The organism is Rhizobium sp. LjRoot98 (assembly GCF_964252935.1).
Lineage (GTDB): Bacteria > Pseudomonadota > Alphaproteobacteria > Rhizobiales > Rhizobiaceae > Pararhizobium.
In genome coordinates, this window is the sequence record NZ_CAXUPW020000002.1 from 114,329 (window position 1) to 171,999 (window position 57,671).

At 59.9% G+C, this 57,671-nt stretch carries 49 protein-coding genes and 1 riboswitch (2 of these 50 running past the window's edge); of the genes, 22 read left to right on the forward strand and 27 right to left on the reverse strand.

Going from position 1 to position 57,671, the window contains the following annotated elements; translation table 11 throughout:
* From ACSQ3J_RS09185 to ACSQ3J_RS09195, 3 genes are all read right to left on the reverse strand, one after another.
* Positions 1-96 carry the 5' portion of an acyl-CoA dehydrogenase family protein gene (locus ACSQ3J_RS09185; RefSeq protein ID WP_436039015.1) on the reverse strand. Its footprint begins 1,065 nt before the window's first position, so the window shows 96 of its 1,161 coding nt (coding positions 1-96); its start codon is at positions 94-96; the stop codon falls past the left edge of the window.
* Positions 97-252: 156 nt separating this feature from the next.
* Complete coding sequence (locus ACSQ3J_RS09190) at positions 253-1,743, reverse strand: carnitine 3-dehydrogenase (protein WP_436039016.1); 1,491 nt, start codon at positions 1,741-1,743, stop codon at positions 253-255.
* Between the two features lie 211 nt (positions 1,744-1,954).
* On the reverse strand, positions 1,955-2,857 hold the full coding sequence (locus ACSQ3J_RS09195; protein ID WP_436039017.1) for a 3-keto-5-aminohexanoate cleavage protein: 903 nt from the start codon (positions 2,855-2,857) through the stop codon (positions 1,955-1,957).
* Positions 2,858-2,969: 112 nt separating this feature from the next.
* Here ACSQ3J_RS09195 and ACSQ3J_RS09200 point away from each other — a divergent pair, with 112 nt between their 5' ends.
* Positions 2,970-3,941, forward strand: coding sequence for a GlxA family transcriptional regulator (locus ACSQ3J_RS09200; RefSeq protein WP_436039018.1), 972 nt, complete (start codon positions 2,970-2,972; stop codon positions 3,939-3,941).
* Positions 3,942-4,025: 84 nt separating this feature from the next.
* Here ACSQ3J_RS09200 and ACSQ3J_RS09205 read toward each other — a convergent pair whose 3' ends face one another.
* Positions 4,026-5,441, reverse strand: coding sequence for a LysR family transcriptional regulator (locus ACSQ3J_RS09205; RefSeq protein ID WP_436039019.1), 1,416 nt, complete (start codon positions 5,439-5,441; stop codon positions 4,026-4,028).
* A 139-nt stretch (positions 5,442-5,580) separates the two neighbouring features.
* On the opposite strand from ACSQ3J_RS09205, the gene ACSQ3J_RS09210 reads away from it, so the two are divergent.
* The 6 genes from ACSQ3J_RS09210 to ACSQ3J_RS09235 all read left to right on the forward strand — a co-directional run bounded on the left by ACSQ3J_RS09210 (position 5,581) and on the right by ACSQ3J_RS09235 (position 13,249).
* Positions 5,581-7,119: an aromatic amino acid lyase gene (locus tag ACSQ3J_RS09210; protein ID WP_436039020.1), complete on the forward strand. Its 1,539-nt coding sequence runs from the start codon at positions 5,581-5,583 to the stop codon at positions 7,117-7,119.
* 11 nt (positions 7,120-7,130) lie between these two features.
* Positions 7,131-8,510, forward strand: coding sequence for a dihydroorotase (locus ACSQ3J_RS09215; protein WP_436039022.1), 1,380 nt, complete (start codon positions 7,131-7,133; stop codon positions 8,508-8,510).
* Entirely contained in the window at positions 8,510-9,778 is a 1,269-nt protein-coding gene (locus ACSQ3J_RS09220; protein ID WP_436039023.1) for a Zn-dependent hydrolase, read from the forward strand. Before ACSQ3J_RS09215 ends, ACSQ3J_RS09220 begins: the two co-directional genes overlap by 1 nt.
* Complete coding sequence (locus ACSQ3J_RS09225) at positions 9,778-10,875, forward strand: DUF917 domain-containing protein (RefSeq protein ID WP_436039024.1); 1,098 nt, start codon at positions 9,778-9,780, stop codon at positions 10,873-10,875. Before ACSQ3J_RS09220 ends, ACSQ3J_RS09225 begins: the two co-directional genes overlap by 1 nt.
* Before the next feature lie 197 nt (positions 10,876-11,072).
* Positions 11,073-12,734 carry a urocanate hydratase gene (locus ACSQ3J_RS09230; RefSeq protein WP_436039025.1) on the forward strand — a complete coding sequence of 554 codons (1,662 nt, stop codon included), beginning with the start codon at positions 11,073-11,075 and terminating at the stop codon, positions 12,732-12,734.
* A gap of 131 nt (positions 12,735-12,865) precedes the next feature.
* Positions 12,866-13,249, forward strand: coding sequence for a hypothetical protein (locus ACSQ3J_RS09235; protein WP_436039026.1), 384 nt, complete (start codon positions 12,866-12,868; stop codon positions 13,247-13,249).
* A gap of 40 nt (positions 13,250-13,289) precedes the next feature.
* Here the strand turns inward: ACSQ3J_RS09235 and ACSQ3J_RS09240 are convergent, their stop codons facing one another.
* The 6 genes from ACSQ3J_RS09240 to ACSQ3J_RS09265 form a co-directional block, all read right to left on the reverse strand.
* Complete coding sequence (locus tag ACSQ3J_RS09240) at positions 13,290-13,763, reverse strand: 6,7-dimethyl-8-ribityllumazine synthase (RefSeq protein WP_436039226.1); 474 nt, start codon at positions 13,761-13,763, stop codon at positions 13,290-13,292.
* Positions 13,764-13,859: 96 nt separating this feature from the next.
* Positions 13,860-14,024, reverse strand: a riboswitch (FMN riboswitch).
* A 121-nt stretch (positions 14,025-14,145) separates the two neighbouring features.
* Entirely contained in the window at positions 14,146-15,210 is a 1,065-nt protein-coding gene (locus tag ACSQ3J_RS09245) for an ABC transporter ATP-binding protein (RefSeq protein ID WP_436039027.1), read from the reverse strand.
* Between the two features lie 14 nt (positions 15,211-15,224).
* The gene (locus ACSQ3J_RS09250; protein ID WP_113549720.1) at positions 15,225-16,013 is read right to left on the reverse strand and encodes an ABC transporter permease; all 789 of its coding nucleotides are present in this window, start codon (positions 16,011-16,013) and stop codon (positions 15,225-15,227) included.
* A complete protein-coding gene (locus tag ACSQ3J_RS09255) occupies positions 16,010-16,882 on the reverse strand; it encodes an ABC transporter permease (RefSeq protein ID WP_060506701.1) in 873 nt (290 codons plus the stop codon). Before ACSQ3J_RS09255 ends, ACSQ3J_RS09250 begins: the two co-directional genes overlap by 4 nt.
* Before the next feature lie 72 nt (positions 16,883-16,954).
* A complete protein-coding gene (locus ACSQ3J_RS09260) occupies positions 16,955-18,058 on the reverse strand; it encodes an ABC transporter substrate-binding protein (RefSeq protein ID WP_060506702.1) in 1,104 nt (367 codons plus the stop codon).
* Positions 18,059-18,298: 240 nt separating this feature from the next.
* Complete coding sequence (locus tag ACSQ3J_RS09265) at positions 18,299-19,156, reverse strand: MurR/RpiR family transcriptional regulator (protein ID WP_060506703.1); 858 nt, start codon at positions 19,154-19,156, stop codon at positions 18,299-18,301.
* A gap of 290 nt (positions 19,157-19,446) precedes the next feature.
* Here ACSQ3J_RS09265 and ACSQ3J_RS09270 point away from each other — a divergent pair, with 290 nt between their 5' ends.
* From ACSQ3J_RS09270 to ACSQ3J_RS09295, 6 genes are all read left to right on the forward strand, one after another.
* On the forward strand, positions 19,447-20,214 hold the full coding sequence (locus tag ACSQ3J_RS09270; protein ID WP_156397736.1) for an N-formylglutamate amidohydrolase: 768 nt from the start codon (positions 19,447-19,449) through the stop codon (positions 20,212-20,214).
* 113 nt (positions 20,215-20,327) lie between these two features.
* The gene (locus ACSQ3J_RS09275) at positions 20,328-21,875 is read left to right on the forward strand and encodes an amino acid permease (protein WP_060506797.1); all 1,548 of its coding nucleotides are present in this window, start codon (positions 20,328-20,330) and stop codon (positions 21,873-21,875) included.
* 104 nt (positions 21,876-21,979) lie between these two features.
* Positions 21,980-23,350: a glutamine synthetase family protein gene (locus tag ACSQ3J_RS09280; protein WP_060506705.1), complete on the forward strand. Its 1,371-nt coding sequence runs from the start codon at positions 21,980-21,982 to the stop codon at positions 23,348-23,350.
* Positions 23,351-23,450: 100 nt separating this feature from the next.
* Positions 23,451-24,830 (forward strand): aldehyde dehydrogenase family protein, encoded by a 1,380-nt coding sequence (locus ACSQ3J_RS09285; protein ID WP_060506706.1) that lies wholly within the window; start codon positions 23,451-23,453, stop codon positions 24,828-24,830.
* A gap of 3 nt (positions 24,831-24,833) precedes the next feature.
* Positions 24,834-25,979 carry an iron-containing alcohol dehydrogenase gene (locus tag ACSQ3J_RS09290; protein WP_060506707.1) on the forward strand — a complete coding sequence of 382 codons (1,146 nt, stop codon included), beginning with the start codon at positions 24,834-24,836 and terminating at the stop codon, positions 25,977-25,979.
* Positions 25,980-26,196: 217 nt separating this feature from the next.
* On the forward strand, positions 26,197-26,889 hold the full coding sequence (locus tag ACSQ3J_RS09295) for a ParA family protein (protein WP_060506798.1): 693 nt from the start codon (positions 26,197-26,199) through the stop codon (positions 26,887-26,889).
* Positions 26,890-26,956: 67 nt separating this feature from the next.
* On the opposite strand, the gene ACSQ3J_RS09300 is transcribed toward ACSQ3J_RS09295, so the two are convergent.
* Positions 26,957-28,246, reverse strand: coding sequence for an NAD(P)/FAD-dependent oxidoreductase (locus ACSQ3J_RS09300; protein ID WP_060506708.1), 1,290 nt, complete (start codon positions 28,244-28,246; stop codon positions 26,957-26,959).
* A 359-nt stretch (positions 28,247-28,605) separates the two neighbouring features.
* Positions 28,606-29,982 (reverse strand): L,D-transpeptidase family protein, encoded by a 1,377-nt coding sequence (locus tag ACSQ3J_RS09305; protein WP_082512320.1) that lies wholly within the window; start codon positions 29,980-29,982, stop codon positions 28,606-28,608.
* A 208-nt stretch (positions 29,983-30,190) separates the two neighbouring features.
* On the opposite strand from ACSQ3J_RS09305, the gene ACSQ3J_RS09310 reads away from it, so the two are divergent.
* Positions 30,191-31,045 carry a DUF4432 family protein gene (locus ACSQ3J_RS09310; RefSeq protein WP_060506710.1) on the forward strand — a complete coding sequence of 285 codons (855 nt, stop codon included), beginning with the start codon at positions 30,191-30,193 and terminating at the stop codon, positions 31,043-31,045.
* Positions 31,046-31,119: 74 nt separating this feature from the next.
* Positions 31,120-31,458: a TIGR01244 family sulfur transferase gene (locus ACSQ3J_RS09315; protein WP_060506711.1), complete on the forward strand. Its 339-nt coding sequence runs from the start codon at positions 31,120-31,122 to the stop codon at positions 31,456-31,458.
* A gap of 54 nt (positions 31,459-31,512) precedes the next feature.
* Here ACSQ3J_RS09315 and ACSQ3J_RS09320 read toward each other — a convergent pair whose 3' ends face one another.
* The 7 genes from ACSQ3J_RS09320 to ACSQ3J_RS09350 form a co-directional block, all read right to left on the reverse strand.
* A complete protein-coding gene (locus tag ACSQ3J_RS09320) occupies positions 31,513-32,559 on the reverse strand; it encodes a sn-glycerol-3-phosphate import ATP-binding protein UgpC (protein ID WP_060511776.1) in 1,047 nt (348 codons plus the stop codon).
* Positions 32,559-33,407: a sn-glycerol-3-phosphate ABC transporter permease UgpE gene (gene ugpE, locus ACSQ3J_RS09325; protein ID WP_060506713.1), complete on the reverse strand. Its 849-nt coding sequence runs from the start codon at positions 33,405-33,407 to the stop codon at positions 32,559-32,561. Before ugpE ends, ACSQ3J_RS09320 begins: the two co-directional genes overlap by 1 nt.
* A 9-nt stretch (positions 33,408-33,416) precedes the next feature.
* Positions 33,417-34,298 (reverse strand): sn-glycerol-3-phosphate ABC transporter permease UgpA, encoded by an 882-nt coding sequence (ugpA, locus tag ACSQ3J_RS09330; protein ID WP_060506714.1) that lies wholly within the window; start codon positions 34,296-34,298, stop codon positions 33,417-33,419.
* 83 nt (positions 34,299-34,381) lie between these two features.
* The gene (ugpB, locus tag ACSQ3J_RS09335) at positions 34,382-35,686 is read right to left on the reverse strand and encodes a sn-glycerol-3-phosphate ABC transporter substrate-binding protein UgpB (protein WP_060506715.1); all 1,305 of its coding nucleotides are present in this window, start codon (positions 35,684-35,686) and stop codon (positions 34,382-34,384) included.
* A 229-nt stretch (positions 35,687-35,915) separates the two neighbouring features.
* A complete protein-coding gene (locus tag ACSQ3J_RS09340; protein WP_060506716.1) occupies positions 35,916-37,562 on the reverse strand; it encodes a thiamine pyrophosphate-binding protein in 1,647 nt (548 codons plus the stop codon).
* A gap of 36 nt (positions 37,563-37,598) precedes the next feature.
* On the reverse strand, positions 37,599-38,549 hold the full coding sequence (locus ACSQ3J_RS09345; RefSeq protein ID WP_060506717.1) for a DMT family transporter: 951 nt from the start codon (positions 38,547-38,549) through the stop codon (positions 37,599-37,601).
* A 13-nt stretch (positions 38,550-38,562) separates the two neighbouring features.
* Positions 38,563-39,498, reverse strand: coding sequence for an alpha/beta hydrolase (locus ACSQ3J_RS09350; protein ID WP_060506718.1), 936 nt, complete (start codon positions 39,496-39,498; stop codon positions 38,563-38,565).
* Between the two features lie 191 nt (positions 39,499-39,689).
* Here ACSQ3J_RS09350 and ACSQ3J_RS09355 point away from each other — a divergent pair, with 191 nt between their 5' ends.
* The 4 genes from ACSQ3J_RS09355 to metF all read left to right on the forward strand — a co-directional run bounded on the left by ACSQ3J_RS09355 (position 39,690) and on the right by metF (position 44,345).
* Complete coding sequence (locus tag ACSQ3J_RS09355; RefSeq protein ID WP_244482377.1) at positions 39,690-40,457, forward strand: ribonuclease T2; 768 nt, start codon at positions 39,690-39,692, stop codon at positions 40,455-40,457.
* Between the two features lie 92 nt (positions 40,458-40,549).
* Positions 40,550-42,199: an energy-dependent translational throttle protein EttA gene (gene ettA / locus ACSQ3J_RS09360; RefSeq protein WP_060506719.1), complete on the forward strand. Its 1,650-nt coding sequence runs from the start codon at positions 40,550-40,552 to the stop codon at positions 42,197-42,199.
* Between the two features lie 189 nt (positions 42,200-42,388).
* Positions 42,389-43,417, forward strand: coding sequence for an ArsR/SmtB family transcription factor (locus tag ACSQ3J_RS09365; RefSeq protein WP_060506800.1), 1,029 nt, complete (start codon positions 42,389-42,391; stop codon positions 43,415-43,417).
* A gap of 1 nt (position 43,418) precedes the next feature.
* Positions 43,419-44,345 (forward strand): methylenetetrahydrofolate reductase [NAD(P)H], encoded by a 927-nt coding sequence (gene metF / locus ACSQ3J_RS09370; RefSeq protein ID WP_436039029.1) that lies wholly within the window; start codon positions 43,419-43,421, stop codon positions 44,343-44,345.
* 527 nt (positions 44,346-44,872) lie between these two features.
* Here metF and ACSQ3J_RS09375 read toward each other — a convergent pair.
* On the reverse strand, positions 44,873-45,808 hold the full coding sequence (locus tag ACSQ3J_RS09375; protein ID WP_060506721.1) for a DMT family transporter: 936 nt from the start codon (positions 45,806-45,808) through the stop codon (positions 44,873-44,875).
* Between the two features lie 93 nt (positions 45,809-45,901).
* Here ACSQ3J_RS09375 and ACSQ3J_RS09380 point away from each other — a divergent pair, with 93 nt between their 5' ends.
* Positions 45,902-47,305: a cation:proton antiporter gene (locus ACSQ3J_RS09380; RefSeq protein ID WP_244482379.1), complete on the forward strand. Its 1,404-nt coding sequence runs from the start codon at positions 45,902-45,904 to the stop codon at positions 47,303-47,305.
* Here the strand turns inward: ACSQ3J_RS09380 and ACSQ3J_RS09385 are convergent.
* The 4 genes from ACSQ3J_RS09385 to ACSQ3J_RS09400 form a co-directional block, all read right to left on the reverse strand.
* Entirely contained in the window at positions 47,292-48,500 is a 1,209-nt protein-coding gene (locus ACSQ3J_RS09385) for a lytic murein transglycosylase (RefSeq protein ID WP_060506722.1), read from the reverse strand. The genes ACSQ3J_RS09380 and ACSQ3J_RS09385 overlap by 14 nt on opposite strands.
* A gap of 132 nt (positions 48,501-48,632) precedes the next feature.
* Complete coding sequence (locus tag ACSQ3J_RS09390; RefSeq protein ID WP_060506723.1) at positions 48,633-49,448, reverse strand: glycoside hydrolase family 25 protein; 816 nt, start codon at positions 49,446-49,448, stop codon at positions 48,633-48,635.
* A 208-nt stretch (positions 49,449-49,656) separates the two neighbouring features.
* Positions 49,657-50,334: a class I SAM-dependent methyltransferase gene (locus ACSQ3J_RS09395; RefSeq protein WP_060506724.1), complete on the reverse strand. Its 678-nt coding sequence runs from the start codon at positions 50,332-50,334 to the stop codon at positions 49,657-49,659.
* Entirely contained in the window at positions 50,331-51,581 is a 1,251-nt protein-coding gene (locus tag ACSQ3J_RS09400) for a DUF3419 family protein (RefSeq protein WP_060506725.1), read from the reverse strand. The genes ACSQ3J_RS09395 and ACSQ3J_RS09400 overlap by 4 nt, the downstream gene beginning before the upstream one ends.
* A 295-nt stretch (positions 51,582-51,876) precedes the next feature.
* On the opposite strand from ACSQ3J_RS09400, the gene ACSQ3J_RS09405 reads away from it, so the two are divergent.
* Positions 51,877-53,316 (forward strand): putative bifunctional diguanylate cyclase/phosphodiesterase, encoded by a 1,440-nt coding sequence (locus ACSQ3J_RS09405; protein WP_060511778.1) that lies wholly within the window; start codon positions 51,877-51,879, stop codon positions 53,314-53,316.
* 119 nt (positions 53,317-53,435) lie between these two features.
* Positions 53,436-54,788, forward strand: a complete 1,353-nt coding sequence (locus tag ACSQ3J_RS09410; RefSeq protein WP_060506727.1) for a serine hydrolase domain-containing protein — start codon at positions 53,436-53,438, stop codon at positions 54,786-54,788.
* A gap of 59 nt (positions 54,789-54,847) precedes the next feature.
* Here ACSQ3J_RS09410 and ACSQ3J_RS09415 read toward each other — a convergent pair whose 3' ends face one another.
* The 3 genes from ACSQ3J_RS09415 to ACSQ3J_RS09425 form a co-directional block, all read right to left on the reverse strand.
* Complete coding sequence (locus ACSQ3J_RS09415; protein ID WP_060506728.1) at positions 54,848-55,804, reverse strand: lytic transglycosylase domain-containing protein; 957 nt, start codon at positions 55,802-55,804, stop codon at positions 54,848-54,850.
* 117 nt (positions 55,805-55,921) lie between these two features.
* Positions 55,922-56,557, reverse strand: a complete 636-nt coding sequence (locus ACSQ3J_RS09420; RefSeq protein ID WP_060506729.1) for a LysE family translocator — start codon at positions 56,555-56,557, stop codon at positions 55,922-55,924.
* A gap of 84 nt (positions 56,558-56,641) precedes the next feature.
* Positions 56,642-57,671: the 3' portion of a pyrophosphate--fructose-6-phosphate 1-phosphotransferase gene (locus ACSQ3J_RS09425; RefSeq protein WP_436039030.1), read on the reverse strand. 185 nt of this gene lie beyond the right edge of the window; 1,030 of the gene's 1,215 nt are visible here — the last part of the coding sequence; its start codon lies off the right edge, out of view; its stop codon occupies positions 56,642-56,644.

Sequence of the window (57,671 nt, forward strand, 5' to 3'; positions counted from 1 at the left end):
CTCCACCTCGTTTTCGTGCGGATAGATTTCCGTCTCGACGAAACCGCGCACGGTATCGACGATCATCTGCTGTTCTTCGGTCAGTGCGAAATTCATGTTGTGTTCCCTCGTATTTTTATTCTGGGGTATCCTCCTCTTCTCCCCAACGGGGAGAAGTTGGCCCGGAGGGCCGGATGAGGGGGCCTTGCGGCCCACCCCCTCATCGCCTCGCTTTGCTCGGCACTTCTCCCCGCTGGGGGAGAAGAGGGAGCACTATCGCTTCTGCCCAACGGCACGCCCGACACCGTCCGGCTTCGGCAGCGAGGCATGCGCCTCGGCAATCGCCTTGACCTTGCCCAGCACGGAGGCTGGGGCGGGCACGGCCTTGCTCTCCTTGGAGGAGACATGCAGCATCATCTGCTCGGCGGTGGCGACGGCCTCGTTGGTCTCGGCATTGTAGATGGTCGAGAAGATGTGCAGGCGCTTCTCGTCGTACGACAGGATCTGGCAGGTCGAATACAGCGCATCGCCGAGCTTGGCTTCGCCGAGGTTGCGGATATGGGTCTCGACGGTGTAGTAGCTGTGGCCGTTCTTCACATACTCCAGATCGACGCCGATCAGGCGCAGCACGCCATCGGAGGTGTCGCCGAAGACCTGCAGGTAGCGGTGCTCGGTCATGTGGCCGTTATAATCGACCCAGGCGGCATTGACCTTGGTGTCGAGGATGCGGATCGGCTGGGCCTGACCGAGGTCGGGCGACGGCTTTTCGGCGTTTGCCCAGAGGCTGTCCTCGAAATCGGCGAGCAGCTTGCCCGCACCCCAACCCTTGCCGCCATCGCCACTCTTCAAGGCGTGCATGATACCGACGAGGTTTTCGTCGCGGATGCGTTCCAGGTCGCGAATGCCGCGGGCGCCGGACTGCGCATCGGACTGGCCGGCGATCTTGTTCACCAGCTCGTCATCGAGATCGACCACGTCCATCAGTTTGGTCCAGGGCCAGGAGAGGCAGGGGCCAAACTGGGCGAGGAAGTGGCGCATGCCGGCTTCGCCGCCGGCGATACGGTAAGTCTCGAACATGCCCATCTGCGCCCAGCGCATGCCGAAGGAGTAGCGGATCACGTCGTCGAGCGTTTCGGTGTCGCAGATATCGTCCTTGATCAGCCACAGACCTTCGCGCCAGACGGCTTCGAGCAGGCGGTCGCCGACGAAAGCCTCGATCTCCTTGTTGATGATGACGCCCTTCATGCCGATCGGCGCGAGCTTCGCCTTGGCGTCCTGCAGCGTGGCCTTGGCGGTCTTCTCGCCACCGACGAGTTCGGCGAGCGGCAGAAGGTAGACCGGATTATAGGGATGGGCGACGAACATGCGTTCGGGATGCTTCATGTCGCGCTGCAGGTCCGTCGGCATGATGCCCGATGTGGACGAACCGATCAGCGCCTTGGGGTCGGCAGCCGCATCGATCTGGGTAATGACATTGCGCTTCAGGTCGACACGCTCCGGCACGCTTTCCTGAATCCAGTCAGCGCCTTGCACGGCCTCTTCAATGCTCTTGACTAAGGTGAGTTTTCCCTTCGCAGGCAGCGGCGCCATGGTCAGCATGGCATAGGCGCGCTCGGCATTGCCAAGCACTTCGCCGACAATGCGCTCTGCTTCCGGATGCGGATCGAACATGTTGACGTCGATGCCGGCCAGCAGGAAGCGCGCCGCCCAAGCCCCGCCGATAACGCCGCCACCGATGCAGGCCGCCTTGGTGATTTTGGTCATGGTTGTCGTGTTCCCTTTATCATTTCGTCTTCCGGGCTCCCCCTCATCCGGCCCTTTGGGCCACCTTCTCCCCGCTGGGGAGAAGAGGGTGTTCGCGGCGTCTTTCGTGCTCAGTCTTGGGCTCAGCGATTGCGGCAGTTCCTCCTTCTCCCCAGCGGGGGGGAAGGTGCCCGAAGGGCGGATGAGGGGAACCCACGCTCCGCTGTTCGCCTTACCGCTTCGTCAGCTTCAGCTTTTCGCGCACCTCGGCCGGGCCGATAATCCGGGCGCCCATGCCTTCGATGACGCCGACGGCTTTTTCGACAAGCTGCGCGTTGGTGGCGAGCTGGCCCTTGCCGACGTAGAGATTGTCTTCCAGCCCGACGCGGACATTGCCGCCGGCGAGCACCGCGGCTGCCGGATAGGCGAGTGCGTTGCGGCCAATCGAGAAGGCCGAGAAGGTCCAGTTCTGAGGCACGTTGTTGACCATCGCCATGAAGGTGTTGAGGTCGTCGGGCGCGCCCCACGGAATGCCCATGCAGAGCTGGATCAGGACCGGATCCTCGATCAGGCCTTCTTCAACAAGCTGCTTGGCGAACCAGAGATGGCCGGTATCGAAAGCTTCGATTTCCGGGCGCACACCGAGATCGGTCATCATCTTGGCCATGGCCCGCAGCATCGACGGCGTGTTGGTCATGACGTAATCGCCGAGAGAAAAGTTCATCGTGCCGCAATCGAGCGTGCAGATTTCCGGCAGGCATTCGGCGACATGGGAAACGCGTTCCGTGGCGCCCGCCATGTCGGTGCCGTTGGGGTTGAGCGGCAGCGGCTTTTCGACATTGCCGAAAATCATGTCGCCGCCCATGCCGGCCGTGAGGTTCAGCACGACATCGACATCGGCGGAACGGATGAGGTCGGTGACTTCCTTGTAAAGATCGTTGCGGCGGCTCGGAGCGCCCGTTTCGGGATCACGCACATGACAATGGACGATGGCGGCACCCGCCTTGGCGGCGTCGATGGCCGATGCGGCAATCTGCTTTGGCGATCGCGGTACATGCGGCGACTTGCCGGCGGTGTCGCCGGATCCGGTAACTGCACAGGTGATGAAAACGTCGCGGTTCATGCTCAGTGGCATAAAAGGCCTCCCCTTGTTCTTGACTTGCATTACGAGCCAAGAACGACCGTTCTGCTTTTCTTTAACGGATGTATGTTATACATTTTCGGAACCAGAAGCCGGAGATGGACGAATGCTCGTTCCAAGCGATGGAACCCAGCACCTCGACCTGCTGGTGTTGCCAGAGACCAATCTGATCCTCGTCGCATCGGTCATCGAGCCGCTTCGCGCGGCAAATCGCATTGCCGGAAAGGTGCTGTACGACTGGGATTTTTTCAGCCCGGACGGCGAGGCGATCGAGACCAAGAGCGGTATCCCGATCCCGGTTGCAGGGCCTTTCCGGCCGCAGAATGAGACGGCCCCGCTGTTCGTGCTCTCGAGCTATAATTGGCAGGCCTACGCGACCACGCAATTGAAGATGCTCTTGTCGCGAACGGCACGGCATCGCGAGGTGGTGGCCGGGATCGAAGCCGGCACCTGGCTTCTTGCGGAGACCAGCCTTCTCGACAATTTCTCGGCGACCAACCACTGGGAGGATTTCGAGGATTTTGCGGCCGCCTATCCGCAGATCACCACGGTGCGCGAGCGTTTCGTCATTGATGGCAAGCGCATCACCACTGGCGGTTCGCTGCCGACGCTCGACCTGATGCTCGAATTGATCCGCCGCCAGCACAGCTATTCGCTGGCGCTCGAAGTGTCACGACTGTTCATCTACGAGCAGGAGCGCACGCGCGGCGATCTGCTGCAAGTCCCTGCGATCGGCAACATGCGGATACTCGATGCGCGCGTGGGCACGGCCGTGAAGCTGATGGAAGAGACCGTCGAAGCGCCGCTGACGCTTGCGCGCCTTGCCCGCCGCACGGGTGTCAGCGCCCGTCATTTGCAGGACCTGTTTCAGGAGACGATGGGAGTGGCGCCGCATGCCCATTATCTGGCGCTCCGGCTGAATGCCGCGCGGCGCAAGGTGATCGAAACGCGGGCCGATTTCGCCGATATCGCCGCTATCACCGGCTTCAATTCATCCTCGGCCTTCTCGCGGAGTTATCGCGCTCATTACCGCGAAAGCCCGAGCGAGACCCGAAGACGCGTCAAGCTGAAGAGCTGAGAGGGTAAGTTCACGCACTGATTCAACAGGTGACGGATTGATGAGTCGGATCAGAGGTTTGGCGCCCGTTGCGCAGGAAGTGAATCAATCGAAAGTAACTGCGATGCCGGATGTTTCATCCGCCGTCATCATACTGAGCATGGCTTCCGCCACCTGCCGGGAAAGCGCGTTTTTCTGCCAGGCCAGCGACAGGCTTTGCATGTAATCCGGGCCGAGCCTGCGCATGGCCGGGGCGTTTCGCACGCGGGCGGCCGAGCTTTCCGGCAACACTGAAAGATAGCCGTGATCCGTTACCAGATTGAGGATGACCGGGATCGAATCAACCTCGGTCAATGTCAGCCGGCTGCGTTCCTGTTCACTTAGCGCCGCGTCGATAAAATGGGCGGCCTGCTGGCGCAAACCACTCTTCAGGCTCGGGACCGCAATCGGATTGGATTGCAGCAATGCGCCGATATCGTCGCCGTGTTTTGCAAAGAGTGAGGGATGACCAGCCAACGCCAAGGGCGTGCGCGAAATCAGCTTGCCTTCGAATTCCGATGGGTAGCTTTCCAAGTCGAGTAGGACCACGTCGAAGCGGCGGTTCTTCAATCCTGCGATTAGTTCGTCGGCAGTGGCGCTCGACACGAACAGCGGCTGGCGCGGCCGGGCACGATGCCATTTGGCCGTCAGCGCTGCCAGCATGCGGGCGATCTCGCTTTCCGGACCGAGCGGCATGACCGAGCCGAAACGCCAGGTCGCCGCCGCGCGGCGGAAGCGGTCGCCGGACGCGCGGGACAGCCTGCGCCAGATTTCCAGCAGATTTTCAATGACCGGGATTGCCGCTAACCCTTCGGCCGTGCAGGTGATGCCGGATGGCGAACGGATCAACAGCGTGTAACCCAGATCACCCTCGAGGTCGCTCATCTGTCGCGTCAGTTGTGGCTGACCGGTTGCCGAGGCTTTCGCCGCGCCGCGGATACTGCCGCTACGGGCGACCGTGACGAAGCGCTCCAGTGCTGTCAGGCTGATGGAGGGTATGGCCCGGACGGATATCGAACCGGGAATGTCAGCATTGGCGATGCTCTCCCTCTTCTCCCCCACGGGGAGAAGTGCCGAGCGGATGCAAGGCGATGAGGGGGGGCTTTCCGCGATTTCGGAGCTTGCCGTCCCCCTCATCCGGCCCTGCGGGCCACCTTCTCCCCGCTGGGGAGAAGAGGGAGTTTGCTGGAAGACCTCATACGATAGTTGAGGTTCTGCCTGAAGATTTGAGGTCGGTGAAGGCCGTAACAGCAACTGAATCGCCGCGTTTGCCGCCGCAAGGTCGGCCATCCGGCTCTGCGCCTCCAGCGTCGGCACCAGATTGCCGCGGTCGCGCCGGACGAGCGGGACTGCGATGGCAGCTTCGAACCGTTTCAGAGCGGCGCTGACACTTGCGGGTGGCTTGCCGCTTGCCTTTGCGGCCCGGCGGATTCCGTGATGCTCAAGGATCGCGTGGACCAGGGAAAGGGTGGCAATGTCCATCGGTGGTTTTGATCCCCTGAAGCCAAATTATAAACCCGTGCCGATCTGTACGGTTACCGACATCTCGTGTTTCATTTTTGGGATATAACACAAATCCGGATATTGGGCATAGCATGCTGCCAACAAGGTGAGTCAAAGCATGCATGCATCGGTGAAAACCATCGTCCTCAACGGTAACCCACTCGATTTCTCCGCACTGGAGAAAATCGGCTCCGGTCTGTTCGTGCCAGTTGTTTCCGAGCAATCGTTTGAACGGGTCGACACGGCCCACAAAGTCATCGCCGATCGCATCGCCATGGGTCTGCCGGTCTATGGCGCCAATACCGGCGTCGGCTCGATGAAGGACCGGCTTTGGACCGTCGATGATCTGGTGGAATTCAACACGGCTTTGGTCAAGGCGCATCATTTCGGCACCGGCCCGCTGTTCTCGCAGGCCATTGTCCGCAAGGCCATCGCCATCCGCATCAACACCGCGCTTGGCGGCCATACGGGCTGCAGCGTCGAACTGGTCAAGGCGTTCCTGGGGCTTCTTGAACGGAACGTCGTGCCGGCAGTGCATCGCCATGGTTCGATCGGCTGCGCCGATATAGGCCTGATGGGGCAGGTTGCTTCCGTCCTGACGGGTACCGGGCAGGCCTTCTACCAGGACGAGTTACTGGATGCCGGTGAGGCCCTGCGGCGCGCCGGGCTTTCGCCCTTTGTCATGCTGCCGCGCGACGCTCTTGCGGCGCTGAGCGTCAATGCGACGGCATTTGCTGCTGCCGCCGACGTTTTGCGCGAGGCCGCCTCGGCCGTGCGCGTGCTGATGACGACCGGGCTGATGTCGTCGCTGGCGCTCGGCGCGTCTGCCGATCCATGGCGGGTGGCCGCGACGCTGGGAACGCGCGGCGAAGCGCTGGTCGGCTCGTGGCTTTATGGTCAGTCCGATTGTGTCGACTGGCCGTTGCCGACAGCAATTCACGATCCATTGAGCCTGCGCATGACGGCACAGGTCTTTGGCGCGGTGGTCGATACGCTGCTGGTTGCCGCCGAACGCCTTGTTGATGCGACCTATCTGTCAGATGACAATCCGGTCGTGCTGGGCGGGCAGGTTCACTCGTCCGGCGCCTCGCTGCCGCTCACGACGACGCTTTACATCGAGACCGCACAGATCGCCTTTTCGCATGTGGCGCGCAATGTGCTGAACCGCTGCGTCCTTCTGTCCAACGGCGTGCGGCGAAACCTGCCGGTCAATCTCGTCGCTCCGGGCGAGATCGCCAGCGGTCTCGGACCACTGATGAAGCTGGTGGTGGAACTCTATATGCGTGTTCAGTCGCTGGCGGTTCCCCTGTCAGCGCAGTCGATCGTCGTTGCCGGTGGACTGGAGGAGGAGGCGACTTTCCTGCCTCTAATCGTCGAGCGTATGGAAACACAGGTCCGCGATCTCCGGCAAATGGCGGCGATCGAGGCGATGCTCTCGGCCCAGGCGGTCGATTTGCTCGGCGATACGCCACAAGGCGTCACCCGGATTGCCTATGATCGCGTGCGCGCCGTCAGCCCCACCTATCTCAAGGACCGGCCGCTCTCGAAGGAAATCGAGGTGCTGCATCATGATTTTGCCTGCGGCCGTTTGCTGGAGGAAATCGTAACAGCGGCGCCAATGCCGGAATTCGATACTTTCTTCGCGCTCGGACAGTAGAGGAAACAAAGATGTCTGACTTCGATCTGGTTTTGAAAGGCACTGTTGTTCTCGCCGATCGCGTCGTCGAAGGCGGATTTGTTGCCGTGCGTGATGGCAAAGTGGGGCTGGTCGGGCAGGGCGCCATGCCGTCGGCGCGCGAACGTCATGATTTGGGCACGGCCCTGATCCTGCCCGGTGCCATCGATGCGCAGACGCATTCGCTGTCCCAGAAAGACCAGGAGGATTTCATCTGGTCGACGCGCTCGGCGGCTGCCGGTGGCGTCACGACAATTGTCGATATGCCCTATGATGAAGGCAATCTGGTCTGCTCGGCGGAGGCGGTCCAGCGCAAGATCGAGCATGCCGGAAAACAGGCGCGGGTCGATTTCGCGCTTTACGGTACGATCGATCCGGAAGAAGGTCCGGCCCGGATTAAGGAAATGGTCGAGGCTGGCGTCGCCGCTTTCAAATTTTCGACTTTCGGCACGGATCCGAAACGTTTTCCGCGCATTCCGGCCGGTCTGCTGGAGGATTGTTTTGCGGCCATCGCGCCAACCGGTCTGGCTGCGGGCGTGCACAACGAGGACGACGAGGCGGTGCGGGCCGCAATCGACAAGGTCAAGGCGGCGGGGATTACCGATTATCGCGCCCATGGCCTGTCGCGCCCGCCGCTGACGGAACTGCTTGCCACCAACCAGATTTATGAAACCGGCGCTGCCACCGGTTGTCCGGCCCATGTCGTCCACTGCTCTGTCGGGCGCGGCTACGATATCGCGCGCGCCTACCGGGCTCAGGGTTTCCACGCCACGATCGAATGCTGCATCCACTACCTCATTCTCGATGAGGAGAACGACGTGAAGCGGCTGGGCGGCAAGGCGAAGATCAATCCGCCGATCCGGCCGCGGGCTGAAGTCGAAAAACTCTGGCGGCATGTGGCTGACGGCACGGTGACGATGGTTTCGACCGATCACGTCAGCTGGTCGGAAAATCGCAAGACCAATCCGGATATGCTCGCCAACGCGTCCGGCGTGCCGGGGCTTGAAGTGATGATCCCGCTGTTCGTCAAGGGTGCCTTGGAGCGCGGCATTCCGTTGACGCGTGCGGCCGAACTGATGGCGCTCAATCCGGCCCGCCATTTCCGCCTCGATCACCGCAAGGGCGCACTCGAAGTTGGCAAGGATGCGGATATCGCGGTGCTAACGCCTGAGCCATACACCTACGACGCTGCTGAAAGCGGCAACAATGTCGTCGGCTGGTCGCCCTATAACGGCATTCGCCTGCCGTGGCGGGTGGCTGCGACGTATAACCGAGGCGCACAGATTTTTGACGGCAAGACGGTGCTGGCAGCGCCGGGTGCAGGTCAGTTCATCCGGCCACTGGCAAGCCTGCCGCTGCGCGAGGCGCTCTGATGAGCGCGGTTGAAACCAATCTGCCTGTCAATGCAAGCCGTATTGCCGATATCATCAAGGGGCTTGCCCGGATCACCGAGCCGGACAAGCCTTATACCCGCCGCGCCTTTACGCCATTGTTTCTTGAAGGCAGGACTTTCCTCGAACAGCGTTTCAAGGCTGCGGGGCTGGAAACCCGCATCGATACCTCTGGAAACCTGATTGGCCGCCGCAAGGGGCGGAAATCGGCGCTTGGCACGATCATGCTCGGGTCGCATTCCGATACGGTGCCGGAAGGCGGGCGTTTCGATGGTATCGCAGGGGTGGCGGCGGCACTGGAAGTGGCGCAGGCGCTCAACGAGGCTGGTATCCGGCTTGATCATGATCTGGAGGTTGTCGATTTCCTGGCCGAGGAAGTGTCGATCTTCGGTGTCTCCTGCGTCGGTAGCCGCGGGCTGGCGGGATTGATTCCGGATGGCTGGCTGAGCCGGACGCAGGGGGAACTGACTCTACGGCAGGGCATGATCGATGCTGGCGGCGACCCCTCGCGGCTGGCCCGGCAGAAACGCTCGGACATCAGGGCGTTTCTGGAACTGCATATCGAACAGGGGCCGGTGCTGGAAGCCGAGCGTTGCGACATCGGTATCGTGACGGCGATTGCCGGTATTACTCGCGTCGAGATCCTTTTCGAAGGTCAGGCAGACCATGCAGGCACTACGCCGATGGGCCACAGACGCGATGCGCTGGTGGCGGCTGCGCGTATGGTCGGCGAGGTCGAACGGCTGGCGCTGGATTACGCAAAGGGCGAGGGGCATTTCACGGCGACGGTCGGAGAATTTTCGATCGAGCCGAATGCTGCCAATGTCGTTCCGTCCCGCGCCCGCATCCTGATCGATGCGCGGGCCGAGCTGCGGCCGGACATGGAGAGGTTCATTGCAGAGATCGATCAGATCGCTGTCGATATCCAGCGCGAAACCGGTGTTTCGATCGCCTCCCCAAAGCTGATTTCGGACAATTTTCCGACGCCCGCCGATCCGCTGGTGATGCACAATCTCGAACAGGCCTGCGACCGCGTTGGCGCCAGGCGTCGGCGCATGGCATCGGGTGCCGGTCACGATACCGCCTGGATGGCGCGAATTTCCAAGTCGGCGATGATCTTCATCGCCTGCCGCGAGGGGCGCTCGCACACGCCGGACGAATGGGCTGAAAACGACGATATTGCGCTCGGCACGGCGGTGCTGTTCGAAGCGGTTCGCAAACTCGACAGCGAATTACAGGGGGAGCAGTGATGGGCCGGATACTCACGGAAAAGGACGTCGAGGCGGCCGTCAAAGGCGGATCGGTCTATGCGGCGGGCGGCGGCGGCTGGGCCGATCATGGCCGCATGCTGGGTTATGCGGCCGTGTCGATCGGCAAGCCCGAACTGGTATCCATTGATGAACTCGACGCAAACGACTGGGTGGCGACGGCGGCGGCCATCGGCGCACCGGCTTCGACCACCCCCTGGGAAATGCGTGGCGTCGATTACGTCAAGGCGGTCGAGCTGCTGCAAGAGGCGCTGGGCGAGAAGGTCTCGGCCTTGATGGTTGGGCAGAACGGCAAGTCCTCGACGCTGAACGGCTGGCTACCCTCGGCGATCCTTGGCACCAAGGTTCTCGATGCCGTCGGTGATATGCGCGCGCATCCGACCGGCGATATGGGATCGATCGGCATGGCCGGCTCGCCCGAGCAGATGATCCAGACCGCTGTTGGCGGTAATCGCGACGAGAACCGTTACATCGAACTGGTGGTTCGTGGCGCAACGGCCAAGGTGTCACCGATCCTGCGCACCGCATCGGATATGTCCGGCGGTTTCATCGCCTCCTGCCGCAATCCGCTGCGGGCGTCCTATGTTCGCAACAACGCCGCGCTTGGCGGTATCTCGCTAGCCCTGACTCTGGGTGAGGCGATTATCGCGGCGGAAGGCAAGGGCGGCAGCGCCATCATCGATACGATTGCCAAGACCACCAACGGCACGATCCTTGCGGAGGGCGTGATCACCGACAAATCCGTCGTCTACACCAAGGAAGCCTTCGATATCGGCACCGTGACTCTAGGGAAGGGCGATGACTCGACGGTACTCCACGTCATGAACGAATATATGGCCGTTGAGGATGTTGGCGGTATGCGGCTTGCGACCTTCCCGGACGTTATCACCACGCTGTCGCCGGAAGGCGAGCCGCTGAGCGTCGGGCAGTTGCAGTTGGGCATGAGGATTTTCGTGCTGCATGTGCCGAAGACCGTCATTCCGCTGGCGTCCAGCGTGCTTGATCCGAGCGTCTATCCTTCGGTGGAGAAGGCGATGGGGATCGAGCTGGCGAAATATGCACTTTCACCCTCCCTTTGAGGGGGAGGGTCGGCGCAAGGCGCCGGGTTAGTATACTCCATCTCTTTGGTTGCCCTCATCCGGCCTGTCGGCCACCTTCTCCCCGTGAACCGGGATAACGGACATGCGGCAACCTCCGTCGTTCCCTCTCCCCGCTTGCGGGGAGAGGGCCAGGGTGAGGGGCTTTCCAGTCCCATCAAGTTTCAGAGGACATCATCATGCCCAAGCCTAACCCGCGTCACCCGAATTTTCCGATCCCCGGCGGTCCTGAACTACGGGCCAAAGGCTGGCGGCAGGAGGCGTTGCTGCGGCTGATCGAAAATGTCCTGTCGGTCGGTGAAGATCCGGATAATCTGATCGTCTACGCTGCTCTCGGCAAGGCTGCGCGCAACTGGGCGTCGCACAGGGCGATCGTCAAGACATTGCTGGAGATGGACGAGGACCAGACGCTGATCATCCAGTCGGGTAAACCGGTGGGGCTGTTAAAGACCCATGCCAAGGCGCCGCTGGTGATCATGGCCAACTGCAACATCGTGGGCCAATGGGCAAAGGCCGAAGTGTTCTATGAACTGGAAAAGCAAGGGTTGATCTGCTGGGGCGGGCTGACGGCCGGCGCTTGGCAGTATATCGGCAGCCAGGGCGTCATCCAGGGCACCTACGAAATCTTCATGCGCATTGCTGAAAACCGCTTCGGCGGCGATCTCGCCGGACGGTTCATCCTGACGGCGGGCTTGGGCGGCATGGGCGGCGCGCAGCCGCTGGCCGGCCGCATGGCGGGCGCCGCGATCCTGTGCATCGATATCGATCCCATCCGCGCCGAAAAACGCAAGGCGATCGGCTATCTCGAACATGTGGCGCCGGATCTCGATACGGCACTCGCGATGATCGATCAGGCCGTCAAGGAAAAGCGCGCCACCTCCATCGGCCTCGTCGGCAATGCGGCTGCACTTTATCCGGAAATAGCCAAACGTGGCATCGTGCCGGATATCGTCACGGACCAGACGTCGGCGCATGATCTGGTTTATGGCTATGTGCCGAAGGGCATGAGCCTTGAGGAGGTCAAGCGGCTTCGTGTCGACGGGCAGGGACAGCTGATGGCGGCCAGTCGCGCCTCCATCGTCGATCATGTCAAGGCGATGCTGGAATTCCAGGCCAAGGGATCGGAAGTCTTCGACAATGGCAACCTGATCCGCACCCAGGCGCGCGAAGGTGGCGTTGCCAATGCCTTCGATATCCGCATCTTCACCGAGGCCTATCTGCGCCCGCTGTTTGCCCGGGCGATCGGCCCTTTCCGCTGGATGGCGCTGTCTGGCGAGGAATGCGATATCGCCCGCATCGACGACCTTTTGCTGGAGATGTTCCCGGACAACAAGATCGTCACCAACTGGATCCGGCTGGCGCGCGAGAATGTGCCGTTTGAAGGCCTGCCCGCCCGCATCGCCTGGCTTGGTCATGGTGAGCGGACGCAGCTGGCGGTGGCGGTCAATGCGCTGGTCGCTTCCGGTGAGCTGAAGGGACCCGTCGCCTTTTCCCGTGACCATCTCGATGCCGGCGCCATGGCGCATCCGAACATCATGACCGAACGGATGAAAGATGGTTCCGATGCCATTGCCGACTGGCCTCTGCTTGATGCGATGCTGCTCTGCTCCTCGATGGCCGATCTCGTCGTCGTCCACTCCGGCGGCGGCGGCTATGCCGGTTACATGACCAGCTGTGGGGTTACGGTAGTCGCCGACGGCACGGAGGCGGGGGCCGAGCGGCTGAACCATGCGCTAACCAACGACACGTCACTCGGCGTGATCCGCTATGCGGATGCTGGCTATGAGGAATCGGTGGACGAGATCGGCAGGAAGGGAATCGGGTATATCGGACTCGATTAGCGGTGCCATCCTTGCTGACGTATATTATGTTTTGCTAAATAATAGTTTTGTGCTCTGCCCGCCATGTGCGATCCTGTCTTCCTCTGAAAGAGTGGAGGAACGGGTGGCTTGAGGCTGCGAGGGAGGCTGCGGTGAAAGCGACATTGGGAGGATGTATCGCGCTTGCTCTGGTTTTTTCGAGCGTGCCGCGGGGTTCGCCGGACGATGGCTTTTCTCCTGACAAAGTGATCTCCGAAGATGACGCACGGATTATCAGTGCCCGGCTCTACTCGGTCATTTTGATCAGAGCATGTAGAAACGGATGGCGATACCCTTTGAGCCATGTGAAAAGCGGCTTCAGGCGCCACTTCGCCGAATTCAAGCTGCAGCTTATCAGCGATGGTTACACCATCGTTCCAAATCGCGCGGTCCACGGTGGCCGCAATCAGCGGCGGGCATCAGCGGTCATTGCCAACGATCGCATCGCGCCCCGGTTTGGCTGTGCCCGGCAATATTGGCTGGAGGAACGGCGGTAGCGGGAAGGGCGGGATAGCCCGCCCTTCCCAGCGTGCGATATCAGGCGTTGATCAACGCCAGCTTTGCCCGCGCTGCCAAAATCTGCGAGCAGGCATTGGCCGCCTCTACGCCCTTGACGACAAAATGGTCGGTAAAGAAGCGGATATGCTGTTCGGATTCCTGGAAGTTGTGCGGCGTGAGCACTGTCGAGAGCACCGGCACACCGGTGTCGAGCTGAACGCGCATCATGCCGTCGAGCACCGTTCCGGCAACGAAATCGTGACGGTAGATACCGCCATCGACGACAAAGGCGGAACCGATGATGGCCGAGAAGCGGCCGGTCCTGGCCAGTGTCTGGGCGTGCAGCGGGATTTCAAGCGCGCCGGGAACGTCAAAGATCTCGACGTCGGAAGCATTGCCGCCAAGCTTCTGCCAATGGGCGACGAAGGAGTTGACGCATTGATCGACGATATCGGCGTGCCAGCGCGCGCGGATGATGGCGATTTTCTGGGTCGGATGGGAAGCGATTGTCATGTCAGTCTGGCCTTTCAAGGTTGCCATTTTTCAATGATCCCCTTGGGCGAACACGCAGGCGCGGAGGCCCCTTTTAGACAAGGTGCCACTTGGTCTGCTTGCTCTCTTTCATCCGGACTTTAACCGTCGGCTCCGGAATTCAACCGGATCTGCTGACCTTCCTGTCTCTCTGCTAACATAGGGACATGAAGCGCTCGCGGGCTCCGGGAATTGCTCCCCGTTACCGCCGGTGGGGAGTTTCACCCCGCCCTGAGAACGTGCAAGGTCAACTATAAGGATTGGCAGGCGGGCGTCAAATGCGGTGAGCGACGCGTACAATGAAAAAGGCGACAGATTTTTCCTGAAAATCCGTCGCCTGAAACATATTTTTTGCGCGTTGCGGTTATTCGCGAATGATCAGAAGGTCGCTTGCGGTGAACCGCAGTGTGGCGATTTCGCTGACAGCCGGCGGCATCAGCCCGGGCGCGTTGAACATGTCGAATGAGATGACAGCGTCGCCGACCTTCATGCGGGTACGGATGACCGAGCCGAGGAAGTTCGAAGAGACGACTGCGCCGGTCAGGGCTGTGTCGCCCTTGGCACCTTCGGCGATCGATCCCGCCTCCGGGCGCAGTGCCAGCGAGACCTTGTCGCCCGCCTTGGCACTCGAGCCGAGCGGTTCGCGCAAGGTGATTTGCTGATCGCCAATGATGATCCGGTTTGTTGCCGGATCGACGACCTTGGCTTCGATCAGATTGAGTGTCCCGACGAAAGAGGCAACGAAGCGTGTGGCCGGCTTGTTGTAGATGTCGAACGGCGTGCCGATCTGGTCAGCGCGGCCCGCGTTCATGACAACGATGCGGTCGGAGATCGAAAGGGCCTCTTCCTGGTCGTGGGTCACGAAAACCGTGGTGATGCCGAGCTGCTGCTGGATCTGGCGAATTTCCTCGCGCAGCGATACGCGGATCTTGGCATCGAGCGCCGATAGCGGCTCGTCGAGCAGCAGCACCTGGGGCTTTGGCGCAAGCGCACGGGCAAGCGCCACACGCTGCTGCTGGCCGCCGGACATCTGATATGGGTAGCGATCGGCGAGGTGGTCGAGATGGATGAGGCCAAGCATTTCCTTGACGCGGGTATCGACCGCCGATTTATCCATGCCGGCAATTTTCAGGCCGAAGGCGACATTGTCGTGTACGGTCATGTTCGGAAACAGCGCATAGGCCTGGAAGACCATGCCGATATTGCGCTGGTTCGGCTTCAGCTCATTCTGGTTGCGGCCGTTGATGAGAACCGTTCCGGCCGACGGCGTTTCGAAGCCGGCGATCATGCGCAGGATTGTCGTCTTGCCGCAGCCTGACGGTCCGAGAAAGGAGACGAATTCTCCCTTTTCGATGGTCATATCGAAATCCTTGACCACCTGGACGGGGCCAAAGCTCTTCTGAATGCCTGAGAGTTCGAGAAAGGACATGGACGATCAATACCTCAGGGCTTGGCGGGAGCCGATTTGCTGAAACGGGAGACGAGCTGCAAAAGAATCATGCATCCCCAGGTGATGGCAAACGCGATGACCGCGAGCGCCGGCGGCTCATAGGCGCGGTTGGCGCCGATCAGCTGCAGATAGGGACCGAAGGCCGGGCGGTTAAGCAGCGACGGCATGGTGAACTCGCCGATGACGATGGCAAAGGTGATGAAGGCGCCGGACAGAACGCCGCTCATGACATTGGGGAAGATACACTTGAACATGATGGTCGGCCAGGAGGCGCCGAGACTTTGGGCTGCTTCCGTCAACGTGCCGACATCGATGGTGCGCATTGCGGTATCGACCGAGCGGTACATGTAGGGCAGCGACAGCGTCATGAACGAGAACATCAGCAGCAGGTCCGTGCCCCGCGCCGAGCCCGTGAAAGGGATGTAGGACGACGAGTTGTAGATCCGCAGATAACCGAAGACGATGACGATCGCGGGGATGACCAGCGGCATCAATGTGATGAACTCGACGACCGGCCGCATCTGCGGCAGGCGCAGACGAACCCAGTAGGCGGTCGGAACCACCAGGAGCACACCGAAGACAATGGTCAAAAGCGCCATGACGATGGAATAGCTGAAGGATTCGCGAAACTGGACGTCCGAGAAGACCGAGCGATAGGCATCGAAGGAATATTCGCCACGGCGCATGCGCAGCGAGAATTCGAATGTGGCGATCAGCGGGATGATGAAGTAGGAAGCACCGAAGAAGATCGCGAGCCAGGCACCGATTTTTTGTGTCTTCATTTCTGCCACCGTTCGGCGCGCATGCGGAGCCAGATGTAGATGAGGTTTGAAATGCCGGTGATGACGATCATGCCGAGCGCCAGGGCGTAACCGAGATTGGGGTTGTGCAGAACGTCGCCGCGGATCTGGGCGTAAAGCTGGATCGGCACGATGTTGAAGGTGGACCCGGTCAGCGAATAGGCGGTCGCGATAGCACCAAACGCATTGGCGAACAGGAGCAGCGTCGTACCGAGAATGCTCGGGAACAGGATCGGCAGAGCAACCTTGGTCCAGTACTGCCTGTTGGTTGCGCCGAGAATTTCGGCAGCTTCGCGCCATTCCTTCTTCAGGCCGTCGAGTGCAGGCGTGATGATCAGCACCATCAGCGGAATCTGGAAATACATGTAGGTGATCGTCAGGCCGATGAAGCTCAACAGATTGAAGCCGGTGGCATAGAGGTTGATGCCGAACCAGTCGCGCAGGATCATGGTGACGAGGCCGGTGCGGCCGAGCGTCGCGAGAAAGGCGAAGGCGAGCGGCACGCCGGCAAAATTGGAGGCGACACCCGAAAAGGTCAGCAGCGACGAGCGGATCCAGGAGGGCAGGCCGCCGAGCACCACTGCCCAGGCGAGCCAGAAGCCGATCAGGGCACCACCGATCGAGGAGGCCAGGCTGATCTTGATGGAGATCCAGTAGGAGGCGACAATCTTGTCGGTAAACAGCCCGCCAATGTTCTCGAAGGTGAATTCGCCCGCCGGATTGAGGAAGGCGCCGGTGACGAGATAGAGCGTCGGGGCAACCAGGAACATCACTGCAAACAGCAGGAACGGCGTAATGCCGAGCCAGTCGATGGCCGTCTTCTTCAAATCAATGGCCCTGTTGGCGCTCATCCGGAAACCGTCTTGTAAAGATTGAAAAATAGCCTTCCCGCGCGGTCGCGGGAAGGCCTTGTTGCGACAGTCTTACTGTACGTTGGCGCCAACGACTGTATCCCAGCCCTTGGTGATGACTTCCTTGTAGGCTTCCTGCTGTTCGAGCGTCGGGAATACGGCCTTTTCATAGGCAGCGGCCGGCGGCAGCTTGTCGAGCAAGTCCTGCGGGATCTTGTTGTTCTTGGCAAGATCATTGAAGCGGATCGGATGGCAATAGCCCTTCAGCCAGCCGAGCTGACCTTCATCGGAATACAGGTATTCCATCCACAGCTTTGCAGCATTCGGATGCGGAGCGTAGGCCGAAATTGCCTGGACGTAGACGCCGGCAACAACGCCCGTAGCCGGGATGACGACGTCGACCGGCGGATTGCCGGCAAGCGTGTCGCGGTCGGACAGCGCATTGTAGTCCCAGCGCAGGATGATCGGGGTCGTGCCCTGTGCGAGCGGAGCCGACTTGCCGATGACCGGAACGAAATTGCCCTTGGCATTCAGTTCCTTGAAGAAGGCAAGACCTGCTTCGCCGGACTTGGCAACATCACCGCCGGCGCCCGAAAGGCCAGCTGCGAAAACGCCGGAGATTGCCTGGTTAGCAGTGCGCGGGTCACCGGCCAGAGCAACCATGTTGGCATATTCCGGCTTCAACAGATCGGCCCAATCCTTCGGGCTTTCTTTGACGAGGTCCTTGTTCACTTCGAAAGCCATGACGCCGTAGTAGTCGCCATACCAGTAACCTTCAGGATCCTTGGCTGTGTCCGGGATCGAATCCCAGGTTGCTACCTTGTAAGGCTGGATCAAGCCTTCGGCCTTGGCGGACGGGCCGAACGAGAGACCGACATCGATCACGTCAGGAGCCTGGTCACCCTTGTTGTTCTTGTTGGCCTTGATGGCTTCGATTTCGTCACCCGAGCCGGCGTCCGGGTTGAGTTCATTGACCTTCAGGCCGTACTTGGCCTTAAAACCTTCGATGACGCCGCCGTAGCCGCACCAGTCGTGGGGCAGGGCGATGGTCGTCAGGGTGCCTTCTGCCTTGGCAGCGGCAATCAGTTCGGCGCTCGGTTCAGCGGCGGCGATGGCGGTCGATGCCATGACCATGGCGGTCGAAAGCGAAAGCAGGCGGCGCATGTGTGAAATCACTGGTCTTCTCCTTTGGGTTATTTCAGTCAACTTCGAGGAAGCTGATACTGGGGTCCGATGAAGCTTATGTGACAGGTGTTGTCTCCTTTGCGGCCAGACGTTCGCAGGCGGAACACCTTCATTTCATTTTCAAAATTTACTTCCGCCTGGGTGCCGGCGTCACGTGTTTGTCTTGAATTGCGGATCGCGGCATCCCCGCACCGGTCAACCCGGCGCCACGCTCCGTAGGCACTTCCCCTCCTAAAGCGGCTTCCGAAAAAGCCTCGTTGAATCGAACAGCCCTTCGAGCGTTTTCATCCGGTCATGCGTCTCGTCCCAGATGGAACTCTGCACGGCCTCGATCAGCGCTTCGACGGCAAACAGGGTTACGACCGAGCTGTCCCAGGCCGAAGGCGCTTCGATCTGGATGCGAAAGACGCACCGCGCCGATTTGGCGATAGGCGAACTCCACTGGTCGGTGAACAGGATGATTTCCACGCCGCGTTCGCGGGCGATGCGCGACAGCGTTTCCATCTCCTGCTCGTAGCGGCGGATGTCGAACATGATCAGGACATCGCCCTTCTTCATATCGAGCACGTAATGCGGCCAGGAGCTGGAATTGGAGGCGATCTGGGTGACGCCGGAGCGGATGACCTGAAGATGCGTGAAGAAATAGTCGGCAAGAGCGCGGGTGATGCGGCCGCCGACGAGATAGATATTGCGCTTGCGCTCGGCAATCATCGCGGCGGCGCCGTCGAAATCGGCGGTTTCCAGCTGCGCCAGCGTCTCGCGCAGATTGTTCATTGTCGCATCGGCGAAACGGTTGAGAATATGCGTGCCCGGCGCATTGGCGGCCCAGCGGTCATGTTTGCTGATCGGATTTGAGATGGTCGCTTCAAGTTCCTGATGGAGGCGCGACTGGAAATCGGGAAATCCGCGGAAGCCGATCTTCTGCACCATGCGGGCGACCGTCGGCGTCGACACGCCGGCATTCTCGGCAACAGTCGTGATGCTGCCGAGTCCGGAGACCGGGTAGTTGTCGAGAAGCGTCGCTGCCAACTGTTTTTCCGCGCGGGTGAGCACGGCAAAATGGGCGTTGATCACATCCGACACCGTCATAGTGCCTGCGGTATTGGTCAAAATTCATCCCCTGGGCCGGTCTCTGCCAGCTTTGTGACAGATTAAACATCGCTGTCACAATTCGAGTCAATTGATTTTTTGAAGAGATCGTTTCAGATTCCGATTGACACGAAAGAAAACGTGAAGAATTCTTTTCAGTATCGGTAGTCGCCGGTGAATTGAGGAAAATCACCGGCCGTCCGCCATTTGCTTCCACGTCTGGTTTCAGGGGCTTTGAGCCTATCCGGGATATGCGTGGTGCCGATCAGGCAACCGGAAGGGGACCGGAGTTGACGGGACTTTTGACAGAGGCGGATGGATCGCCCGTAGCAGTGGAAAACCCGGAAGCGCTGAGCCCGGTCCTCCTGGTCTGTGAACACGCCTCCCGCCGCCTTCCGGAAAAGATGGGTTCGCTTGGGCTTTCCGAGGATGCTCTCAAAAGCCATATCGCCTGGGATCCCGGCGCACTTGCTGTCGCACAGCTTTTGGTCAAAAGCCTCGACGCTGCATTGATCTACCAGCGTTTTTCCCGCCTGGTCTATGATTGCAACCGTCCGCCGGAAGCGGAAGCGGCGATGCCGCCAGTCAGCGAAATCTTTGAAATACCCGGTAATGCAGCAATTTCACCAGCCGAGCGGCAGGCGCGAACGGACGCACTTTACGTGCCTTTCACCCGCACTCTCTCGGATTTTATCACCGCGCGAAAAGCTCAGGGCCGCGTGCCGGTTCTGGTGACGATGCACACGTTCACGCCAGTCTATCACGGCAAGCGGCGCGATGTCGAAATCGGCATCTTGCATGATGAGGATAGCCGGCTGGCGGATGCCATGCTGGCTGCTGCCGGAAAAACAACCCGTTATGCGGTACGCCGTAACGAGCCCTATGGACCGGCAGACGGTGTCACGCATACTCTGATCCAGCACGGCCTGAAGAACGGCCTGCTCAACGTAATGGTCGAGATCCGCAACGATCTCGTTTCAAATGAAATCGGCCAAAAGGTCATGGCCGATTATCTGACGGGTATCCTGGACGAAAGCCTGGCTGCACTGTCGCAATAAAAAGACCTGGGGAGCGGCATGTCCGCGGAGACTGGTCCATGGACTTCCATGGGCGGACTGGCATTTCGGCATCCGGCAATACCGCTGGAAGCTGGCTGATACAGGGGAAAAACATGTCAGACTATTCAGATACCGATAAACATGAGGACATGAAGGTCCTCCATTCGATGGGCTATGCGCAAGAACTCGAACGGCGCATGAGCTCTTTCTCGAACTTCGCCGTTTCTTTCTCGATCATCTGCATTCTTTCCGGCGGCATCAACTCGCTTGCCCAGGCAACCTCGGGTGCGGGCGGTGCTGCGATCGGCATCGGCTGGCCGCTGGGTTGCTTCGTTTCTCTCGTCTTCGCCGTCGCCATGGCGCAGATCAGCTCCGCCTATCCGACGGCCGGCGGCCTTTATCACTGGGGCTCCATCCTCGGCAACCGTTTCACCGGCTGGGTTACCGCCTGGTTCAACCTGCTCGGCCTCGTCACGGTTCTCGGCGCTATCAATGTCGGCACCTATTACTTTTTCATGGGTTCGTTCGGCACGCCGTATTTCGGCCTGGAAGACACCACGACAGTCCGTATCCTCTTCCTGGTAGTGATCACCGGCGCTCAGGCAATCGTCAACCACATGGGCATCGGCTTGACGGCCAAGCTCACGGACTTCTCCGGCTACCTGATCTTTGCAACGGCGATCGCGCTTTCGGTCGTATGCCTTGCCGCAGCGGACACCTATGAGTTCGGCCGCCTGTTCACGTTCTCCAACTATTCGGGCGAAGCCGGCGGCAATGTCTGGCCGGCAACTTCGGGCACCTGGGTCTTCCTGCTCGGCTTGCTTCTGCCGATCTATACGATCACCGGCTATGACGCTTCCGCCCATACGTCGGAAGAAACCGTCAAGGCGGCAACGTCTGTTCCGCGCGGCATGGTTTCCTCGGTTCTGTGGTCGGCACTGTTCGGCTATATCATGCTGTGCAGCTTCGTTTTGCTGCTCCCCAGCATGGACGAGGCCGCCAAGCAGGGCTGGAACGTGTTCTTCTGGGCGATGACCGAGCAGGTCAATCCGGTCATCAAGGACATTCTCTATCTCGCCATCCTGGTCAGCCAATGGCTGTGCGGTCTGGCAACGGTGACATCGGTTTCCCGCATGATCTTCGCGTTCTCGCGTGATGGCGGCCTGCCGGCATCGAAGGCTCTGGCAAAGGTTAGCCCGACCTACCGTACACCGGTAGCTGCGATCTGGACTGGATCGATCCTTGCCGTACTGTTCGTCTGGGGCTCGTCGCTCGTAACGATCGGCGAGACGCCGGTTTACACGATCGTCGTATCCTGCACGGTCATCTTCCTGTTCTTCTCCTTCGCGATCCCGATCACGCTGGGTCTGTTTGCCTGGGGTACGTCGAAGTGGGACAAGATGGGCCCGTGGAACCTCGGTGAAGGCGTTTTCAAGCTGTTTGCCGTTCTGACGATCCTGGCGATGATCCTGATCTTTGTGCTCGGCGTCCAGCCTCCGAATGATCCGGCTCTCTATGTGACCGTCGGCTTCCTGGTCCTGACCGGCATCGTCTGGTTCGGCTTTGAAAGCCGCCGTTTCAAAGGCCCGCCGATCGGCGACGAAGTTGCGCACCGCGCAGCTGAAATAGCGGCTGCCGAAAAGGCCGTTGGGCAGAAGTGATCCGCTAAAGACAGAGTGGAAGCCGCGTTCCGCGGCTTCCACGAGACGTCCACGAGACGCAGCCACGCAAGGCCGCGTTACGATCAAGCACGGGATTTTTTGCAATGAGCGCGAGCTATTCGTTTGAAGACTTGAAGAAGGATGTTGCCGAAGGCCGCATCGATACGGTTCTGGCCTGCCAGGTCGATATGCAGGGACGCCTGATGGGCAAGCGCTTTCACGCGCAGTTTTTCGTCGATAGCGCCTGGGAAGAGACCCACAGCTGCAACTACCTGTTGGCGACCGACCTCGAGATGGAAACGGTCAACGGATACAAGTCGACGAGCTGGGAGAGCGGCTACGGCGATTATACGATGAAACCCGACCTCTCGACGCTTCGCCGCATTCCATGGCTCGAAGGCACGGCGCTGGTTCTCTGCGACATGCTCGACCATCATACCCACAAGGAAGTGCCGCATTCGCCGCGCGCCATCCTCAAGCGCCAGATCGCCCGCCTTGAAGCCATGGGCCTCAAGGCTTTCATGGCGACCGAACTTGAATTCTTCCTGTTCGACCAGACCTATGACGCAGCACGCGAAAGCGGCTACCGCAACCTGAAGCTCGCCAGTGGCTACAACGAAGACTACCACATCTTCCAGACCACCAAGGAAGAGGACGTCATGCGGGCGATCCGCAACGGCCTGCAGGGCGCCGGCATTCCCGTTGAAAATTCCAAGGGCGAGGCATCGGCCGGCCAGGAGGAAATCAACGTGCGCTACGCCGATGCACTGACCATGGCGGACCGGCATGTGATCATCAAGAACGGTTGCAAGGAAATCGCCTGGAGCAAGGGCAAGGCGATCACCTTCCTTGCCAAGTGGAATTACAATGCCGCCGGCTCATCCTCGCATATCCACCAGTCGCTCTGGAGCGCCGACGGCAAGACACCGCACTTTTTCGACAAGGAGGCCAAATACGGCATGTCGGAAACGATGCGCCACTACGTCGCCGGCCTTCTGACCCATGCCAGCGAAATCACCTATTTCCTCGCACCCTACATCAATTCCTACAAGCGCTTCATGGCGGGCACGTTTGCGCCGACCAAGGCCGTCTGGTCGAAGGACAACCGCACAGCCGGTTATCGTCTTTGCGGCGAAGGCACCAAGGCAATCCGTATCGAATGCCGCGTCGGCGGCTCCGATATCAACCCTTACCTCGCCATGGCGGCACTGATTGCGGCCGGTATCGCCGGGATCGAGGGCAAGATGGAACTTGAGGCACCGTTCGTCGGTGACGCCTATGGCGGCAAGAATATCCGCGAAATTCCGGGTACGTTGCGGGATGCGACGCGCGCGATGAATTCGTCGAAGATGTTGCTTGATGCCTTTGGCGAGGATGTTATCGAACATTACACGCGCGCTGCCGAATGGGAGCAGGAAGAATATGACCGCCGCGTCACGGATTGGGAGGTGGCACGCGGTTTCGAGCGGGCGTAAGGCCTTATTTCGGGTGTAGTCGCACTCTATCTGCCACGGGCAGGCCAGCGGCCGGTCCGTGGCATCCAATATTTTCAAAGCCTAAAACAGGAAGATGATCATGACCATGATCCAATGCATTTCCCCGGTGAACGGGGAGGTTTACGCGGAGCGGCCGGCGGTTGACGCCGTTGCCGCATCCGCCGCCGTTGCGCGGGCGCGGATCGCGCAGAAAAGCTGGTCCAAGCGGCCGGTCGAGGACCGCGTCAAGCTGGTGCTGGCCGGTGTTGCACGCCTCAACGAGATGGTCGACGAGGTCGTGCCTGAGCTTGCCTGGCAGATGGGGCGTCCGATCCGCTACGGCGGCGAGTTCCGCGGCTTCAACGAGCGTTCCAACTATGTGGCAACGATCGCCGCCGATGCCCTGGCGCCAATCATTGTCGAGGACAGCGCCAATTTCGAGCGCCGGATCGAACGGGTCGCCCATGGCGTGGTGTTCGTTATCGCACCGTGGAATTATCCCTATATGACCGCGATCAACACGGTTGCTCCGGCGCTGATGGCGGGTAATACCGTGATCATCAAGCATGCCAGCCAGACTATCCTGGTCGGTGAGCGCATGGTGCGCGCCTTTGTCGAGGCCGGTGTTCCGGAAGATGTGTTCCAGAACATCTTCCTCGATCACGCAACGACGTCGCAGCTGATCGCGGCCAAGAGCTTTGATTTCGTTAACTTCACCGGTTCGGTTGAAGGTGGGCGGTCGATCGAGCGGGCGGCCGCTGGCACTTTCACCGGGCTTGGCCTCGAACTCGGCGGCAAGGACCCGGGTTACGTCATGGAAGACGCGGATCTCGATGCGGCCGTCGATACGCTGATGGACGGCGCGATGTTCAACTCCGGACAGTGCTGCTGCGGTATCGAGCGCATCTATGTCAACGAGAACCTCTATGACGATTTCGTCGAGAAGGCTGTCGCCTTTGCCTCGGCCTACAAGCTTGGCAATCCGCTGGAGCAGGAAACCTCTCTCGGGCCGATGGCGCACAAGCGCTTCGCTGCCGAAGTACGCTCGCAGACCGCCGAAGCCATCGCCAAAGGCGCCAAGGCTCTGGTCGATCCGAAGCTGTTTCCGCAGGATGATGGCGGCGCTTATCTTGCCCCGCAGGTTCTGGTCGATGTCGACCACTCGATGAAGGTGATGACCGAAGAGAGCTTTGGCCCCGTCGTCGGCATCATGAAGGTGAAGAACGACGCTGAAGCGCTGGCCTTCATGAACGATTGCAAATACGGCCTGACTACGTCGCTCTGGACCAAGGACCCGGAACGTGCTGCCCGGATCGGTAACGATCTTGAGACTGGTACCGTGTTCATGAACCGCGCCGACTACCTCGATCCGGCGCTATGCTGGACCGGCGTCAAGGAAACTGGCCGCGGCGGTTCGCTCTCGGTTATCGGTTTCCAGAACCTGACCCGCCCGAAATCCTACCATTTGAAGAAAGCCTGAACGATGACCATTACAGCCAACTGGAGCTACCCGACATCCATCAAGTTTGGGGCAGGGCGGATCAAGGAGCTTGCCGACCATTGCAAGGCGCTCGGCATCAAGAAGCCGCTTCTGGTCACCGACCGTGGCCTTGCACCGATGCCGATCACCCAGAACGCGCTCGATATCCTTGAGGCTGCCGGTCTTGGCCGCGCGCTGTTTGCCGATGTCGACAGCAATCCGACCGACGTCAATCTCGATGCCGGCGTAAAAGCCTTCAAGGCTGGCGGCCATGACGGTGTCATCGCTTTCGGTGGCGGTTCTGGCCTTGACCTTGGCAAGTGCGTCGCCTTCATGGCTGGGCAGAGCCGTCCGGTCTGGGACTTCGAGGATGTCGGCGACTGGTGGACCCGCGCCAGCGTCGAGGGCATTGCGCCGATCATCGCCGTGCCGACGACGGCCGGTACCGGTTCGGAAGTCGGCCGCGCCTCGGTCATCACCAATTCAGAAACCCACACGAAGAAGGTAATCTTCCATCCGAAGTTCCTGCCAGCGGTGACGATCTGCGACCCGGAACTGACAGTCGGCATGCCGACGGTGATCACCGCCGGTACTGGCATGGACGCATTCGCGCATTGCCTGGAAGCCTATTCCTCGCCGTTCTACCATCCGATGTCGGCCGGTATCGCGCTGGAAGGTCTGCGCCTCGTCAAGGAATATCTACCGCGCGCCTATAAGGATGGCACGGATATCGAAGCCCGCGCCAACATGATGTCGGCGGCTGCCATGGGCGCCGTCGCCTTCCAGAAGGGGCTCGGCGCCATCCATTCGCTGTCGCATCCGGTCGGCGCCATCTACAACACCCACCACGGCATGACCAATGCCGTCGTCATGCCGCCGGTGCTGCGCTTCAACCGTCCGGCGATCGAAGGCAAGATCGGCTTGGCGGCCGCCTATCTCGGCATTTCCGGCGGGTTCGACGGGTTCTATGATTATGTGCTGAAGCTGCGCGAAGACCTCGGCGTGCCGGACAAGCTGTCGGCGTTGGGCGTCGGCACAGACCGTATCGACGAAATGGCAGCGATGGCGATCGTCGACCCGACGGCCGGTGGCAATCCGGTCGAGTTGACACTCGATGCTGCCAAGAAGCTTTTCCGCGACTGCATTTAACGTCGATAGCATTGTTCCTGAGAAGCCCGGAAAACCTTTGTTTTCCGGGCTTTTTTCATGTCCGGGAGGCTTGATCTTGGCCGGGTAGTTAATTCGAGGGAGGGCGCATTCAGTCTTTGTTAACCACGATCTGAAAGGTTTGGTTAATCGAAGCGCGATGCGATTTGCGCTCCCCGAGAGCCATGCAGCGGCTCTGACTTTTCAGACAGGAACGGACATGCCAGTCATTACATTCGCAAACACCAAGGGCGGCGCGGGCAAGACGACTGCCGCGCTGATCCTGGCAACCGAACTGGCGCGCAGCGGCGCGCGCGTCACCATTCTTGATGCTGACCCGCAACACTGGATTTCCCATTGGCACGATATTTCGGGCAAGGTCCCGAATATCGAGGTGATTTCCTATGTGACGATGGCGTCGATCCAGACGCATATCAACGACAACCGGGCAACGACCGATTATTTCATCATCGACCTTGCCGGCGCGCGCAACACATTGATGGCAACCGCCATTGGTCTGTCGGATCATGTGATGATCCCGATCCAGGGCTGTGCCATGGACGCCAAGGGCGGCGCCCAGGTGTTGGAATTGCTCGGCCATCTCGAAGAAAAGGCCGGAATCCGTATCGATCATTCCGTCGTTTTGACGCGCGTCAACTCACTGGTGACGACGCGCGCATTGCAGGTGGTTAAGCAGCTGCTGTCCGAGAGGGCAGTGCGGGTGCTCGATACGCCGATCATCGAGCGCGCGGCCTTCCGTGATGTTTTTGACTGTGGTGGCACCTTGCAGACGATGGACCCCTTGCGGGTCAGCAATCTCGATAAGGCCTGTCAGAACGCCCGTGCCTTTGGTGACGAAGTGCGGCAGCTTGTTCCGCTCCGGTTGACCCGAAACATGCGCCGCGCCGCTTAATATCTGCGGGCTTTCCAATATTTCAAACGCCGCGTGGCTCGACGCGGCGTTTTGCGTTTCACGAACCCTAAAATCGGCGGTCGATAAAGTGCTTGGCCTGCGCGCCCGCATGATAGAAGGCAGACTTGACGCTACGCAAAGGATCGGGGGTGACTGGCGTTTCGGCGAGTGGCAACGCGTTGGGCTCCCCCATGACATGGTTTGCCAGCGCGCGGCCAAAGACGGTGCCAGGTGCGATGCCACGGCCGTTATAGCCGCTCACGGAAAAGACGTTCGGGGCCATCACGTGCATTTGCGGCAGGTTGTTCGTCGTCATGCCGATACGGCCGTCCCACCAGTATTCGAAGCGGAAATCGCCGAGCGCCGGAAACAGGGTACGCAGCGAGCGTTTTGCAAACGCGCGATGAGTACCTTCAGCGATCGCATCCAGGCGGCCAACGCTGCCGAAGATCAGACGATTCTGTTGGTCCATACGGAAGGACGTCATTACCAGCCCGGTATCCCAGCAACCTTGCCGCTCCGGCAGAATGGTGCGGGCGATGTGGTCGGACAGCGGATTGGTGGCAAACTGGAAGTAGGGCAGGATCGTCAGTTCTTGCGTGTACGTCGTCCACGGCGTCTGGGCGAGCATGTCGCCATAGGCGTTTGTGGCGACGATGATGGACTTGGCGGTGATGGTGCCGCCACCCGCCGTCAGCTTCCACAGGTCGCCCGTGCGCGCGGCGGCGCGCAGCGGTGTTTCGGTATAGATCTGTGCGCCGGCTGTAAGGGCCGCACGGGCAAGGCCTCGGGCATAGGCCAGCGGCTGGATCGTGCCGGCCCGCCGGTCAAGCAGAGCACCGGCAAAACCGGCTGCGCCGGTCAGCGATGTGGCACGATCGGCATTGACCACTTCGACGGGTGCACCAAACGTCTTCCACTGCCGCTCGCGGTCCTGAATATCCTTCATACCCTCGCCGCCGACTGCCAGGTGCAATGTACCGTTGCGGACGGCTTCACAGGCGATGCCATGTTTTTCGACAAGATGGTAGACCAGCGACGGGCCATCGCCGAGTTCCGTCAAAAGCCGCGTACCGACCTTGGCCCCGAGTGTGGCGATCAGATCCTCCGGCTTCGTCCACATACCAGCATTGACCAATCCGACATTGCGGCCGGAGCCACCGAAGCCGATCATCCTTGCCTCTACAATGGCAACGCTGACACCCTTTTCAGCAAGATGCAATGCCGCCGAAAGGCCGGTAAAGCCGCCACCGATCACGGCGACATCGACCGTGATATCGGTCGCAAGCGGCCCTGTTTGCGGGGCCGCCGGTGCCGTGGCATGCCAGAGGTTGGGAAGAGTGCGTTCGGCGGCCATTACGGCAATCCTTGTCTGTCGGAATTGGTGTTTCAGTTTTCCGACAGATAATGCATTGCCGCAACGTCTTTTAATGACAATATCTGATGAGGTCATGAGGTATCGGGATATCGGCCTTTGCGCACCCGCGGGAGATCACGTGAGTGAGGTCGTGGCGCCACCAAGCTAAGCGCCACGACCTCCGATCTCCGCCTCCGCGAACCTATGCCCAATCATATCGCGTTCCGTACCGGCAAGCCGGCGCAGTGACGGGGTCTATGTCCAAGCTGCAGCTGACGGCAACCCTGACATATTCATCTTCGCTGATGTTGTTTGTTCGTCACCCCCCAAATAGGGGAGGATTTTGAGTTTTATCGCTCTTAGTCAATGAATTCCACCGTCGTGCCGACGCTGACCATCTTGGCGAGCTCTGTTGCATCCCAGTTGGTCAGGCGGACGCAGCCATGACTCTGGGTCTTGCCGATCTTGGACGGCTCCGGAGTGCCGTGAATACCATAGGTCGGTTTTGACAGCGCGATCCAGACGGTCCCGACCGGGCCGTTCGGCCCCGGCTGCAGGGTCAGGACCTTGTCGTTTTGGCCCTGCTTGAAGTTGATCTTCGGATTGTAGGTGTAGCCGGGATTGAGCGCGATGCGGTCGACCTGCACCGTGCCGGAAGGTGACGGTGTGTCGGACGAGCCGATGGTTGCCGGATACGCGGCGATCAATGTTCCTGCTTCATCATAGGCAAACACCTGCTTGCGGTATTTGTCGGCGACAACGCGGGTGACCTTGGCCTTCTTGGTCTCGCCCGGATTGATGACCTTGATGATGGTGCCGGGGATGGTGAAATCGATACCGGGGTTCAATTCGCGCAGATAGGCCTCGTCCATGTGGAATTTCTCGCCCAGCATTTCCGATGTCGACGTAAAGGAAAGGTGCGGCAAGACAGCCTTGTGGGCATAGTCTTCCGGAATGGAGGCGACGTAGGGGCCGGCCGCATCGGCCGCGGTGATCGTGTAGGTGGTGATCGGCAGGCCGCCGGTGAAACGTAGTCGCTCAAGGATGTCGTCGGTATTGTTTGGATCGAGCGTTTCTCCGGTTGCCTGCTGCCAGGCTTCGATCGCCTTTGTCACATTGGAACCGGTCTTGCCGTCGATCACGCCCGGAGAAAAACCTTCCCTATCGAGGAAAACCTGGAGTGCAGTGATTTCGGCGCTGGATTTCTTGGTGATGCGGGCGGCAGATGGCAGGGACTGGCGCTCTGGCCCGTTATCCTCGGGCGGCAGGGCAGCCATGTCGTTCTCGTCCTGCATCGGCAGGCTTGCCGGCAGCTCTTGCCGATCGACATTTCCCGGCGAGACATCGCGGTAGTCCGGAATGGAACCGGTAATTTCACCTTGCCGCGAATAGCCCTGGTCGGTGAAGGCGGGATCGGAATAACCGTAGTCCGGATTGACATAGACGTCGCGGTTGCGTTCGCGGCGGCGCATGTCATTGCCCTGCCGTCCCGTTCCCATCACGGTGGCGACCACATTGCCCCAGCTATCGACCAGAACCGTGCGGCCGCGGCGGTCGCGCATCATCCGCACGTCACCGGATTCAGGAATGTAATCGAGAATATCACCTTGCGGCGTCACCAGCACCGAATTGGGCGGCAGGCGGCCATAACTGTCTTGCGCTTCGGCGGCAGTGGCAAAAGCGAGCACGCTGACGGCGGAAAAAAGGGCAAGGCGGGTTCTGGAAACGAACGTCACGGTGAAACCTGTTATCTGGCAGTTGATCTCGGGGCGTACAAATCAATTGGGACGGTAATATGAATAAACTGAATTCATTATGAACAGTTCCCTAAAATCCTTCGAATTCGGTGGGTTGACCATTTTGAGCAGGTGATAGGCCCGTTTCCTTGCGATAGCTTTCAATTATTCCCGATTCAACCGGGTGGAGCACACGGGAGAACCAACAATGCCGATCCGAATCTCCGGTGGCGACCCGGAAAATGATTTCCAGATTCTTCTCGACCGTCAGTCTGCGCTGGATATCGGTGCGTTCGTTGTCGATGGGATCGACCTTTCTCCCGGCACGGCAATTCCATCCGGCGGCGACCGGCGCATCGATCATGCGCTGCAGGGGTTTTTCTTCACCTGCGGCCCGGACCATATCCGCCACCCCGAGCCCGTCGAGGGACAGGATGACGGGCAAAGATTTCCTCTGCACGGCTCGCTGTGCGGCACGCCGGTGGGCGAGACCCGGATGTCGCTACCGGATGAACCGCCAGGCTGCACCGCGCAAACCGATGTCGTGCTTGCGACGGGTGGAAAGGCCCGTGTTTCCCGCCAGTGGGCCATCAGTGCCGACAAGCGGGAGGTCACGCTTTCCGATCGGGTGACGAACACGGGCGAGAGCCCGTTTGCGCCGATGCTGATGTATCACATGAATATCGGCGGCTGGATTGCGGGCGAGGAAACACGGATCCGTGGGACGATGTTCGGCGGCGAAGAGCGTGGCTGGCGATTCGGCGAGGGGGAGAGTGCGCATTTCTGCGTGCCTGCCGCTCCGGCCGCCGAGGACGGCTGGGCGCAGGTGACGCTTGGGCCGCTGCCGGCTTTGGGCGGCCATTGCCTGATCGTCCGGTTTTCCACGGCGACCCTGCCTTTCCTGCAGATGTGGCGGTGTCAACGCGGTACGGCCGACGTGATCAGCATTGAGCCGGTTTCCCACCGGCTTGCTAAGCGCACCGAGCTTGCCGCGGCGGGCGAAATGCCGATGCTGGCGCCCGGCGGGACGGTCGAGTATGCGCTGGCGTTCCAGATCCGGTGATCCGCCTTTCCAATTGACGCGTGACACCGCCGGTCTTACATCAATCCGGGCATTATTTTGAGGAAGGCACAGCCATGGACATTCGCCAGATCAACGATGAATATTCGGTCACCGGACAGATTTCGGTTGAGGACCTCGATGCGATCAAGGCGCTTGGTTTCAAGTCGATCGTCTGCCACCGCCCGGATTTCGAACAGCCCGACCAGCCGCAGTTCGCAACCATCGCTGCTCGGGCCAAGGAACTCGGTCTCGGCATCACCCATATCCCGGTCGGTCCGATGGGCGTGACTGCCGATGCCGTGCGTGAAATGGTCGATGCGCTGGATACGTTCGAGCGCCCGATGCTCGGCTATTGCCGCTCCGGCGCCCGCTCGACGAATGTCTACCAGCAGACCCAGCACATTCGCGGCTGATAGTTCTTGATGGCGCGCATCCTTGCGATTGTGCACCGTACCAAGCAACGGGTCTCAAGCTAGCCGCCGGCCGGTGTCATCGAAAAAGTGCAGGTTTTCCCACGCTGCATGAACTGTGGCGAGATCATCGAGACCGATCTTCGACCGCCCGGGAACCCGAAAGACGACTGGCTGGCGATCCGGCAGCGTGCCGTGAACATAGCTCTCTGCGCCGACCAGTTCCACAGCTGCCACTTTCACATCGATCGTCAGGCCGCTGTCTGCGCTATTTGACGCCGACAGATGCAGATCCTCCGGCCGTACCCCGAGTGTCGCTGTGCCCGCCGGTAGGGAAGGGCCGTTGCCGATACGCCAATCGCTCGACGATTTTTTGGACAGGAGATTCATCGAGGGGGAGCCGATAAACGTCGCTACAAACGTCGTTTGTGGTTTTTCGTAAAGTTCGATCGGGGTGCCGACCTGTTCGATCCGGCCGGCATTCAGGACGACGAGCCTGTCGGCCAGTGTCATGGCCTCCATCTGATCATGCGTCACGTAAACGCTGGTGGTGGCGAGCGCCCGTTGCAGGCGCTTGATCTCGACACGCATCTGGACGCGCAGCTTGGCATCCAGATTGGACAGCGGTTCGTCGAACAGGAACGCCGCCGGTTCACGAACGATGGCACGGCCCATGGCGACGCGCTGCCGCTGGCCGCCGGACAATTGCCGCGGTTTGCGATCGAGAAAGGGCTCGATCTCCAACGCTTTTGCTGCGTCGGCAATGCGCCGGTCGATCTCGTCTTTCGGCGTGTTGCGGTTCTTGAGGCCATAGGCAAGATTTTGGCGAACCGTCATGTGCGGATAAAGCGCATAATTCTGGAACACCATGGCGATGTCGCGCTCGGATGGTTCGAGCTCGTTGACGACGCGGCCGCCGATCGAGATCGTGCCGCCGGTAATGCTTTCAAGGCCGGCGATCATGCGCAGGAGTGTCGATTTCCCGCAGCCGGACGGACCGACGAGTACCACCAATTCGCCATCGGCGATATCAAGGGACACGCCTTGGATGGCCTCGACCGGGCCGTATTTTTTGCGAACGTCGTTCAGGATGATATTGGCCATTACTTCTCCGTATCCACGAGACCTTTGACGAACCATCGCTGCATCAGCACCACGACCAGAATGGGTGGGATGATGGCGAGGATCGCAGTCACCATGACGTAATTCCAGGGGGTCGATGCGTCGGTGAAATCGACCATGCGCCGCAGGCCGATGATGATCGTGTTCATCTTGGCATCGTTGGTAACCAGCAACGGCCAGAGATACTGCGTCCAGCCGTAGATGAAGAGAATGACGAACAGCGCGGCGATATTGGTGCGCGACAGCGGCAGCAGAATATCGCGCATGAAGCGGAATGGCCCGGCATTGTCGATGCGGGCCGCCTCGACCAGCTCGCCGGGGATTGTCAGGAAGAACTGACGAAACAGGAACGTCGCGGTGGCGGACGCCATCAGTGGGAGCGTCAACCCCGCATATGTATCGATCATGCCGAGATCGACGATAACCTTGTAGGTCGGCAGGATGCGCACCTCCACAGGCAACATCAGCGTGACGAAGATCATCCAGAAAAACGCCATGCGGAAGGGAAAGCGGAAGAAGACGATGGCAAACGCCGAGAGAAAGGAAATCACGATCTTGCCGACGGCGATCGCGATCGCCACGACGAAAGAGTTGAAGAGCAACCGTTCCAGGCTGACCCCGACAACACGCTCGACGCCGCCGGCCATGGCTTCGGTGTAATTTTCCACCATATGGCCGCCGGGAAGCAGAGACATCGGCGGACGGATGATCGCCTCGGAAGTCGCCGTCGAGGCGATGAACGTGTAGTAGATCGGGAAGGCAACGATGATGATCCCGAGGATGAGGACGAGGTGGCCGATCAGGTTGGCTATGGGACGTTTTTCGATCATCTCTTGCCCTCAACCATAGTGCACCCGTTTTTCGACGAAGCGGAACTGGAAGGCGGTGAGCCCGATGACAATCACCATCAGAATGACGGATTGCGCCGCCGAGGATCCGAGGTTCAGATTGACGAAGCCGTCGTTGTAAACCTTGTAGACCAGGGTTTCTGTCGCCTTGGCCGGACCGCCTCCGGTGACGGCGTGGATGATGCCGAACGTATCGAAGAAGGCATAGACCGTGTTGACCACCAGGAGGAAGAACGTGGTCGGGGCAAGCAGCGGGAAGACGATGGTCCAGAAACGCCTGCTGCCGCGGGCGCCGTCGATCGAGGCAGCCTCGATCAGTGATTTGGGGATGGCCTGTAGGCCTGCCACAAAGAACAGGAAATTGTAGCTGATCTGTTTCCAGGCGGCGGCGACCACGACCAGTGCCATCGCTTGATTGCCGTTCAAAAGCGGATCCCAGGCAAAGCCGTTGCGGCGTAGAAGATAGGCGAGCGTGCCCATTGCCGGATTGAACATGAACAGCCAGAGCATGCCGGCGACCGCGGGTGCGACCGCGTAGGGCCAGATCAGCAGCGTGCGATAGAAACCCTGACCGCGCACCACCTTGTCGGCGGCGGTGGCGAGGAGCAAAGCGACGCCCATGGAGACAAGGGCGGTCAAAAGACTGAAGACGACCGTGACCTGCAGGGCGTGAATATAGTTCGGATCGGACAAGACCGCCTTGAAGTTTGCAAGGCCGACGAACCCGCTTTTCAGGCCGAACGGATCCTGCCGGACCATGGACTGATACAGGGCCTGACTGGCCGGCCAGAAAAAGAAGATGACTGTCAGGATGATCTGCGGCGCGATCAGCAGATAAGGCAGGATCTTGTTGGGAAACGCAACGTTGTGCAAAGGTTCTCCTCCAGCGGCGGACGGGCAGCGAGACGGCGTCCCCGCCACCCGCAAACGCATGCGGGCGGCGGGTGACCGGAGGGTTAGTTACCGACGGCTTCGGTGATGGCAGCGTTCCCACGTTCGACGGCCTTGTCGAGCGCTGCCTTGGCGTCCTGCTGGCCAGCCAGCATCGCCTCGAATTCCTCATTCATGATGTCGCGCACCTGTGGCAGGTTGACGAGGCGCACACCTTTGGAATTTTCGGTGGGCGCCTTGCCCATCATCTGCAGGATCGGCGTTTCGCGGCCGGGGTTCTTGTCATAGAAGCCGGATTTCTTGGTGTCTTCGTAAGCTGCATTCGTCACCGGCATGTAGCCGGATACCTGATGCAGGCGGGCCTGGATCTTGGTCTGCGACAGGAAGTTGAAGAACTGCGCGACACCCTTGTATTCCTCGTCGCTCTTGCCGCCGAAGACCCAAAGGCTTGCGCCGCCGGGAATTGTGTTCTGCGGGCCATGTCCTTCGTAATAGGGGAGCTGGCCGATACCGTATTTCACACCGGACTTGATGATATCGCCCAGGCCGCCGGAGGATTCTGTGAGGATCGCACACTCGCCCGACATGAACAGCTGCTTGGCCTCCGATGTCCGGCCGCCGTAACGGAAGGTTCCATCCTTCGCGAGATCGGCAATGGACTGAAAGTGCTGAACGAAGAGAGGGGAGTTGAACTCGAGCTTGACGTCATTGCCGCCGAGGCCGTTTTCATGGGTGCCATAGGCAACATTGTTCCACGCGGCAAAGTTCTCGGTCTGGATCCACGTCAGCCAGGTGGACGTAAACCCGCAGGCGGCGGCACCGCTGGTCTTGATCTTCTTGGCAGCATCAAACACTTCCGGCCACGTTTTCGGTGGGTTGTCGGCGTCAAGTCCGGCTTTCTGGAAGATATCCTTGTTGTAGTAGAGGATCGGCGAGGATGAATTGTAGGGGAAGGACAGCATCGTACCGTCCGGTTTCGAATAGTAGGCCACGATGCCGGCAAGATATTGCGATTTGTCGAACGTGTAGCCGCCCTTCTGCAAGACGTCGGCTGCTGGAACGATTGCGCCTTCCGCGCCCATCATCACGCCGCTGCCGGCATCAAAAACCTGGATGATCGCCGGTGCCTGCTGCGAACGGAAGGCGGCAATGCCGGCGTTCAGCGTTTCCGGATAGGTGCCCTTGAAAACGGGGGTGATCGTGTACTCGGCTTGGCTCTCGTTGAATTCCTTGGCCAGCTGGTTGACGACCTCGTTGTTGGCGCCTGTCATCGCATGCCACCATTGCAGATCGGTCGCGGCATAGGCGCTCGCCGGCAGCGTAAGCGAGAGCGCAAAGAGTGCGGTCGATGTGAAAAATGAACGTCTCATGTTTTTCCTCCCTGGTGGTGACAAACGGAATACGGTGCACTTTCATCACGTTCCGCTGGCGATCCTCCTCGATCGATAGCGGAATTCACGACATCCAAGCCTGCACAGAGAACCATGCAAGGCCCCGGATGCCACAATGTTGTCACATAGACATAGAAGCCGAAAGCGCTTTGTCCACCAAAAGATGCCGGCTTTTCTCCGGCATAACTGTCTGGCGGAGAATGCTTAATTAGCCATTGCGGATTTGGCTCAGTGTGCGCGTGGGCGTGATCGCCTCCGGATCAAGCCTGATCTCGATGATCGCCGGCTTGCCGCTTTGGCGGGCACGCTCGAAGGCGCCGGCAAATTCCTCCGTCTTTTCCACCAGCTCACCGTGGCCGCCATAGGCGCGGGCAAAGGCAGCGAAATCCGGATTGGTGAGATCGGTGCCGCTGACCCGGCCCGGATATTCCCGCTCCTGATGCATGCGGATCGTGCCGTAGATGCCATTGTTGATGACCAGCGTGATGATCGGCAGGTTGTAGCGCACCGCGGTGGCAAATTCCTGGCCGTGCATCATGAAACAGCCGTCACCGGCAAAGCAGATGACCTCCCGCTCAGGATGCAATTGTTTGGCGGCAACCGCTGCTGGCAGGCCGTAACCCATCGAACCCGATGTCGGCGCCGCCTGCGTATTGAATTGCTGGAAACGATGGAAGCGGTGCAGCCAGGTGGCATAGTTGCCGGCGCCATTGGCAAAGATCGTGTCCTTTGCCGTGTTTGCTTCGATGTAGCGCATGATCGGTCCCATCTGCACGTCGCCGGGACCGGTTTCCGGCGGGGTCGACCAAGTGAGATAGGATTGATGCATCCGTGCCGTTCGCTCCGACTGCCTGTGCGGCTGAGCCGGCGTCAGCGTCTCCAGGGCGGCTGCGAAGTCAGCGGGCGACGCGGCGATGGCCAGGTCCGGACGGTAGACCCGGCCGAGTTCGCCGGGGTCGGGATAGACATGCACCAGCGTCTGCTGCGGATAGGGCACGTCCAGAAGGGTATAGCCCGAAGACGGCATTTCGGAGAACCGGCCGCCGATCAACAGCACCAGGTCTGCTTCGCGGATGTCCTTGGCCAGCGCCGGGTTGATGCCGATGCCGACATCACCGGCATAGTTTGGATGAAGATGATCAAACAGCATCTGGCGGCGGAAGGAGCAGCCGACAGGCAGATCGAAGCGTTTGGCAAAGGATTGAAATTGCAGGACGGCCTTTTCGCTCCAGCGCGTGCCGCCGACAATGGCGATCGGCCGTTCGACTTTGGCGAGCAGGGCTTCCAACTCACGCATCTGGCCGGGGCCGGGATGGCTTTCCACCGGTTGATAGGGCTTTGCCGAGGCCGCTTGCGTCTTCTGCGTCAGCATGTCTTCCGGCAAGGTCAGGACCACCGGGCCGGGGCGGCCGGATGTGGCGACTGCAAAGGCACGGGTGACGAATTCCGGGATACGGGCGGGATCGTCGATCTCACCGACCCATTTGGCGATTTCGGTAAACGCGCGGCGATATTCGATTTCCTGGAAAGCCTCACGTTCGCGGGCATCGCGTTGGACCTGGCCGATGAACAGGATCATCGGGATCGAATCCTGGCGGGCGATGTGCAGGCCGGCGGATGCGTTCATGGCGCCGGGACCACGTGTCACCATGCAGATGCCAGGCTCGCCGGTCAGCCGCCCCCAAGCGTCGGCCATCATCGCGGCGCCGCCTTCCTGACGGCAGACCACGACATCGATATCGGTGTCGTAGAGCGCGTCGAGCACCGCGAGATAGCTTTCGCCCGGCACACAGGACACCCGCGTGACGCCATTTGCCTTCAGCGCCTCAACGATCAATTCTCCGCCTGTCTTCATGTCTGCTCCTCCCAAAGCGTCTTAGAAAATGTTGTGTCAGATGGCCGGCGAGACCGGCGCGATACCCGCTGTTTTGTTGACCCGGCGTTCGCGCCAGATGATGTAGAGGCCCGAACCGATGATGATGGCGATACCCAGCCATTTCAGTGCATCGGGCAGGTGGCCGAAAACCAGCCACCCGAAGATCGTCGCCGAGACGATCTCCAGATATTGCAGCGGCGCCAGCACCGAGGCGGGGGCGGCGCGATAGGCATAGACACCGAGCACACCGGAAATCGTTGCGGTGACGCCGACGCCGAGCAGATAGAGGCTGGCGGTCATATCCGGCAGGACGGGATCGAAAATCTCCGACCCGGTGCCGTCGCCGATATACAGCAGGACAGCGCAAAACAGCGCGCCCCAGACGCCGGCGTGAAACTGCATCGACCATGGGTCCTCGTTCTGCGCCACCATGCGGGTGACCAGCAGGAACACAGCAAGCCCGAAGGCCGAGACAACCGGCAAGAGCGCAATCCAGCCGACTTCCTGCATGCTTGGCTGGATCACCAGAAGCGCGCCGAAAAAGCCGACGCCGCAGGCGGTATACCGCCGCCAGCCGATGGTTTCCTTGAGGAAGATGCTGCCGAGGATGGTCAGGATGATCGGTTCGACGAAGAAGATGGCGATGGCATCCGCCACTTCCATCGCCTTCAGCGTGGTGATGAAGGACAGCATTGTGACGACGAGCAGTCCGCCGCGCAGCATATGCAGTCCGGTTTTCTTCCAGGTGAGATCGAACAATGTACCGCGGACGATGACGATCGGCAGGATGAAGATCATCTGCAGGACGAAACGCACGGCGGTGATTTCTGCGGAGGGAACGGTGGTGATTGCGAGTTTTGCAAAAATATCGATCAGCGGCGAGATCAGCACCGCGATGACCATCAGGCTGAGGCCGAAGGAAACGTCGTTGCTGCGTGTTGCCGGGTTTGCGGGAATACCGGTCATGCCAGGTCTTTGCTCATTTCCGTTGCTCCGCGACGGAAAGACACCAGCCGGCAAAATCCCGCATGGCACCATCGCGCTCAATTTCGTTCAAGGTTTCATGGCGCATGGTGGGGTAGACCACTGTCGTCACGTGCTTCAACGCTACCTTTTTCATGCGCTCAGCCAGCCACGAGATTTCCCGGCCGCCATTGGTGGCCGGATCCTGGCCGCCACCGACAAGATGGATCGGCAGGTCCTGCGGCAACCGCTGCAGCCGGTCCGGCTCTGCCCCGGCGAAAGTCAGCTTGAATAGATCGATCCACATCGAAACGCTGGCATCGAAACCACAGAGCGGATCAGCGATGTATTTTGCCACTTCTACCGGGTCATGCGACAGCCAGTCATAATCGGTTTTGCGATTGGGGATGGATTTGGCCCAGGTGCCAAATGTCAGCTTCGACAACAGCGTGCTCGGCACATCGGAGCCTTTCAGCATCTTTTCGATGGCAAGCAGGGCCTGCGCTGCGCGGCCGGCAAGGCCTGGATTGAAATTGGAATTCCAGACAGCCAGCCCATCATAAAGAGCAGGGTCTTCCTCTGCGGCATTCAGCGCGATCAGGCCACCCATGGAATGGCCAAATAGGATGACGGGAAGGCCAGGGTGACGGATTGCGGCCATCGCGCGCATTGCCCGGACGTCCTCGACAACCTTGGTTGTTCCTTGCGACTGGGCATAGCGGCCAAGCGGTGCATCGGCGGCTTTGGTTGCGCCGTGACCGCGATGATCGTGCGCATAGACGTTAAAACCGTGGGTGGCCATGGCTTCGGCCAAACGGGCATAGCGGGCGGAATGTTCGGCCAGTCCGTGGCTGATAAGCAGTACGCCTTTATGCGGGCCGCTGGCAGGCCAATGGCGCCAGGCGAGGGCGGCTCCACTTGGGCTTTGCAACGTTTCGACCGTGGCGAACACCCGTTAGATCCTCCCAGGCGAAATTCTGCGCTTGATCTTTATCAACTTGATTTAACAGCCAAAGGCAACCGGCGCTTGGTGCTTGTTTGACATCAGGTCAGGAAAAATCGGCCACACATGGATTTCTGGTTGCAATTTTCCCGTTTTAATCGCTAAATGATCTTGTTTTGTTCTTGTTGGCGGAGGCCCATATGCCGGGAAATGTGAGGACTGTCTTCGTGCCGTTTCTGCATCGTCTGGGGATGATCCTGGTCGCTGTGCTGTTTGTGCCGCCGGTCTTTGCGGCGGAGGAGGCCGCGTCCGTGAAAGGTAAGACCGAGTACATTTTCGCCATCAGCTGGCAGCCGGGATTTTGCGAAACCCGGCCAAACCGCAAGGAATGCGCCGGCCAGACCTCGGAGCGTTATGACGCAACCCATTTCTCCCTGCACGGCCTTTGGCCGGTGAAGAAGAGCTATTGCGGCGTTTCTGCGGATATCAAAGCGCGCGACCGCAAGGGCGACTGGCTGGACCTGCCGCAACTGGCGATGGCGGAGGAGACGGCCGCGAAGCTGATGGTGGCCATGCCGGGAACGCAATCAGGCCTCGACCGGCATCAGTGGCTGCGCAGTGGCACGTGCCATGGTAGCACCGCGCAGGACTATTTTTCGGTGCAGCTTCGTCTTCTCGAGGAAATCAACGGCTCGGCGGTGCGCGCCCTGTTTGCGGCCCGGCTTGGTCAGGACGTCACGGAACGCGAGGTCAAACAGGCCTTTGACGAGAGCTTTGGCAAGGGATCGGGTGATCGTGTCCGGATGCGGTGTGAGAAGGCCGGTGCGCGCAGCGTTGTCACCGGGCTGACGATCGGCTTGGCGGGCGATGTTTCAGCCATGTCCGGCCTTTCAACTCTGATCCTTGCGGCCGCCGATACCGATTTCAAATGTGCAAAAGGCGCCGTCGATACGGCCGGCATTGAGTGAATGGCGTGGCTAAAGCCGGTTTCTTCATTGCTCCGCCGGGATAATTCGCCTACATAGCGGGCAAAATCCCATTCCGTCGGAGCAGTCTCTCTATGGCACGTCAATTCATTTATCATATGTCCGGGCTGAACAAGTCCTACGGCACCAAGAAGGTGCTGGAGAATGTTAATCTGTCGTTCTATCCGGACGCCAAGATCGGTATTCTCGGCCCGAACGGTGCCGGTAAGTCGACCGTACTGCGCATCATGGCCGGTCTCGACAAGGAATATACCGGCGAAGCCTGGGTCGCCCAGGGCGCGACGGTGGGTTACCTGGCGCAGGAGCCGCAGCTCGACCCGAACAAGACGGCGATGGAAAACGTCATGGAAGGGGTGGCCGACAAGACCGCCATCCTCGAGCGTTACAACGAACTGATGATGAACTATTCCGACGAGACGGCGGAAGAGGGGGCAAAGCTCCAGGATATCATCGACGGCCAGAATCTGTGGGACCTCGAAAGTCAGGTCGAGATGGCGATGGAAGCCTTGCGTTGCCCGCCCGGCGATGCCGACGTGACCAACCTTTCGGGTGGTGAGCGCCGCCGCCTCGCCTTGTGCAAGCTGCTGCTCTCCAAGCCGGACCTGCTGCTTCTCGACGAACCAACCAACCATCTCGACGCAGAAACCATCGGCTGGCTGGAAAACCATCTGCGCCAGTATCCCGGCGCCGTGATGATGATCACCCACGACCGTTACTTCCTTGACAACGTCACGGGCTGGATCCTCGAGCTCGACCGTGGCCGCAGCATTCCCTACGAAGGCAACTACTCGGCCTACCTGCTGGCCAAGGCCAAGCGCATGGCGCAGGAGAACCGCGAAGACGCCTCCCGCCAGAAGGCGATCAGCCGCGAGCAGGAATGGATTGCGTCCAGCCCGAAGGCCCGCCAGTCGAAGTCGAAGGCCCGCATCAAGGCCTATGACGAGTTGGTCGAAGCAGCTGACAAGATGCGTCTTGGCGATGCGCAGATCATCATTCCGATCGGCGAACGCCTCGGCCAGGTGGTTATCGAAGCCGAAAACATCACCAAGGGTTATGGCGATCGCGTCTTGATCGACGACCTGTCGATCAAGCTGCCGCCAGGTGGCATCGTTGGTGTCATCGGCCCGAACGGTGCTGGTAAGACGACGCTGTTCCGGATGATCACTGGCCAGGAAAAGCCGGATAGCGGTACGTTCCGCGTCGGTGATTCCGTCAAGCTCGGTTATGTCGATCAGAGCCGCGATGCACTTGATGGCAACAAGACCGTCTGGGAAGAAATTTCCGGCGGTGCCGAAGTCATCAAGCTCGGCAAGCTGGAAATGAACTCGCGCGCCTATTGCGGCGCCTTCAACTTCAAGGGCACCGACCAGCAGCAGAAGGTCGGCAATCTCTCCGGCGGTCAGCGCAACCGCGTTCACCTTGCCAAGATGCTGAAGGCCGGCGGCAACGTGCTGCTTCTCGACGAACCGACCAACGACCTGGATACGGAAACGCTGGCAGCGCTTGAAATCGCTCTGGAAAACTTTGCGGGCTGCGCTGTGATCATCAGCCACGACCGCATGTTCCTCGACCGGTTGGCGACGCACATTCTCGCCTTCGAAGGCGACAGCCATGTAGAATGGTTCGAAGGCAACTTCGAAGACTACGAAAAGGACAAGATCCGCCGCCTTGGCCCGGAATCGGTCAATCCGAGCCGCGTCAGCTACAAGCGCCTGACGCGATAAAGGGGCGGGCCTCGTTGGTCGCACCAGGGTTGCGAAACCGATACTTGTTTCGCCTGATGAATTGAGACGAAGGCGGTCCGCTTGGGCCGCCTTTTTCATGTTCCGAAGCCTGTGGCCAATGCCACATTTCAACTTGCGGAAAATCCGAAAATCACATAAACATATCTTTATGTGTTGATGAGGTTGGTGATGGCGCGAGAGCACGGGCTGGGGCTGGACGAGTTGGTGGATGTGCTGAAAGCGGCTGGCGAGCCGACGCGCATGCGTCTTTTGGCGCTCCTGGCTGCCGGCGACCTGACCGTTACCGATCTTACCGAAATTCTCGGTCAATCGCAGCCCCGAATTTCTCGTCACTTGAAGCTGCTTGCGGAAGTCGCGTTGATTGATCGCTATCAGGAAGGTGCCTGGGCCTATTTTCGCCTGCGAGGCGAGGGGGCTGGCGTGGCGCTGGTGCGAGACCTGCTGTCGGCTTCCGATGTTGCCGACGCGGTGTTGACGCGCGACGGTGAGCGGCTGGCGGCGCTGAAACAGGCGCGTTCGGAAAAAGCGCAGGACTATTTCAGTCGCAATGCCGCCGAATGGGACGAATTGCGCCGCCTGCATGTCAGCGAAGCAGATGTCGAGGCCGCCTTGAAAAAGGTCGTCGGTACCGAACCTGTCGATGGTCTGCTCGATCTGGGGACCGGAACCGGCCGTATCCTGCAACTTTTCGAGGGGCTGTACCGCCGTGGCGTCGGTGTGGATGCCAGCCGCGACATGCTGGCCGTTGCCCGCGCCAATCTGGACCGCGCTGGGATCACCAAGGCTTCGATCCGGCATGGCGATATCTTCAATCTGCCGCTGGATGGCCGTCAGTTCGATCTCGTCACCATCCATCAGGTCCTGCACTTTCTGCCCCAACCGCAGGCGGCGATCGCAGAGGCCGCCCGCATGCTTGTCCCCGGCGGCCGGCTGGCGATCATCGATCTTGCCCCCCATACACTGGAATATCTGCGTGACGAGCATGCGCATATGCGTCTCGGCTTTTCACGCCAGACGATGGCCGATTGGCTGGAGAAGGCCGGGCTGACTGTCGAGGAGACGGTGGATCTGACCCCGGACACAGGCCGGGACCGGCAGTTGACGGTGACCATCTGGCTTGCCCGCGACCAGCGGCAGGCGGCTACAATCGATACACCCGAGGGCAAACGCGCTCTCGCCTATGCCGGGAGGACATGACATGGCGATACACACCCTTTACCCGGCCGAACGCGGAAACCTGCGGCTTTCCTTCGAATATTTTCCGCCGAAGAACGACGATATGGAAACCCACCTGTTCCAGACCGTCGCAGACCTGTCTGCCTTCGATCCGGCCTTCGTGACGATGACTTATGGCGCCGGTGGCTCGACCAAGGCACGTTCACTGACCGCCGTGCAACGGATGATCCATGATGAGGGTTTTGCCAATACGGCCGCCCACCTGACCTGCGTCGGCGCGACGAAGGCGGAAGTCGATGCGATTGTCGATGAATTCATCGGCAACGGCGTACGCCATTTCGTGGCGCTTCGCGGCGATCCGCAAGGGGGGATTGGTGCCCGATACGAGCCGTTTCCGGACGGTTACGAAAATGCTGCGGCCCTTGTGGCGGCCATCCGTCAGAAGGGCGATTTTGAAATCTCGGTATCTGCCTATCCGGAAAAGCACCCGGAAAGCCCGGATGTTGATGCTGATATCGACATGCTGAAACGCAAGGTCGATAATGGCGCTACGCGGGCACTCACCCAGTTCTTCTTCGATAACAATGATTTCGAGCGCTATCTCGAGCGTGTCCGGCGGGCGGGCATCACCATTCCTGTCGTTCCAGGTATCATGCCGATCAACAACCTCGCGGGCATTACCAAGTTTGCCGGGCTCTGTGGTGCAAGGGTGCCCGAGGCCATCATCACCCGGCTGATCCATCTCGATGAAAGCCCGGAGGAGCGCTTCAAGGAAGCGACCCATATCGCCGCCGAACAGATCGTCGATCTGGCACGGCGCGGCCTTCGCGATTTCCATCTCTATACGATGAACCGTTCGCCGCTGGTGACGGCCGTGTGCGATCTGGTTGGATTTGAGCGGGTAGTGCCGGCTGCTGTACCTTCCCGGTCAGCCGGTGCCGCTGCCTGAGAAGGCCAATGCGGCGCCATCGATAAAAGAAAAGCCCTTGAGACCGGACGGTTTCAAGGGCTTTTATCTTTGTCAGCTTCAGGCTTGCGGTCCTTCACGAGGCGCCTTGCCTGGCTGGATGCTGCTGCAATGGATTGCGGTTCTAAAGTCCTTCTTTATCGATTGGACTATGTGGCTAATGCTTTCAGATGAAAAGCATCGTTGCGACAAATACAAACGCTGCACTTATCATGAGGACATTCAACGAATGTGTAATTCCCATAACCGGCCCTCCTTGCGTTGACCTCCGGAAGATAGGGGGAAAATGTCACGCATGAAAGGAAAAGTTATGCTGCATTGCGGTATCGGAGGTGCCGTCAAACCTTGTTCACAGGGTTAAGGTCATGATTGAATGAGGTTTTGGCCGCTGCCACAATTTTTTCACAATGCCTTTGCTTTGGTTAATGTAACGCACTGAAATGCGCTGTGAGTGGCCGATTGGACACATCATCGAAGCGCGGGCGGCAGTTTGATTCCGTCATTGGGGTTCATGTGCGGCGGCCGGGCAAGAGGCGGCCATCAAGCACCACAAGGCCGGCGGCGATCAAAAGCATGCCGGCAATATCGGTCTGCTCCAGCGTTTCCCCGAGGAACAGGAAACCGAGGAAAATGGCGCTTGGCGGCACCAAAAGGGTGACCAGCGACGTATTGGTGGCACCGGCCCGGCTCATGATGCGGAAGAACAGGATGTAACCATAAGCAGTCGACAGAAGGGCCAATGCCAGGATCGCCAGCACGGAGGTCATTGGCGGGAAGACCAGTTGCCAGGGCTGATCGACGATCAGGGAAAGCGGCAGCATGATCAGCGTTGAGGCGGTGAGTTGTCCGGCCGCCGTGACTGGCGCTGCCAGTCCCCGGAATCGCTTGCCGTACGTTGCCGCAAAACCGTAACTGATCGCGGCTGCCACCGGAAACAGCAAAGCCCAGAGCGGTATGCTGCTACCCGCCTGCGTGAGACCGGGCAGGGCGCTTGGGCCGATCAGCACCGCGGTGCCGGCAAGGCCGAGCAGGCAGCCGATGATCTTGGCCAGGCTCAGCTTTTCATCCTGCGTCAGCGCGTTGGCAATCAGCACTGTCCAGACCGGTGTGGTAGCGTTGAGGATGGCGGCGAGGCCAGCGCCGATCTGCGTCTGGCCGAGAAAGATGAACGTGTGCGGAATGGCATTGTTGATGAGGCCGAGCAGCAGGAACTGCGGCCATCGCGCCTTGAGTTCGCGATAGATGTCATAACGGCCGAAGATGTAGATATGCAGCGCCAATGCGGCCAGCGCCACACGCAACAGAACAAGGGTAAACGCCGGTACATGCTGGATGGCGATGCGTGCGAAGAAGAATGAACCGCCCCAGATCAGCCCGAGCAGAGCCAGAAGCCCCCAGGTGGCAAGCGTCATTCGGTTTTGCAGACCGTCCGTTTTCGCGTGCATGTGACTTGACCTTCCCCTGCCTCATTCGGAACATACCGAGGGTTAAGCCTTGTCCTGGGTTTTAGCCACCCGATTCTCGACCATGTCACAGATATGAAGGACGATCTGCTGGAGCAGTTGACGACACAATCCATATCCGCCGCGCATGATGGTCAGGGGCTGATCTCCATCGCGATCGTTGTCGCGGTCGCAGCCATCCTCGGGCTGGGGTTCCTGCGCCTGCGCCAGCCGCCGCTGGTCGGGTTCATCCTGGCGGGCGTTGCCTTGGGGCCGACGGGGTTCGGCTTTATCTCCAACAATGCCAATGTCACCCTGCTTGCCGAAATGGGCGTCGTCGTCCTGTTGTTCTTCATCGGCATGGAATTGTCGATCAAGGCGTTTGTGCTCAGCTTGCGGCAGGCCTTGAGCGTGGCAGGCGGGCAGGTGATCGCAGCTATCGCCGCGGCCGGGCTGATCGCGCTGATCACGGGCGCAACCATGGCCGAGGGGTTGATCCTCGGCTTCGTTATCGCGATGTCCTCCACCGTCGTCGCCATGAAAATGCTTGAAGACATGGGGGAACTGCGCAGCGAGACCGGGCGGATCGCCGTCGGTGTGTTGATCGCTCAGGACATTGCCGTGGTTCCGATGCTCATCCTGGTCTCAAGCCTTGGCGGCGAGGAGACGCATTTCGGCACCATTGCAATCAAGATGATTATCGCCATTGCCATGCTGGCCGCCTTGTTGTGGTGGTTTGGCCGCCACGGGAAATTGAGGGTTCCCTATAGCGAGGCGGTCGAGGACAAGGTCGAGATCCTGGCATTGGGCGCGCTTGCCGTCTGCTTCGGTGCTGCCGCCATTTCAGGTCTTGCGGGCATGTCGCCGGCCTATGGGGCATTTCTGTCCGGTATTGTGATCGGAAACTCTACGCTGCGCAGCCGGGTCATACCGGTGATCGAGCCGATCCAGAGCGTGCTTCTGGTGGTCTTCTTCCTGTCGATCGGGTTGCTGATCGACCTGACCTTTATCGGCGAGAATTTCTGGTCGGTGCTCAGTGCTGCAGTGATCGTCATTGCGGCAAAAACGGTGCTGAACATTTTCCTGCTGCGCAAGACCGGCTCGTCGCCGCAGGTGGCCCTGGTCGCCGGACTGTCGATGGCGCAGATCGGCGAGTTTTCATTCGTGCTGGCGGCTGCGGGCCTTGGTGCTGGTGTCCTGCAGTTTGATACCTACAAGGTGGCAATCGCCGTTACGGCGGTGTCGTTGCTGGTTTCGCCGCTTTGGGTGAGCATGATGCACCGATTGGAAAATATCGCTTCCGAACATCTGCTGACCTATCGCAAGGCCTTTGCGGTCGCCTATGCACGCGAACTGAGCGAAGTGTCGAAAGGTGGCGCGGCTCTTGCCGCTGCCCGTTGGTCGCTGAAGTTGCGCTACCGCGCATTGCGTCTTGCCCGCCACCGCCGGCGGCGGGCAAAGTCTGACATCAAGCCAGAAACGGATATTACAGAGCGCTAAGCACCGCCTGCGTCGCCCAGCCATCGGCCGGTATGCCAAGGCGCTGCTGTTCCTTCTGCAGCGCCGCACGGGTTCCTGAGCCGAGAATGCCGTCGATCTTGCCGACGTCATGGCCCATGGCCTGCAGCTTCGTCTGCAACTCCTTCATGCTTTCGTCGTTCAAGCCGGGTTCGGGGGTGTGGGTGTCATAGGTTGGAGCACCGGCAAGCCGGGTGGCGAAATAGGCAGCCGAGGTCGTGTAGATGAACGACTGGTTCCATTCGAGATAGACGTTGAAATTCGGATAGGTCAGGAAGGCGACGCCGTGGCGGCCCTGCGGAATGACCAGCGACGAGGCGAGCTGCGGGAAGGCGGTGTTGCCGTCGCGCGGCTTGACGCCGAGCTTGAACCAGTCGCCTGCGGTCATGCCGGTCTGAAGCCCGGTTTTTTCCCAGGGCAGGTTTTCCGGCAGGTTGACTTCCTGGATCCAGGGCTGGCCTGCGGTGAAGCCGAGGCTCTTGATGAACTTTGCAGCCGTCAGAATAGCATCCGGCGAGCTTTGCTTGAGGTTGACGTGGCCATCGCCATCGCCATCCATGCCCTGCGCGATAATGTCTTCCGGCAGCATCTGCACCTGGCCGATTTCACCTGCCCACGCGCCGGTCGTTGTTTCCGGGTCGAGGTCGCCGTGCTGGACCATCTCGATGGCTGCGATCAGCTGCGGGCGGAACATTTCCGGGCGGCGGCAGTCATGCGCCAGCGTCACCAGGGCGTTGCGGGTGTTGAAATCGCCCTGGACTGCGCCGAAATCGGTTTCCATCGCCCAGAACGCGGTGATGACTGGAGCCGGAACGCCGAATTCCTTCTCCGCCCGTGCGAAGACGGCAGCATATTCCTTCATCTTCTTGGCGCCGATATCCAGCCGGGCCTTGCTGACGGTGCGCTGGGAAAATTCGGTAAAGCTCTGCTTGAAGACACCCTGGGCGCGGTCGCGGCTCAATACCTTTTCAGAAATGGCCGCACCGGCCAACGCACGATCGACGACGTCGGCTGGAATGCCCTTGGCAACCGCTTCTGCCTTGACGCCTTGAAGGAAGGTGGCGAGATCGCCGCCGCACGGAACGGCTGGCGTGGCCGGCTGCTGTGCCAGCGCAGAGGAGGTGAGAAGGGTGAGAAAACCGATCGAGAGAACGGAGCGCAGTGTGCTGCGTGTCATCGCAAATCCTTGTTGTAAGGCCGGAACCGGCCGAAAGCAGCGTAAAAACGGGCTGCTCTTGTTTCGCTGAAAATATGGCAGCGGCTGTCACACGGCAATGAGGCGGAAAGAAGAAATGCCGCCGCGTCTGTATCAGTTTTGCGCCGTTTGGATTTCTGCGGGTGCGCGCGGTTTTGAAACGGCCGCAACCCAGCTTTTCCAGTTCTTCTGTGAACCCGCAAAGACGTTGATGTCGGCATTGCCCTGGATGCCGGGGATGACCCCCGTGCTGGTGTATTGCCAGAAGGCCCAGCGGCGCTCGGGATAGATTTCCGTCGGGTGTGCTGCGACGGAGCGAACCCAGAAATGATAGTCCTTGAACTGGCCGACGAGATTGTCGCGGTGGAAGTCGACCGAGGTATAGATGATCGGGCGCTTGCCGTAATAGGCTTCCAGCCGGTCCATGAAGCGTTTCATCTCCGTCTGTACGGTCAGCGGCGACGGACGATACGTGCAGGTCTTGGATTCACCGTTCCATTCGACGTCGAGAACCGGCGGCAGGTAGACCGCACTTTTCGGCACGTTGGCGATGAACCAGTCGGCCTGCTGGTCGGCTGTCGAGCAGAAATAATAGAAATGATAGGGCGCGTAGGGCAAGCCGGCGGCGCGGGCCTGCTGCCAGTATTCGCCGAACTTGGCATCGATCCGGTCCTTGCCTTCGGTCGCCTTGATGAAGGCGAAGGAAACGCCGGAGCCTTTTACCTTGGCCCAATCGATATCACCCTGCCATTTCGACACGTCGATGCCGTGGATATTGTGATGCTGCGGCGTGCGCGCGCCAAAATTCTGCGGATCCTTGTCCTGAAACTTTGGCGGGATCGATGCCGTGGAGACGAGATCGTAATCGGTCATCGTGCAGGCGGAAAGAAGCGAGACAATAGGCAGGAGAGCCAGGAGGAGCCGGCGCATGAGGTTTCCGTTCTGAAACGATCGACGTTGCTGCCTCACGCGATGATATCCGCTGATGTGAATCCCCCAGGAGGCGTGAGCCTCATTTTCACCATATCATCGTAAAAATTGAGTTAGTTTCAAGCGGCAATTGCGAAGGTGGCGCAGCGGAGCGCCAGAAGCATGCATTTTGGGCTGATTTACCGCGAAACACCATGATGTCGCGGAGCTAGCTGCCTTGCTTTGCCGGGCGCCGGTAGATGAACAGCCAGGCGTAGCCGCGTCCAATGGGGCGGAATTCCACGGTGCCGCCGACGTCGCTGGCTATGAGCCTGAGCACGCTTTCCATCGTCTTGCGCGGCGTGACGTGGAACTGCTGCAGCCATGTTTGGAGGACACGCCGGAACATGCGGGGCAGGCGTTCCTGCTGGCCGAAATCGGCAATATGCAACGATCCGCCAGGATTCAGTGCCGCGATGGCCGTGCCGATTGCCTTTTCCCAATCCGGGATCATCGACAGGGCATAGGAGACGACGATCCGGTCGAACCCGGTTTCGCCGAACTCGGACGCCTGGAAATCGGTGGCGTCGGTAACGCGCAGGATTGTTCTGGGCTGGCCGGGTTTGCCGAGTTTTGCCTCGGCGGAGACGAGCATTTCCGCTGAGATGTCAAACCCGAACAGCCGCGCATGCGGAAAGCGCTGGCCAATCAGCGCCAGATTGCGGCCGGTACCACAGCCGACTTCAAGCACGCTGCCACCGGCTGGAACATTCAGCTCGTTGATCAGCGTATCACGCCCGAACAGATAGTATTTGCGGGTGAGATCGTAGAAATGCCGCTGGGTGCGATACATCCGGTCCATGCGGTCGGCATGGCTGGTGCCTGTTTCGGTGCTGACCGCCGTCATGCCACTTTCCTGTAAATGTGGAAGCCTCCGTAGATGGCCGAGCGGTCCTTCAGGTTGAGCGCCTGCGACTGCTCACGATCATAATGCCACTGGCCAAGCACGTTTTCGGAGACGCGGCCTTCCAGAATGCTGGCTTCGGCAGCGGTGCGGAAGATGACCATGGCGCCCTCTGCGGATGTGCGGGTGATTTCGGTCCACAAATCGTTGAGCTGACGGTCGTTCATCCAATCCTGCGCATCGAGCAGGACATAACGGTCGACGGAACCGGCAGCCTTCTTGGCCAGCAGTTCGGTGAAGCTGGCGTGATGCACATGGACACGCTCGGCATTGTTGCGGATCGTTTCGTGGCGGCTGGCCTGCAGATAGTCTGGCAGGTCGCCCTCGTGCGGCAGCGGATAGCGGCGGGCAAAGGCCTGCCAGGCAAAGTAATTTTCCTTCAGCGGGAAATGGCATGAAAGCTTTTCAAGCCGGTGACGCAGGACGCCGGCCAGCGACTTTTCCGCGCTAAGGCTGGCCAGTTCGTCGAACTGCTGCGGTGGGATGCCGAGACCGAACAGTGAACTTTTGCGGCTGGTGATCCAGCGGATGACCGGACGGTCGAACAGGGGCGCCAGCCGTTCATCGAAGAACTGGCGCTGCTCGCGCATGGAACGGGTATTGGCAAGCTCGCTCGGATCGACACCATGCAGCCGCGCCAGCAGGTGCCCCAGGCCGATGAAGCGGCCGAGCAGACCTGTACGGTAGATGTTTTTGCCGAAAACGTTGATGCGGCGCTGGCCGGTCAGGCCGCGGGCGCTCCAGTATTTCCGTGTCTCGCCATCCAGCTTTGGTTCGATGAAAAGGTCGTAGGCCTGGACGTTGGCGGCATGATCATGCCGTGCAAGGAACCGGACAATATCCGCATGAGTGGGCAGATGACGGAAGGCGGCGAGCTTCAAACGGTTGAGAGCCACGTGATGCCGGTTGAGGTCGACCACATCAATGCGCTCGGGCGCTGCCGATAGATAAGCCAGCATATTGCAGCCGCCGGAAGCAATGGTCACGATATGATGCTCGGGCCGTAGTTGCATCGCGGCCATATCAACGGCCGGATCCTCCCATATTTGCGGATAGACGAGACCGGAAAACAGCAATCCGAAGAGACGCTCCGACAGGCCCTCCAAACTCAGCGGCTTATGCTGAAGCAAGGCGGTTTTCAGCTTGCGGTTTCGTTTGCCGTAGCCTGCATCGGGTGCGAGATCAGTCATGTCAGCCTGCCATCCGTTGACGTTGGAGGAGCTTCTAAGACGAGTCCGCTACACTTTGATGACGCCTGCAATGATGCTGGTTTTGTATGATTTTTTACCCATAAGAATTGATTAAGTTTGTATATGTTAGATACAGTGAGTTTTTCGGGGCGCTAACATGATGTTAAAGGCTTTCCTACCGAAGCCCGAGCAGCGGTATGCTGCAATGGGCGCGGTGATCGGAGCATTGTTTCCGGCAGTTTGTATTTTCTATGACGCTATGATCGCTGATGTTCACGGGGTTTGGGGCAGTGGAATGCTCGCAATTTCAGTTGCTTCATTGATCGTCATGCCGCTTGTCTGCGGCCTGTTCTTTTACCAGAGGGGACGTGCGCAAAGCCGCCTGCTGGAAGAACTCGAGTTGCGCCGCAGGACGGAAGAAAACCTCTCGCGGGTTGTCCACACAGATCAGCTGACGGGTATCGCCAATCGCGTCGCGCTGGAGCGCGATCTTCGCGAACTGCTCACCACCGGATCGATGCCTCCAGGCCGCACGGCTCTGTTGATGCTCGATCTTGATCGCTTCAAATTCGTAAACGATTCCATGGGGCACGATGCTGGCGATGCGTTGCTTGTCGCGCTTGGCCAGCGGTTGATCCAAGCAATGTCAGGCATCGCCGCGGTTTATAGGCTGGGCGGAGATGAGTTTGTTATCGTCGTTGCCGGCTCTCCGTCGCAAGGCAAGCTTGACGATATCTGCATGACCATCAAAGGTCTTTTCATCGAGCCGTTTCAGCTTTCGTCCGCGCAGTTCTGGACGGGCGGGAGCATCGGCGTCGCCTATATAGAGCCGGAAGACCGGTCAATTTCTGCGGTTCTCAAGCGCGCCGACCTGGCACTCTACAAGGCCAAGGAAATTGCCGGCAACAGCCATATGGTCTATGCGCCAGAAATGGCGGAGGAGGCAACGCGCAAAGGCGAGATCGAGTATGATCTTTCCCGCGCATTGGCGGCCGGCGAATTCTATCTGGAATACCAGCCGATCGTCGGTATCGAGAGCCGCGCGATCCGCTCCTTCGAAGCACTGATTCGCTGGCGCCACCCGGACAAAGGCATCATCCCGCCTGATCATTTCATCGCTGCTGCCGAAAAGACCGGCCTGATCCTGCCAATCGGAAACTGGGTTTTGAGGACCGCCTGCCTGGAAGCGGCGCGGTGGCCTGCACCAACTGGCGTCGCGGTCAATGTCGCAGGAGACCAGTTCAAGGACCGCGCTTTCGTTCCCCATGTCAAAGCGTGCCTTGATGAAGCCGGACTTGCTCCAGGCAGGCTCACCATCGAGGTCACCGAGTCGATCTTCTATGTCGATGCCGATATCATCCGCGAAAGCCTGACTGAACTCCGTGCCTATGGTGTCCGTATCGCGCTTGACGATTTCGGCATCGGATTTTCGTCGATCAACAATCTCAGGCGTTTTCCACTCGACCAGCTCAAAGTCGATCGCTCGTTCACCCAGGCGATGCTTGGCAATCAGCGGGATGCCGAAATCGTCGATATCATCCTACAGCTTGGAAACACGTTCCAGGTGTCGACCACGATAGAGGGTATCGAAACCGAGGGGCAGATGGAATTCGTACGGGCGCTTGGCGCTTCGGAAGCCCAGGGCTTTCTGATTTCAAGGCCGGTGTCGGCGGAGGGCGCGATTGCCATCCTTCAGCGGGAGCCGGAAAGGCTCGCGGCGCGGTTAATCGGCTAGAGCCGGATTGCCCGGACGAGGCTCAAGAAACATGTTTAGCATCAAAGTGATTGCCACAAAGCCTTCCTAAATGCGTGGAATCCTGTTCTTCTGACACCAGCGAAGCAGGGACGATGTGCATGAAGAGAAAACGGTGGTTCTGGCTCGCAGGCTCGGTATCGGCAGCAGTGGCAGCTGCCGCGGGCTGGCTTGTCATCATGCCGCCGGATTTGCTGCGGGTCGGTGACGGTTATGCAGCCAAGATCGTCTGCTCCAACGTTTTCATTGCCGACAGGGATGCAAACACGGTTCTTGCCGAGGATGTCCAAGCGCCTGGGCATCCGCTTCTGCGCCTGGTGCGGATATCCGTCGATAACATGCGAAAAACAGTCACAGCGCGCATGTTCGGTTTTGCGGCGCCGGGCCGGGCCATCTATCGTGAGGGGCTTGGCTGCACCAATGTCACCGAGGGCGAATTCGCAGCTTTCCCCGGAAACCGGCAGCTTCGCCGCCGGGCGCCGCAATCGGATGATGCCAAGCCGTGGCCGGATGGCAGCGGCACCGCCGTCAATCCGGCAGTCCAGACGCTTTTGACCGATCCGCAGCTTGCAGGCCCTGGCATGCGCGCCATCGTCGTCGTCAAGGATGGCAGGATCGTTGCGGAAAACTACGGCGAGGGTTTTAACAGTGCAACGCCGTTGCTCGGCTGGTCGATGACCAAGTCGGTGACGGCTGCCCTGATCGGCTTGCGGATCCGCGACGGTCAGATGGCGCTCGACCGGACAGAACTTCTGCCGCAATGGCGTAACGATCCGCGCAGCCAGATCAAGCTTGCCGATCTCATGGCCATGCAGAGCGGTCTGCAGTTCAACGAGGATTACGGCGATGTGACTGACGTCACGCGCATGCTCTATCTGGAAGGCGACATGGCCAATTTCTCGGCGGCCAAGCCGCTGGAGGCAAAGCCAGGCGAGCGTTTCAGCTATTCCAGTGGCACATCGACCATTCTGTCGCGGCTTTGGATGGACACCTTCGGCAGCGTGCGCGAGGCACTGACGTTTCCGCGCGCTGCGCTGTTCAGGCCGCTTGGGATGAACAGCGCAGTCCTGGAGCCGGATGCGCATGGCACCTTTGTCGGCTCGTCCTATATGTATGCGACAGCGCGGGACTGGGCTCGGTTTGGCCTCTTCCTCCTGCAGAATGGCAGCTGGAACGGTGAACAATTGTTGCCGCAGGACTTTGTCAATTACATGCGCACGCCAACCCAGGCATCGGGCGGACGCTACGGGGCAGGGCAGGTCTGGACAAAGTTCGGAAGTGACGGCGGGCCGCCTTTGCCCGGTGATGCCTACTGGCTGCAGGGGCATGACGGTCAGACCGTGATGCTGGTACCGTCGCTTGGCCTAGCGGTCGTCCGGCTGGGGCTGACGCCGTCGCGCAGTGGCTATGATGTGCGCCAGCTGCAGGCCAAAATAGTAGAAGCGGTCAACTGACCGCTTCCAAGCTTGAAATCACTAAAGTTGAAACATGATAAGGAGAGGCCGGCCCGGCCTTACTTCATGCCAAGCGTTTCAAGCAGGCCCTTGCGCTTGGCGTGGTAATAGTAGCCGCTGGCATAGAGCTTGACGGCGCCGTCGTTCTGGTTGTCGGCCACCATCCAGGCACCGGCCAGATATTTCGTCGCATATTTCAGGTTGGTTTCGGCATCGAACAGGCCTTCGGCGGGGCCTTCGTAGCCAAGCCCCTTGGCCGTGTTGTAACGGATCTGCATCAGGCCGTAATTGCCGGCATGGTAAGCGCGCGGATTGTAGGTGCTCTCGCGCTTGACGACGCGGTGGACCAATTCTTCCGGAATATTGTTGAGCTTGGCGTAATAGGCGATCAGGCGGTCGAGTTCCGGGCGCGAACTTGTCGGCTTTTCCGTGATGCCCAAGGACGCCGGTATCGACTTTGCCATCGCATAGGCGCTGGCGCCGATCGATGGCTTGGCCATCGGGACGATCATGCGCTTGGCGACCAAGGTTTCCAGACCGACCGGCTCGCCAGTATCGAAATCCGATTCCATCGCCGCCATCATCATGCCCTCTGGAATCTGGGGCATGCGATCGGACTTCGCCGAAACCATGGTGTTGGCCGTGTCCGGCAGGACGGCTGCTGTTGCCGCCTGAGCGGCTGCAGATGTCTGGGGAGCCACCAGTGCATTGGCGGCCACTGCAGGTGTTTCAGTCTGGTTGGTCGCGGCAACCTGGGTCGCTGCCGTCTCACCGGGCTTCATCATGGCTGTTTCGGCTGCCAGTGCTGCGGTCGTTGCAGCGACGCCATCCGGTGCCGGCAGAGCGTAAGCCGTCATTTCCGTTCCGGGCTTGGGCAGCGGCGTGACCGTCTGCACCGCCATCAGCTGTTCCATCGGTGTCCGCTCGATGCTCGAGCAACCGCTGACAAGCGAGGCCGAGATCAGGGCACAGGCCGTAACAGCCGGTTTTGAAACGGAAAAACGGAAATTCGCCATGCTGTCACTTTCGTGCTGTCAGGCCACAGGGCCCTATGCAAATCAGCAGCCAGAGGCCACCATGCGCCGGATGTCATTAACCTATGAGACGCTGAACCGCAAGCGCGGGACGTCTTTTCAGGCGCCGGCGCGCCGCAAGCCCGCTGTTAGAAGGCCCGCGCCGATCAAAAGCGACCCGCCCGTGCGGTTGACGATGGCCTGAACTTTGGGCTTTCGAATCGTCTGGCGCGCAGCCGATGCCATCAGTGCATAGAGCGTGGCGTTGAGCGTTGCGAGCACCAGAAATGTGGTTTCAAAGATCAGCATCTGGTTGAACAGCGGGCGGCTGAGATCGAGAAACTGCGGCAGGAAAGCGACGAAGAACACAATGCTTTTCGGATTAAGGGCGGTGACCACATAAGTGTGCAGGAATATCCGCAGCGGCTTTTCTGCGGGTACCGACAGGGTGCCATCGGCAGCCTCGGTTGCGATCGGCGCACGCCAGAGCTTGATTCCGAGCCAGATCAGGTAGGCGGCGCCAACCCATTTCAGGACGGTGAAAATTGTTGCAGATGTGGCCAGCAGTGCGCCGAGCCCAAGCATCGAGGCCGTCATTGCGGTGAAGTCGCCCAGCGCCACGCCGGCGACCGTCGCGCTTGCGACCTTTCGCCCATGCCCGAGCGCATAGGAGATGACCAGAAGAATGGTCGGACCGGGAATGGCGAGAAGAATGGAGGAGGCGGCGACAAAGGCCAGCCAGTGTTCGATCGACATGAAAACGGCTCCGTTTGGACTTGGCGTTCGATCGAGGAAGCCATGCGCAAACGGAGCCGTCAATAGGCGTTTATAAGCCGGATATCAGTTTGCCGGCGACCATTTCTGGCCGATCACATCCATGACCTCTCCGAACCATTTGACCGAGGTGTCGAAATGCTTGCCGCCACGAATGCGCGGGAATTCGATTGTCCGCAGCTTGCCGCCTTGATCTTCGTCATGGCCGGTGACGCCGGAGACCTTGTTCAGGGCGCTTTCGACGGCAAGATCGACCATGCCCTGGATGAGGCGCAGGTCGTCGGCATTCGCCGGTGCGGAGCGGGCATAGTAGCCGGACTTCTGCACCATCGACCGTTCGGCGCCGAGGAGGGCTGCGAACTGCTTGGAGAACCAGCCGCCGACATTGATCGTGTCGATTTTCACGTGACCGAAGGCGTCGCGCTTGACGGCTTCACCGGCTGCTTCGCGCTCTGCAACGACGGCATCGAGGCAGGCGCCTTCCGAGACGAACAGGGTGACGAAACCTGTCTTGTCCATGATGGCGCGCAGCCGTTCGGCTTCGGTTTCCAGATTGAAAGCGGTCTCGGGCAGATAGAGGCCGTCGATATTTTTCATCTGACGGTTCATCATGAAACCATCGACGAATTCCCGGTCGTCGATATGCTGGATATAGGAACGGGCGGTCGCTGCTGTCAGCCAGCCGCAGTGGCGGCCCATGACTTCGTGGACGACGAGCGTGCGCGGTGCGGCACTTTGTTCGTTGCTGACATTGTCGAAGAACTTTGCGCCGTATTCGGCGGCAGTCCAGGCGCCGAGCGACTGGCGGATCGGCACGACGTCGTTATCGACGGTCTTCGGCAGGCCGACGACGGTGAGGTTGTAGCCGTTGGCGCCGAGATAGGCGGCAAGGTCGGCCGCCGTCGTGTTGGTGTCGTCGCCGCCGATTGTGTGAAGGATGGTGATGCCGTCGTCGGCCAACCGTTCGGCTGCGACGCGCAACGGGTTCTGGCCTTCCTTGACCAGGCCCCGCTTGATGCAATCGGCCGTGTTGGTCAGCTTCACCCGGCTATTGCCGATCGGCGAACCGCCGTGACGGTGCAGGATATGCGCCTTT

Excerpts from the sequence above, each read along its gene's own strand:
- ACSQ3J_RS09380 (WP_244482379.1), top strand. The coding sequence starts at position 45,902 with ATGAAGGACGATCTGCTGGAGCAGTTGACGACACAATCCATATCCGCC.
- ACSQ3J_RS09415 (WP_060506728.1), bottom strand. The coding sequence starts at position 55,804 with ATGGCGAATTTCCGTTTTTCCGTTTCAAAACCGGCTGTTACGGCCTGT.
- ACSQ3J_RS09375 (WP_060506721.1), bottom strand. The coding sequence starts at position 45,808 with ATGCACGCGAAAACGGACGGTCTGCAAAACCGAATGACGCTTGCCACC.
- ACSQ3J_RS09315 (WP_060506711.1), top strand. The coding sequence starts at position 31,120 with ATGGACATTCGCCAGATCAACGATGAATATTCGGTCACCGGACAGATT.
- ACSQ3J_RS09420 (WP_060506729.1), bottom strand. The coding sequence starts at position 56,557 with ATGTCGATCGAACACTGGCTGGCCTTTGTCGCCGCCTCCTCCATTCTT.
- ACSQ3J_RS09240 (WP_436039226.1), bottom strand. The coding sequence starts at position 13,763 with ATGACAATCGCTTCCCATCCGACCCAGAAAATCGCCATCATCCGCGCG.
- ACSQ3J_RS09215 (WP_436039022.1), top strand. The coding sequence starts at position 7,131 with ATGTCTGACTTCGATCTGGTTTTGAAAGGCACTGTTGTTCTCGCCGAT.
- ACSQ3J_RS09345 (WP_060506717.1), bottom strand. The coding sequence starts at position 38,549 with ATGACCGGTATTCCCGCAAACCCGGCAACACGCAGCAACGACGTTTCC.
- ACSQ3J_RS09200 (WP_436039018.1), top strand. The coding sequence starts at position 2,970 with ATGCTCGTTCCAAGCGATGGAACCCAGCACCTCGACCTGCTGGTGTTG.
- ACSQ3J_RS09290 (WP_060506707.1), top strand. The coding sequence starts at position 24,834 with ATGACCATTACAGCCAACTGGAGCTACCCGACATCCATCAAGTTTGGG.
- ACSQ3J_RS09205 (WP_436039019.1), bottom strand. The coding sequence starts at position 5,441 with ATGGACATTGCCACCCTTTCCCTGGTCCACGCGATCCTTGAGCATCAC.
- ACSQ3J_RS09340 (WP_060506716.1), bottom strand. The coding sequence starts at position 37,562 with ATGAAGACAGGCGGAGAATTGATCGTTGAGGCGCTGAAGGCAAATGGC.
- ACSQ3J_RS09400 (WP_060506725.1), bottom strand. The coding sequence starts at position 51,581 with ATGACTGATCTCGCACCCGATGCAGGCTACGGCAAACGAAACCGCAAG.
- ACSQ3J_RS09320 (WP_060511776.1), bottom strand. The coding sequence starts at position 32,559 with ATGGCCAATATCATCCTGAACGACGTTCGCAAAAAATACGGCCCGGTC.
- ACSQ3J_RS09300 (WP_060506708.1), bottom strand. The coding sequence starts at position 28,246 with ATGGCCGCCGAACGCACTCTTCCCAACCTCTGGCATGCCACGGCACCG.
- ACSQ3J_RS09225 (WP_436039024.1), top strand. The coding sequence starts at position 9,778 with ATGGGCCGGATACTCACGGAAAAGGACGTCGAGGCGGCCGTCAAAGGC.
- ACSQ3J_RS09275 (WP_060506797.1), top strand. The coding sequence starts at position 20,328 with ATGTCAGACTATTCAGATACCGATAAACATGAGGACATGAAGGTCCTC.
- metF (WP_436039029.1), top strand. The coding sequence starts at position 43,419 with ATGGCGATACACACCCTTTACCCGGCCGAACGCGGAAACCTGCGGCTT.
- ACSQ3J_RS09295 (WP_060506798.1), top strand. The coding sequence starts at position 26,197 with ATGCCAGTCATTACATTCGCAAACACCAAGGGCGGCGCGGGCAAGACG.
- ACSQ3J_RS09405 (WP_060511778.1), top strand. The coding sequence starts at position 51,877 with ATGCTCGCAATTTCAGTTGCTTCATTGATCGTCATGCCGCTTGTCTGC.
- ACSQ3J_RS09310 (WP_060506710.1), top strand. The coding sequence starts at position 30,191 with ATGCCGATCCGAATCTCCGGTGGCGACCCGGAAAATGATTTCCAGATT.
- ugpB (WP_060506715.1), bottom strand. The coding sequence starts at position 35,686 with ATGAGACGTTCATTTTTCACATCGACCGCACTCTTTGCGCTCTCGCTT.
- ACSQ3J_RS09410 (WP_060506727.1), top strand. The coding sequence starts at position 53,436 with ATGAAGAGAAAACGGTGGTTCTGGCTCGCAGGCTCGGTATCGGCAGCA.
- ACSQ3J_RS09250 (WP_113549720.1), bottom strand. The coding sequence starts at position 16,013 with ATGAAGACACAAAAAATCGGTGCCTGGCTCGCGATCTTCTTCGGTGCT.
- ACSQ3J_RS09395 (WP_060506724.1), bottom strand. The coding sequence starts at position 50,334 with ATGACGGCGGTCAGCACCGAAACAGGCACCAGCCATGCCGACCGCATG.
- ACSQ3J_RS09390 (WP_060506723.1), bottom strand. The coding sequence starts at position 49,448 with ATGCGCCGGCTCCTCCTGGCTCTCCTGCCTATTGTCTCGCTTCTTTCC.
- ACSQ3J_RS09210 (WP_436039020.1), top strand. The coding sequence starts at position 5,581 with ATGCATGCATCGGTGAAAACCATCGTCCTCAACGGTAACCCACTCGAT.
- ACSQ3J_RS09355 (WP_244482377.1), top strand. The coding sequence starts at position 39,690 with ATGCCGGGAAATGTGAGGACTGTCTTCGTGCCGTTTCTGCATCGTCTG.
- ACSQ3J_RS09285 (WP_060506706.1), top strand. The coding sequence starts at position 23,451 with ATGACCATGATCCAATGCATTTCCCCGGTGAACGGGGAGGTTTACGCG.
- ACSQ3J_RS09245 (WP_436039027.1), bottom strand. The coding sequence starts at position 15,210 with ATGTCCTTTCTCGAACTCTCAGGCATTCAGAAGAGCTTTGGCCCCGTC.
- ACSQ3J_RS09265 (WP_060506703.1), bottom strand. The coding sequence starts at position 19,156 with ATGACGGTGTCGGATGTGATCAACGCCCATTTTGCCGTGCTCACCCGC.
- ACSQ3J_RS09230 (WP_436039025.1), top strand. The coding sequence starts at position 11,073 with ATGCCCAAGCCTAACCCGCGTCACCCGAATTTTCCGATCCCCGGCGGT.
- ACSQ3J_RS09255 (WP_060506701.1), bottom strand. The coding sequence starts at position 16,882 with ATGAGCGCCAACAGGGCCATTGATTTGAAGAAGACGGCCATCGACTGG.
- ACSQ3J_RS09385 (WP_060506722.1), bottom strand. The coding sequence starts at position 48,500 with ATGACACGCAGCACACTGCGCTCCGTTCTCTCGATCGGTTTTCTCACC.
- ettA (WP_060506719.1), top strand. The coding sequence starts at position 40,550 with ATGGCACGTCAATTCATTTATCATATGTCCGGGCTGAACAAGTCCTAC.
- ACSQ3J_RS09365 (WP_060506800.1), top strand. The coding sequence starts at position 42,389 with ATGGCGCGAGAGCACGGGCTGGGGCTGGACGAGTTGGTGGATGTGCTG.
- ACSQ3J_RS09220 (WP_436039023.1), top strand. The coding sequence starts at position 8,510 with ATGAGCGCGGTTGAAACCAATCTGCCTGTCAATGCAAGCCGTATTGCC.
- ugpE (WP_060506713.1), bottom strand. The coding sequence starts at position 33,407 with ATGATCGAAAAACGTCCCATAGCCAACCTGATCGGCCACCTCGTCCTC.
- ACSQ3J_RS09195 (WP_436039017.1), bottom strand. The coding sequence starts at position 2,857 with ATGCCACTGAGCATGAACCGCGACGTTTTCATCACCTGTGCAGTTACC.
- ACSQ3J_RS09190 (WP_436039016.1), bottom strand. The coding sequence starts at position 1,743 with ATGACCAAAATCACCAAGGCGGCCTGCATCGGTGGCGGCGTTATCGGC.
- ACSQ3J_RS09280 (WP_060506705.1), top strand. The coding sequence starts at position 21,980 with ATGAGCGCGAGCTATTCGTTTGAAGACTTGAAGAAGGATGTTGCCGAA.